Consider the following 57,463-nt stretch of genomic DNA (forward strand, 5'->3'; position numbering starts at 1 on the left):
GCTGTCCTGACGGGCTCGGCCTCCATGGCGGCGGAGGCAGCGCACTCTTGGGCAGATACCGGAAACCAGGTGTTCCTGTTCTTCGCCGAGCGCCGTTCCGGCCGGCCACGGGACAAGAGCCATCCCATGGGGTACGGCCGGGAAGCCTATGTGTGGTCCATGTTCGCCGCGTTCGGCCTGTTTACCGCCGGCGCGGTGGTGTCCATCATGCATGGCATCCAGCAGATTATTGAGCCGGAACCTGCCGCGGATTTCGCTGTGGCCTACGTGGTCCTGGCCGTGGCTTTCGTTTTCGAGGGAATCTCCTTCGTCCAGGCCTTCCGGCAGACCAGGAAGGCGGCCCACGAGCTGGACCGGCACACGCTGGAGCAGGTACTCATTAGCTCCGATCCCACCCTGCGCGCCGTCTTCGCCGAGGACGCTGCCGCGCTGATCGGCCTCGTGGTGGCATTCGTGGGCGTGTTCCTGCATCAGGTCACGGGATCGCCGCTGCCGGATGCGATCGGTTCGATCGCCGTCGGCGTACTGCTGGCCGTCGTCGCCGTCGTCCTGATCGACCGGAACAGGCGTTTCCTGGTGGGCCAGGGCGTCACCCCTGACATCGAACGGTCCATGGCCCGGCGGGTGCTGGAGCACCCGGACATCGCCCGGCTCACCTACCTGCACCTGGAATTCGTGGGACCCCGCAAGCTGTATCTCGTGGCGGCCGTTGACCTGCAGGGGGACCATCCCGAACACGAGGTGGCCGTAACCCTCCGCCGGCTCGAGCGTGAGCTGGAGGACCACGAAACGGTCGAGGAAGCCGTGCTGACCCTGGCCACGCTTGATGAGGCCGCCCTGAAATTTTGATCCTGCGGCACCCGCGGTGGGATCGGATAAGGGATGCAACGAAAGAACCCCGCCGCTTCACTGAAGCGGCGGGGTTTTCTGTGCCCTCGGTAGGATTCGAACCTACGGCCTTCTGCTCCGGAGGCAGACGCTCTATCCCCTGAGCTACGAGGGCAATCCGGATTTCCTGCCGTTCCCGGCGGGACGTCCTAGAGCTTAGCAGGAAGGTGGCCCGCAAGGGAAAACCGACACCTGGAGGGGGAAGGGGCGGGCAATCAGGTGTCCTCAGTAGCCGGAGAAAGAGTCTGTCCGGACCCGCCGGGCGCCGGCGCTCTTGGCGGCGCGGCGCAGCGCTGCAACGCTCGCCGGGGACCCCGACACATAGACCTCGCGGGCCGCTATGTCCGGCACCAGTGCCGCAAGGGTTTTCCCGTCCAGCCGGTCCCCGGGGAGCCGGTCTCCCTCCAAGCCGTTTCGGGGGCCGGCGTCACCGGCAGCGGAGGCCAGTCCGGACGGCGGCCGTGAACCATCCGCCGTGAGGACGAGCACCCGGATGCCGGAATCCCGGAGTTCTTCCGCATAGGCCACTTCATCAGCGCTCCTGGCCAGGAGGAGGAGCACTGCGTCCCGCTCCCGCAGGCCCCCTGAGGACAGATGCGAAACGAAGGGGGTGATCCCGATGCCCGCTGCGATGAGCAGCACCGGGCGGTGTGGATCGCGCGGCAGGACAAAGTCGCCGCCCACTGCCGTGGCTGCCACTTCGTCGCCCGGCCTCAGCGCCAGGAGCGCCTCCTTTGCCGCGGACAAGGGGCCGGCCGTCCGCACGGCAAACTTCACCAGGCGCCCGCCGGGGGAGCCGGTCAAACTGAACACCCGTCGTCGGCCCCTCCCGTCCGGCCTGGCCTGCGGCAGGTCCACTTCCAGGTACTGGCCAGGAAGGAAACGCACCGGCCGGGCAGGTTGGAAGGAGAACTCGGTGGTGGCCGGCGTCAGCTGCCGGGTACCCGTGAGCCGGAGCTTCACGGCCCCGCGCTGGCCTGCCAGGAAGGCCAGCAGGTTGCCGGCCAGCAGGGCTGCCTCGGGTGAGTTGGCAAAGATGCCCACGTTCCAGGGGGCGGCAAAGAGCACCGCCACCACGGCGGCCAGCGCCAACTGTTGCCGGCGGCGGGGCGGCAGCGTCAGGGGCTCGGTCAGCATGAATCCGACGAAGAACAGGACCGGCCGCTGTGCCAGGGCCTGGTAGATGCCCATGCCCGCCGTCATGCCGGAGCGAAGCAGTTCCAGCGTGATGACGGCGGTGGCCACCAGCGTGAACACGGACGCCATCAGCACTTTGCGGGTTCGGTACAGGACCAGCAGCACGCCCGGCAGCAGCAGCCACAGCATGGCAGGAGTCGCCGCCCACCACGTTGCAATGTTCAATCCGGTCAGTCCGGTGGCAAACGCACCGGCGGCAGCGGGATTGAAGATGTGCCGGCCACGCCACGCCAGTGCGTATTTCGAGGCGGATGCCAGGACGCACGCCAGTGCCACCCCTGCCAGGTCCAATGGCTGCAGGGACGGCCAGAACAGGAAGTAGAGCAGCAGCCCCGTGATGAGGGACGACTCCGTGTGGGGGTTCACCCGGAAAAGAGCCGCCAGCGCCCGGTTGGAGGCGTAGGTCAAGCCCAGGCACAGTGCAAGGTGGACCAGCATGTCCGGAATGCCGAACGTCAGCCAGCCCAGGATGTTGAGCAGGACGCTGTAGGCGGCCAGCACCGCCAGGACCACCAGGGTAATCCGGTACATGGTGAACCTGCCCACGGCAGTCCCCATCCGGCCGGCCAGGGACGCGGGCGGGCGGGCGTGCGGCGTTTCCACGGGGTTCATGAGAACAGCGTCCCTTCGAATTCGGCGGAGTAGGCGGCGCTGCCGTCGGAAAAGACGGTCAGCCAGGAAAAATCAAAGGTTTCCTGGAGCGTGGCGCCGGGAACAAAGAACAGGGCCGTTGCAAGGGCATCGGCCAGCATGGCCGTCCCAGCCAGGGTCCATGTGGCGACGGCGGTCCGCACCGGCTGCCCGGTGGTCCCGTCCAGGACGTGGTGCAGTCCGTCGCCCCAGGCGCGGCGGTTGGCGGCCGAGGCACACAGGGCGCGGCCGTCCAGGTCGATCTTCCCGATCGCCTGGGCCGGGTTGTAGGGGTGTTCAAGCGCCACGCTGACGGGCCCTGCTCCGCGGGCCAGGAGGTCGCCGCCGGCATCGATGACGAACGCGCCAACGCCCGCATCCAAAAGCTCCGCGGACAGCAGGTCCACCAACAGGCCCTTGCCGGCCGCGCCGATATCCAGCAGCACGGGGGCGCTCGCGGTCAGGACTGTTCCGGACCAGGTGAGTACCGATTCCCAGGCCGGTGCAGGCAGTGGCGGACCGGCCGGCCGCAGCGAATACGCTGCGTCATACCCCAGGCGTTCCAGGCTGCCGCCGATCAGCGGGGTCATGGCGCCGCCGGTAACCCGGTACAGCTGGCGGTACAGCCCGCCCAGCGGGGCGGCCTCCTCCGGAAAGGCATAACGTCCCGGCGTCCGTGCCAGCTCAGCCACCCGTGAGTCGGGACGGAAACGGGACCAGTCGCCGTCGAATTTTTCAACCCTTTCCAGGAGGCGTGCGCGAAGGGACGGCGGCAATGGCCGCGCAGTGGTGATTTCCCACGCGGTTCCAATCCCTTGGAACGAAAAGTCCTCCCAGTCCCTGACGGGCACTGCCTACTGCGCCTCCGATTTGATCTTGTCGACGGCCTGGTTGAAGCCTCCGCTGGTCAGCGAGGACCCCGCAACCTTGGAAACGTTAAGCTCGTCGATGTTCCGGCCCACCACCTGCGCAGCGATGCCGCCGGCGAACTGGCCTTGGAACTTCCGGGTGTTTGGATTGGACGGGTGCTGGGTGATCTGCACGTCCGTGACTTTTCCTGCCGCCAGCGTCAACTGCACGCCCACGGTTTCCGTGCCGTTTGGGGACACGTAGTTCCCGTCCGCGCTGTAGGTGCCGTCCTTGTAACTGCCGCCTGTGCCGGCAGGGGCGGCAGAACCGGCAGCAGGAGCGGCCGGGGTTCCCGTGGTGCCAGGGGTGCTGTCCGCCGCGGACGGTGCGCAGCCCGCCACCGTTCCTGCGAGGGACAGGCCTGCGAGACCGGCGAAAATGCTTTTGCGGAACGCAGTGCCGGAGGTGTCGGGGCTTTGGGGGCTGGAGGGTCTCATGAAGGCTCTCGTTTCACTTTTGGGGCTATACCGTTCACTTTCGCTACGGTTTAGTCAACGCCGGATCCACGCGAATGGTTCACCGTACTCTTCCGGATGCGTCCGGGAAGGCAGCCAGGAGCGCCAAATTCTTTGCTGTCACTGGCCCCCGGTAGTCTAGAGGGGTGACTCCCGAAGAACTTTCCCTCGCCATATCCGCCTGCCTCAAGGACGCCGTCGCCGCCGGCGAGATTGCCCTCGCGGCATCAGCAGTTCCCGAGGACGTGCGCGTGGAGCGGCCCAAGAACCGGGACCACGGCGACTGGGCCACCAACATCGCCCTGCAGCTGGCCAAGCAGGCGGGCACCAACCCGCGCGAATTCGCCAGCGTGCTCAGCGCCCGCCTCAAGTCGATCAACGGCGTCTCCGCCGTGGACATCGCCGGACCCGGCTTCCTGAACATCACAGTGGACGCCGCAGCCGCCGGTGCACTGGCAAAGGCCATCGTGGAGGCCGGCAAGGACTACGGCACCAACACGGCGCTCGCCGGGCGCACCGTGAATATGGAATTCGTGTCCGCCAACCCCACCGGGCCCCTCCATATCGGCCACACCCGTTGGGCTGCCCTGGGGGATTCGATCGCCCGCGTGCTGCGCGCTTCCGGCGCTGACGTCACGGCCGAGTACTACATTAACGACGCCGGCTCGCAGATGAACACCTTCGCGCACTCCGTCTACAACCGGCTGCACGGCCTTCCCGTGCCCGACGGCGGCTACCCGGGCCAGTACATCGCAGACCTTGGCCACGAAGTGCTCACCGCGCACCCGGACATCCGCGAACTCACCGAGGTTGCCGCGCTGCCGGTCATCCGCGCCGCCGCCTACGAAGCGCAGATGAAGGACATCAAGGCCACCCTGGCGGACTTCGGCGTGGAGTTCGACGTCTTCTTCTCCGAGCAGGAACTGCACGACGCCGGCGCTATCGAAAGTGCCGTGGCGCGCCTTCGTGAACAGGGCCACGTGTTCGACGACGGCGGTGCGGTCTGGCTGCGGACCACGGACTTTGGCGATGACAAGGACCGCGTGATGATCCGTGCGAACGGCGAGCCCACCTACTTCGCCGCGGATGCCGCCTACTACCTGTCCAAGAAGGACCGCGGTTTCACCGAGAAGATCTACCTCCTGGGCGCTGACCACCACGGCTACATCAACCGGCTGAAGGCCATCGCCGCCGCTGCCGGCGATGACCCCGAAACGAACATTGAGGTCCTGATCGGCCAGCTGGTGTCCGTTAACGGAGCCAAGCTGTCCAAGCGCGCCGGCAACATCATCGAGCTCAAGGACCTGATCGACTGGCTGGGCAAGGACGCCGTCCGCTACTCCCTGGCCCGGTTCCCGGCCGATTCGCCGTTGACCCTTGATCCGGAGCTGTTGAAGAAGCACAGCAATGAGAACCCCGTGTTCTACGTGCAGTACGCCCATGCCCGTTCGCGCGGCGCCGCACGCAATGCGGTGGATGCAGGCGTGGACCGCTCAGCATTCGAGGCCTCGCTGCTGGACCATGCCACCGAAAATGAGCTGTTGTCCTACCTGGGCAGCTACCCGTCCATCGTGGCCAAGGCGGCAGAGCTGCGCGAACCGCACCGCGTTGCCCGCCACCTGGAGGCCATCGCCGGGGCCTACCACCGCTGGTACGACGCCTGCCGCATTGCCCCCATGGGTGACGAAGCGGTGACCGACCTCAACCGCACCCGGCTGTGGCTCAACGACGCCACCAGCCAGGTGCTGGCCAACGGACTTGACCTGCTGGGCGTTTCAGCCCCGGAACGGATGTAGGACCGATGACGCAGACAGCAGCACAGGGTTCTCCGCTTGCCCCGGAATGGCTCGCCGTTCCGGCGGACCTCAATGCCCTCCACCAACCCATGTGGGCCCGTGACGTGGCGCGCAACGGGGATGGCGAACTCAGCATTGACGGTATCCCCGTCAGCGAGTTGCAGCGGCAGTACGGCACGCCGCTTTTCGTCATGAGCGAGAACGACTTCCGCGCCCGGGCCAGGGCCTTCAGCGACGCGTTCAATGACGCGTTCGCGGACATCTGCGGGGGAGTGGACGTCTACTACGCCGGGAAGTCGTTCCTGTGCACCTCGGTTGTCCGGTGGGTGGAGGAGGAAGGGCTGCGCCTGGATACGGCATCTGGCGGGGAACTCGCCGTTGCCCACCGGGCCGGGATTCCCGGGGCGGACGTCGCCCTGCACGGCAACAACAAGTCCGACGGTGAGATCCACCGGGCCCTTGACATGGGCCTGGGCCGGATCGTGGTGGACAGCCTGGCCGAACTGCAGCGCGTAGGCAGCATCGCCCAGGCCCGCGGGGAACAGGCGAAGGTCATGCTTCGGCTCACTCCCGGCGTCCACGCCCACACGCACGAATTCATCGCCACCGCGCACGAGGACCAGAAGTTCGGCCTCTCCATGGCGGCTGACACCACTGATGAGGCCGGCATCTCCGCTGCCGAGGAAGCAGTGGCGGCGGCAGCAGCGCACCCCGGCATCGAACTGCTGGGCCTGCACTGCCACATCGGCTCGCAGATCTTCGAGCCGGACGGTTTTGCCCTGGCCGCCCAGAAGCTCCTGCGCTTCCTGGCCGCCATGCAGGACAAGTACTCCATCACCATGCCCGAACTGGACCTCGGCGGCGGGTACGGGATCGCCTACACCCCGGTGGATACCCCGCGCCCCGCAGCGGAAATCGCGACGGCGATGGCCGCCGTCGTGCGTTCAACCTGCGCCGAGCTGGGCATCGACGCGCCCCGCATCTCCATCGAGCCCGGCCGCGCCATCGTGGGCAGCACCACCTTCACCCTCTACGAGGTGGGCACGCTGAAGACGGTCCGCGTGGATGCCCCTGCGGCTTCCGCCGACGGTGACGCGGGCAACAACGTTACGTATCCGCGCCGGTATGTTTCGGTTGACGGCGGCATGAGCGATAACGCCCGGCCGGTGCTGTACGACGCGGATTATTCGGCCGTTTTGGCCTCGCGCACATCCGACGCGGCTCCGCAACTGTCCCGCGTGGTGGGCAAACATTGCGAGAGCGGCGACATAGTTGTTAGAGATGTATATCTGCCCGAGGACGTGGCAGCCGGTGATCTGCTTGCTGTACCGGGAACCGGCGCCTACTGCTGGGCCCTCTCGAGCAACTACAACTATCTGGCCCGGCCGGGCGTTGTCGCGGTGCGCGACGGATCTGCCCGGCTGATTGTCCGCGGGGAAACCGAAGAAGACCTGCTGAACCGCGACATGGGAGCCTGAATGACGGAAATGCGAACGCTGAAAGTGGCCCTGCTGGGCTGTGGCAACGTTGGGGCCCAGGTTGCGCGGATCCTCATTGAGGACGCAGACGCCCTCGCCGCCCGCACCGGTGCCCGCCTGCAGCTCAGCGGCATTGCCGTGCGCAACGTCAACGCCCCGCGCGACGTGGACCTGCCGCAGGAGCTCTTCACCACCGACGCCGACACCCTGGTCAAGGACGCCGATCTGGTGATCGAACTGATGGGCGGCATTGAACCGGCCCGCACGCTGATCCTCTCCGCGCTGCGCAACGGCGCCTGCGTGGTCACGGGCAACAAGGCGCTCCTGGCCCAGGACGGACCCACCCTCTACGAAGAGGCCGACAAAGCAGGCGTCCAGCTGTCCTACGAAGCCGCCGTGGCGGGAGCCATCCCCATCCTCCGCCCCATCCGCGACAGCCTCTCCGGCGACCGGATCACCCGGGTGCTGGGCATCGTCAACGGCACCACCAACTTCATCCTCGACCAGATGGACACCACCGGCGCCCAGTTCTCCGACGCCCTGGCCGAGGCCCAGCGCCTTGGCTACGCGGAAGCGGACCCCACTGCCGACATCGAAGGCCACGACGCTGCAGCGAAGGCCGCCATCCTGGCCTCGCTGTCCTTCCACACCCGCTTCGCCCTGGACGACGTCCACTGTGAAGGCATCACGTCCGTCAGCGCCGCGGACATCGCCGCCGCCAAGGATGCCGGTTTCGTCATCAAGCTGCTGGCCATCGCCGAGAAACTGACCGGCGCCGACGGCAAGGAAGGCGTGTCCGTCCGCGTCCACCCCACCCTCCTGCCGCGCGAACACCCGCTGGCCGCCGTGCGCGGGGCGTTTAATGCCGTGTTCATCGAGGCCGAAAACGCCGGTGAGCTGATGTTCTACGGCCAGGGAGCCGGCGGCACCCCCACGGCATCCGCCGTGCTGGGCGATCTCGTCTCAGCAGCCCGCCGCCTGGTCCTGGGCGGCCCGGGACGTACCGAAACCACCACCGGCCACGTTCCGGCGCTGCCCATCGACGCGGCCACCACCAGCTATTACATCGGCCTGGACGTCGCAGACCAGCCGGGCGTGCTGGCAAAGATCGCCCAGCTGTTCGCCGGCCACGGCGTCTCCATCGAAATCATGCGGCAGACCATCCACCGTGACGCCGAATCCAACGTGGAGTCGGCCGAACTGCGGATTGTCACCCACCGTGCGTCAGAGGCTGCCCTTGCAGCCACCGTCGAGGCCGTGAAGGGCCTGGACGTCATCAATTCAGTTACATCCGTTTTGCGGGTAGAAGGAGTCTAAGTGGCTCACCAATGGCGCGGTGTCATCCGCGAATACGCTGACCGTCTGCCCGTGACGGAGTCCACCAGGGTCATCACCCTGGGCGAGGGCGGCACCCCGCTGGTGCACGCGCAGAAGCTCTCCGAACTCACCGGTTCCGAGGTCTACCTGAAGGTCGAAGGGATGAACCCCACCGGATCCTTCAAGGACCGCGGCATGACCATGGCCATGACCGCCGCGGTGGCTTCCGGCGCCAAGGCCGTTGTGTGCGCTTCCACCGGCAACACCTCCGCGTCCGCCGCTGCCTACGCAACCGCCGCCGGCCTGAAGTGCGCCGTCCTGGTGCCCGAAGGCAAGATCTCGATGGGCAAGCTCAGCCAGGCCATCGCCCACGGTGCCACCCTCCTGCAGGTCGACGGAAACTTCGACAACTGCCTGGACATCGCCCGCAAGCTGGGGGAGTCCTACCCCGTCTTCCTGGTCAACTCCGTCAATCCTGCCCGCATCCAGGGCCAGAAAACCGGCGCTTTCGAAGTGGTGGACGCCCTGGGCGACGCACCGGACATCCACGTCCTGCCCGTGGGGAACGCCGGCAACATCACCGCGTACTGGAAGGGCTACAAGGAGTACTCGGCTCCGTTCGAGTCCGAAGCAGCAGGCACGCTGCCCGCCGTCTCCACCAGGACGCCGGCCATGTGGGGCTTCCAGGCTGCCGGGGCAGCACCGTTCGTAGCCGGGCACCCCATCACCGAGCCGGACACCATCGCCACGGCCATCCGCATCGGAAACCCCGCGTCGTGGGACGGGGCCGTGGGTGCACGTGACGAATCCGGCGGACTCATCGAAGCCGTCACCGACGAGGAAATCCTGAACGCCCACCGCTGGCTGTCATCCCGTGAAGGCGTGTTCGTGGAGCCGGGCTCCGCCGCCGGTGTGGCCGGCCTGCTCAAGAAGCACGCCGCCGGCGACGTGCCCTCCGGCAAGACCATCGTCATCACCGTCACCGGCCACGGCCTGAAGGACCCCCAGTGGGCCCTGCGCACGGAGGACGGCAGCGACGTCCAGCCCGTCAAGGTTCCAAACGATGTGGTCACCGTTGCCGCTGAACTGGGACTGGAAGAAAAATAGCCTTGGACACCACCTCACAGGCCGCGGTCGGACTGCACCTGATTGAGCCGGGACAGCGCGTCACCGTCCGGGTCCCCGCCACGAGTGCGAACCTGGGCCCCGGCTACGACAGCCTTGGGCTTGCGCTGGCCCTGCATGACACCCTCACCGTGGAAAGCCTCGACACCGAAGAACTCGTTTTCGAGCTCCACGGCGAGGGGGCTGACACCCTGCCGCGGGATGCCAGCCACCTGGTGGTCCGCGCCATGGACGCGGCTTTTGAGCGGCTGGGTTACCGGCACGGCGGACTGAAGGTGGTTGCCGACAACGTCAACCCGCATGGCCGCGGACTGGGCTCGTCTGCATCCGCAGTGGTGGCCGCAGTCTCGGCTGCCAACGCCATGGTGCCGGCCGAAGACCAGCGCGGAAAGGACTGGATCCTCCAGCTCACCAGTGAACTGGAGGGCCATCCAGACAACGTGGCACCGGCCCTCTTCGGCGGACTGGCGCTGTCATGGCAGGACAGTGAGCAGTACAGCAGCACCCGTGCCAGCGTGGCCAGGTCCGTGATCCCCATCGTGGCGGTACCCAACTTTGAACTGTCCACTGAAGCGGCCCGCGCCCTGCTGCCGGCTTCCGTGGGACACCATGCGGCCGCCATGAACTCCGGCCGTGCCGCCCTGCTGATCCACGCGCTGACGCAGAACCCCGAATTCCTGTTGCCGGGCACCGAGGATTACCTGCACCAGAGCTACCGCGCCGACGCCATGCGGCCAAGTGCCGCCTTGATCAGCGCACTCCGCAACGCAGGCTACGCGGCAGTGGTTTCCGGGGCCGGGCCCACCGTCCTGGTGCTGGCAAACGGTGAAGAGCAGGCAGGCCACGCCCTCGCCTTCATCGAGGCTTACACCGCGGAGAACACGCCGGACATCGGCTGGCGCGTGCTGAAGCTGGCAGTGGACGTTGAAGGTGCTAAGGTTGAACTGCACCGGCGGTAATTCCGCCTATCTGATCTGCTCCTGCATTCAGTTGCTATTTGATCTACCACTGTGAATGTATTCCGGTGCCGCCTGCTTGGTCTGTCGCAGGAATCTGCAGCATTCAACTGCCCCTGAACCGTCAGCCCGGCGTTGTGCCATGGGCGCAGCGCAAGGTGAATCAGTATCCGGCCCTGCTGGCCGAAATCCAACCGGCAAGGCCGAAATCCCGGCTGCAGATCTGAACTGCAGCCCAGATCAAATCATCGCGCCCAGCTCCCAGTCTGGACGCCGTCGAGGGGGAAGGATCCTTCGTGACCGAAACCACTGAGCTGTCGCCAGCTGTGGAACACACAACTTCTGCTGCCGAATCACCGGCCGCAACCGCCAAGAGCAGCGGCCTCGCCGGCCTGAAGCTCGCCCAGCTGCAGGCCTTGGCCAGCCAGCTCGGTATTTCAGGCGGATCCCGCATGCGCAAGGGGGATCTGGTCTCGGCCATTTCCGCCCACCGTGCAGGAACACTCACCGCCAAGGCCCCCGCAAAGGCAGCGGAAAAGGCTCCGCAAACCGCCGTGGCTTCAGCTGCACCGGCTTCCGCTCCGGAGGCCCCGGCCGCCGAAGCTCCCGCCGCCGAGGGTACCCGTGCCCGCGGACGCGGCCGCAGCCGCCGCGCCGTCAGTGACGGTGTGGTTGCCCCGGTTGCCGAAGCTCCCGTCGCGGAAACCGCTGCCGCGCCTTCCGGCGCAACCGTTGAGTCGCCGTCGGCCGCCCCCGCGGAAACCACGGAGGGAACTGAAGGCGCCCAGGAGCGCCGCCAGCCCCGCACCCGCAACCGCCGCCGCAGCGAGGCTGCTGCCGCGGCCATCCAGGAAGCCCCGGCGGAAACCCCGGCAGAGCAGCCCGCCACGGAACAGCGTTCCGGCGAACAGCGTACCGAAGCCCCCGCAACTGAAACGGGCGACGCCGGCCAGCGCACCGAACGCCGCGACGGCGGCCGGACCCGCGGCCGCGACAACACCTCCCGCGACTCGGACGGCGGCCGTGACAACAGCGGCAGCCGTGATGCCGGCCAGCGTGAAGGCAGCCGGGACAACCGCGACAACGACGACAGCGACGGCGGAAGCCGCCGGAACCGCCGGAACCGCCGCGACCGGAACGACCGCAATGACCGCTCCGGCGGCCAGGACCGGGACAACTCCCGCAACGACCGCTTCCGCGACCGCAACGACCGCCGCCGCGGCCGCAACCAGGGCCCCGATGTCGACGACGTCGAGATCACCGAGGATGACGTGCTGCTGCCCGTCGCCGGCATCCTGGACGTCCTGGAGAACTACGCGTTCATCCGCACCTCCGGCTACCTGCCCGGCCCCAACGACGTCTACGTCTCCCTGGCCCAGGTCAAGAAGTACAACCTCCGCAAGGGCGACGCTGTGGTCGGTGCCATCCGCGCACCCCGTGACGGCGAAGACCGCAGCCAGCAGTCCAACCGCCAGAAGTTCAACGCCCTGGTGCGCGTGACGTCCGTCAACGGCAAGACCCCGGAAGAGCTCAAGGACCGCGTAGAGTTCGCCAAACTGGTTCCGCTGTACCCGTCCGAGCGCCTGCGCCTGGAGACCGACCCCAAGAAGATCGGTCCCCGCGTCATCGACCTCGTTGCCCCCATCGGCAAGGGCCAGCGCGGCTTGATCGTCTCCCCGCCCAAGGCCGGCAAGACGCTCATCCTGCAGTCCATCGCCAACGCGATCACCACCAACAACCCTGAGGTCCACCTCATGATGGTGCTGGTCGACGAACGCCCCGAAGAAGTGACGGACATGCAGCGCACGGTCAAGGGTGAGGTCATCGCCTCCACCTTCGACCGTCCCGCCGACGACCACACAACCGTGGCCGAACTCTCCATCGAACGCGCCAAGCGCCTCGTGGAAATGGGCATGGACGTGGTGGTCCTCCTGGACTCCATGACCCGCCTGGGCCGTGCCTACAACCTGGCAGCACCGGCCTCCGGCCGCATCCTGTCCGGCGGTGTGGACTCCGCAGCCCTGTACCCGCCCAAGCGCTTCTTCGGTGCCGCCCGCAACATCGAGAACGGCGGCTCGCTCACCATCCTGGCCACCGCCCTCGTGGAGACCGGATCCAAGATGGACGAGGTCATCTTCGAAGAGTTCAAGGGCACCGGCAACATGGAGCTCCGCCTGTCCCGCCAGCTGGCCGACAAGCGCATCTTCCCGGCCGTGGACGTCAACGCCTCCGGCACCCGCCGCGAGGAGAACCTGCTCTCGCCCGAAGAAGTCAAGATCATGTGGAAGCTGCGCCGCGTCCTCTCCGGACTCGAGACCCAGCAGAGCCTTGAACTGCTCACCAACAAGATCCGGGAAACCCAGAGCAACGTCGAGTTCCTCATGCAGGTCCAGAAGACGACGCTTGGTGCGAAGTCGGATAACGACAAATAACGCATTGGGGAGCGGCTGATCTGCTGCCCCGGTGCTGACGCCGCACAGATTTTTCCGCCCCCGCCCCTACGCTGGGAGGCTTTCGATCTTCGATCGTCAGCCTCCCAGCTTCGGCAGGCCCGATGCCACTCCCGGGGCGGAAAAATCCGTGCGGCTTCGTCGTTAAGTCACCAGCCGCTTTCCCGGTTTTGTTTGTTACTAGACTTGTACAAGTCGAAAGAGGTTTATAGATGTTTGAGTCCGTACAGGGCCTGCTTGATGAGCATGATGCTATCCAGGCGCAGCTGGGGGATCCTGCTGTTTATGCTGACCAGCGGCTTGCCCGGAAGCTGGGGCGGCGGTCGGCTCAGCTTAATGGCATTGTTGAGGCGTACCACAAATGGGAAGGCATCCGGGACGACCTTGCTGCCGCGAAGGAGATGGCTGACGAGGATCCTGAGTTCGCTGCGGAGGTGCCTGAACTCGAAACCGCACTGGAGACTGCTGCCGCCAAGCTTCGCCGCCTGCTGATTCCCCGCGATCCTGACGATGCCCGCAACGTGATCCTTGAAGTCAAGGGCGGTGAAGGCGGCGACGAAGCTGCCCTGTTCGCCGGGGACCTGCTGCGCATGTACACCCGGTACGCGGAGTCACGCGGCTGGAAGACTGAAATCATCTCCGCCACCGAGTCCGACCTTGGCGGGTACAAGGACGTCCAGGTGGCCGTCAAGGGCAACTCCAACGACCCCGCCGAGGGCGTCTACGCCCGGCTCAAGTTCGAAGGCGGCGTGCATCGCGTCCAGCGCGTCCCCGTCACGGAATCCCAGGGCCGCATCCACACCTCCGCCGCCGGCGTGCTGGTCCTGCCGGAAGTGGACGAGCCTGAAGAGCTCGAAATCAACCAGAACGACCTGAAGATCGACGTCTACCGGTCATCCGGCCCCGGCGGGCAGTCGGTTAACACCACGGACTCCGCCGTCCGCATCACCCACCTTCCCACCGGGATCGTGGTGGCCATGCAGAACGAGAAATCACAGCTGCAGAACCGCGAGGCCGGCATGCGCGTCCTGCGCGCCCGCATCCTGGCCCACCAGCAGGAGCAGATCGACGCCGAGAATTCCGCCCAGCGCAAGTCGCAGATCCGCACCATGGACCGCTCGGAGCGCATCCGGACCTACAACTACCCGGAAAACCGGATCGCCGACCACCGCACCGGCTACAAGGCCTACAACCTTGACCAGGTCATGAACGGGGACCTCGAACCGGTGATCCAGTCCGCCATCGAGATGGATGAGCAGGCGCGGCTGGACGCCATCGGCGACTGACCGGGAGCTTCGCATGACTGAGCCCGCCCCCGCGGCGCCTTCCCAGTCCCTGGCCGCGGCGGTCCGCGAGGCCGCGGCAATACTGGCCGAGGCAGGCGTACCCAGTCCGCGCGTGGACGCGGAACTGCTCGCCGACCACCTGCTGAACGTGGGGCTCGGGCGCCTGCGCGCCATGATGCTGGGTGATACGCCTGCTCCCGAAGGCTACGAAGCCCTCGTGGCCGAGCGCGCCGGCAGGGTCCCCCTGCAGCACATCACTGGCGTGGCGCACTTCCGCTACCTGGAACTGGCTGTGGGGCCCGGGGTATTCATCCCGCGTCCGGAGACCGAATCCGTGGTCCAGCTGGCCATCGACCACGTCAAGGACATGCCCCACCCCCGGATCGTGGACCTCGGGACGGGCTCCGGTGCCATCGCCGGTTCGCTGGCGCATGAAGTGCCGGGCGCCGAGGTGCACGCCGTCGAATTCAGCCCGTTTGCGCACGCCTGGGCAGCGAAAAACCTGGCCCCCCTGGGCGTCAACCTTGTCCTGGGGGACCTGCGCGATGCCTTTCCGGAACTCAACGGAACTGTCGACGTCGTGGTTTCCAACCCGCCGTACATCCCGGCCGAAGCCATCCCCAACGAACCCGAAGTAGCCCTGCACGATCCCCCGGAGGCTTTGTACGGCGGGGGAGCGGACGGCATGGAACTTCCGACGGCGGCGGCCGCCTCCGCTGCCCGGCTGCTGCGTCCAGGGGGCTACTTCGTCATGGAACACGCGGAAGTCCAGTCCGGCTGGATTGCCGCAATGCTTGCCAGGACGGGATCCTGGACAACCATCACGACGCACCTGGACCTCAACGGCAAGGAGCGCGCCACCAGTGCCCTGCTCGCGGACCAGGCCATACGGAATGAAAGAATGGGCCAGTGACCACAACTTATGACTGCACCACTGACGACGAACGGGCACGGGGACTGGAACATGCCCAGCGTGCCATCAGCGAAAAGAAGTGCGTCGTGCTTCCCACGGACACCGTGTACGGCATCGGCGCAGATGCGTTCTCGCCGCAGGCCGTCACCATGCTGCTGGTGTCCAAGGGACGCAGCCGCACCATGCCCCCGCCCGTCCTGATTCCGCGCATTAACGCACTGGACGGCCTGGCAACCGAGGTGTCGGCCGAGGCCCGCAAACTGGCGGAGGCCTTCTGGCCCGGCGGCCTGACCCTGATCCTGCACGCCCAGCCCTCGCTGGACTGGGACCTCGGCGAAACCAAAGGCACCGTGGCCCTCCGGATGCCCGCCGACGAGGTGGCCCTGGAACTGCTGACCCTGACAGGACCATTGGCCGTGTCCTCGGCCAACCGCACGGGCCAGGCCCCGGCCCAGACGGCTGCAGCGGCACGGGAACAGCTGGCCGACTCGGTGGAGGTGTACCTGGAGGGCGGCCCCCGCCCGCTGGAGGGTGAAGCCGGCGTTCCGTCCACCATCGTGGACGCCACCGGCCCCATCCTGCGCGTGGTGCGCAACGGGGCAGTGAGCCTGGACCGGTTGCGCGAGCACGTCCCGGGCGTCCTGGGCCTGGGCGAAATCCCCATGGCTGAGGAGGAACCGGAGGTATCCGCCGCACCGGAGGTCGAGGAGGCTGCATCATCCACCCCGGACGCTGACGCTTCCGCCGCGGGCAGCAGTGCCATCAGCACCACCGACAACCAGGCAGGGAACTGACATGCAGCCCAAAGTTGCCGTGGCAGCCGTAACCTTCGACCGCCACGAGGAGCTTGCCCTGCTGCTGAAGGGGCTGGCCGGGCAGACTGCCCCGATCCATTCGATCGCCCTGGTGGACTCCGGCACCGTACCCGCCGCCGACGTGGTCAAAGCAGGGGGAGCGCAGAACATCAACTACCTGCGCTCCGATGCCAACCTCGGCGGCGCGGGCGGTTTTGCCTATGCCATCCTGGCGGCCATGGCCAGCGGCGCCGAGTGGATCTGGATGATGGACGACGACGGCCATCCCGAAGACGCCAGCTGCCTGGCCGAGCTGCTCCGCACGGCCGGGGAGCACCAGTTGGACATCATCAGCCCGCTGGTTGCGGCCACGGCGGACCCCAACCGGCTGTCTTTCAATTTCCGCATCAACGGACTGCTCACCAATGACCGGTCACGGCTGGCGCCGATGGGCTACCTTCCGGACATGGTGCACTTCTTCAACGGTGCGTTGATCCGGACCGAGGTCTTTTACCGGATCGGCATTCCGGACGTGAAGTTCTTCATCCGCGGTGACGAAGTGGACTTCCTGTCCCGGGTGAAAAAAGCCGGGCTCAAATACGGCACCCTGGCCACAGTCGCTGTGCAGCACCCGGCCACCTGGACCGAGATGAAACCGGTGTTCGGCGGGTTCATTACCCCCGTCATCCCCGAGGGCGAGTTCAAGCGCTACTGCTATTTCCGGAACCGCGGCTACCTCACCCGCAAGTACCGGAACCTGCGCTGGTTCAGTGCCGACATCGTCGGTTTCCCCTACTACTTCCTCACAACCGGTGACCTCAAAGGCCTGGCGCACTGGTTCAGGGCCTATTCCACCGGCTTCCGCGGCAAGGGCTTCGGCTCGCCGGCGGAACTGACGTCCTCCAAAAGCTAGGCCGACGTGGAAAACCTGTACGCCGTCGTCGTCACGTATAACCGCGCCGACTTCCTGCGCAACCTGCTGGCATCCTTCGCGCAGCTCAGCTCCGCACCGGCGCGGATCCTTGTCGTGGACAACGCCAGCACCGACCATACAGCCGACGTCGTAGCGCGGGCGGCCGCCGACGGCGGACCACCCATCCAGTACGAACGGCTCGACCGGAACGTCGGCGGGGCCGGCGGATTCTCCCGGGGCGTGGAACTGGCGCTGGAGTCCGGCGCCGAATGGCTGTGGCTGATGGACGACGACGTGGAGGTGCTTCCGGGTGCCGTGGAGGCACTGGACAGGTTCACCCCGGACTACTCGTGCATGATCGGCCGGCGCTACGACGCCAACGGCAAACCGTTCTTCTGGCAGCACCACTTCGTCGAGGCACTGGGCATCTTCCTCCCGGTCTCCCGCGACGTGTTCCGGCACTCCGACGTCTTCCGCACGAATGTGGGTAACTTCGAAGGGATGCTGATCAAGGCCTCCGTGGCCCGGAGCATCGGCTTGCCGGACCCGCGGTTCTTCATCACCTGGGACGACCTCATCTACGGCTGGCTTGCCGCTCAAAAGACGCCGGTGGTGTACGTCAACGCCTTTGTCATCAGGAAGGTCCGGGCACAGCGCCAGGTGGACCTGGGCCTGCGGCACCTTAATGATTCGTCCGACCTGAGCCGGCGCTATGTGATGCGCAACCGCGGGCACGTGGCGCACTATTTGCGGGCCTACGGCAGATACAACCGCGCCGGTTTCGCAGTGGGTACCGCACTGACCTTCCTGAAGGAACTTGTCCGGCTGGTCCTCGTTGAGCGGACCCTCAAAGGGGCCGGTGCGCTCTGGCGTGGATGGCATGAATCGCGGAGTATCCTCGCGGACAACGGCTGGAAACCCATGCCGCCGCTTCCGGTACATCCGGGCAGCGGAAGCCGAAGCGATTAGTATCGTGCTAAGCCCCGACGCCGTCCGACAATTTTCGCGGCGGCATATTTTGAAACAGGCGCCTGGCCGCCGTGGTAGTGGAAGTCGGTTGCATCTTCGTTGAGTACAACATCAGAAACGCGGTCACCTGCCGCCGTACGGGACGAGAAGCCCGCCCTCTGGATCTGGATCCAGCTCTTCCTCGACTCGATGTCGTGGGTAGTGGCGATCGGCCTGGCGCTGCTGCTGCGCTATGAGATGGGCATCCGGGTGGAACAATTCGCCGGTGCCGCCCTCATCGCCGCCATCGCCGTGGTGGCCCAGATGCTGGCCGGCTACTCCCTTGCCCTGTACCGGGGCAGGTACCCCTTCGGCAGCTTCCAGGAGGCCAGGGCCCTCGTCTTCGTCACCGTCATCGTGGCCGCCACCATCACGGCCAGCCTGCTGGTGATCTACGCGGAGATCAACATCGGCCGCAGCGTGGGCCTGATCGCCTTCCCCTTCGCCTGCCTCTTCATGTGCGCGGCCCGCTACGCCAAACGGCTCTACGTAGAGGGCAGGACCCGGCCCGGGGACGGGGCACAAAACACCCTGGTCTACGGCGCCGGCTTCCTGGGCAACTCCCTGGTGACCCGGATGCTGCAGGACCCGGATTCGCCGTATTTCCCGGTAGGCCTCGTAGACGACGACCCCACGAAAAAGCACCTGCGGCTTTCCGGGGTCCAGGTCCAGGGCCGGGGCGATGACCTGCCCGCCATCATCCGCCGCACCAGGGCGAAGGTACTGGTCCTGGCTTTCGCCAACGTGGAGGCCAGCGTTGTCCGCCGCATCTCGGACGCCGTGGCCGGCCTGAATGTCCGCGTACTGGTCCTGCCCCCGCTGCGGGACATGCTGGGCACCGGCGCACCCGCGGGTTTCTCCGACTTCCGCGACGTGGCAGTGGAGGACCTGATCGGCCGGCGGCCCGTGGACATCGAGGTCGACGAGATTGCCGGGTACATCAAGGGCAAGCGGGTGTTGGTCACTGGGGCAGGAGGCTCCATCGGATCGGAGCTCTGCCGCCAGATCGTGCAATTCCATCCCGCGGAACTGATCATGCTGGACCATGACGAGACCGGGCTGCAGCAGACCCAGATCTCCATCACCGGCCGGGGGCTGCTGGCGGACAGGGACACTGTGCTGGCGAATATCCGTGACGGCGAAGCCCTGAAGGAGATCTTCGAGGACCGCCGCCCCCAGGTGGTCTTCCACGCCGCTGCGCTCAAGCACGCGCCGCTGCTCCAGCAGTACCCCGTGGAAGCCTGGAAGACCAACGTCTGCGGCACGTTGAACGTCCTGCGTGCCGCCCAGCACGCCGGCGTCACCCATTTCGTAAACATTTCCACCGACAAAGCCGCCAATCCCACCACGGCCCTGGGCCACTCCAAACGGGTTGCCGAGAAACTCACCGCGTGGATGGCAGGCCAGACCGCCGGCAAGTACGTCTCCGTCCGTTTCGGCAACGTGATGGGGAGCCGGGGTTCCATGCTGCCGCTCTTCACCGAACAGATTCGCGTTGGCGGTCCCGTCACGGTCACGGATCCCGACGTCACCCGGTTCTTCATGACCATCCCCGAGGCCTGCCAACTGGTGATCCAGGCCGGCGCCATTGGTGCCGGCGGAGATGTGCTGATCCTGGACATGGGGGAACCGGTCCGGATCCTGGATGTTGCCCAGCGGATGATTGCCATGTCGGGAAAGGACGTGGAGATCATCTACACCGGCCTGCGGCCGGGGGAGAAGCTGCATGAGGAACTGGTGGGCAACGGTGAGCTGGACCGGCGACCGCTGCATCCGAAAATTTCACACACCAGGGCCACCGAGCAGGATCCGGACAAGCTGGACCTCAACGTCTGGCTGGCGCGCTGCGAGGCAGAACAGGGCCTCCACATCTGCGACATCCCCGACGACGAGGCCGATGACTCAGGTGAGATCCGGGTGGCGTCATGATGCCCCTGGCCCTGGTAGCCGCGGTTACCCTGCTGGCAAGCCTGCTGTTTCCCTTTGCCGTAAAGCCCCTGCTGGTCCGGATGGGCGTGGTGGATGTTCCTTCCGCACGTTCATCCCACGTCAAGGTGACCATACGCGGAATGGGCGTCGCCACGGCCGCAGCAACGGTCATTGGTTATGCGGCAGCCCTGTTGCTCGGCGTCGTCACGGTGGACCGCTCGGTGTCTGCGGTCGTGCTCGCCGTCATTGTCGCTTGCTCCGCCATCGGCTGGATTGAAGACCTGCGCGGCCTTTCCATCCGGGGCCGCGCCGCGGCCCAGCTCGGAATCGGCGCCGCGGGGTCCGCGGTGCTGATCATCCTCACCGGGCAATCGTTCTGGTGGCTGCCCCTCGGGGCCCTGGCGATTGCCGCCTACGTCAACATCGCCAATTTCATGGACGGCGTCAACGGCATCTCGGGACTTCACGGGGTCACCGCCGGGGGCGCCTACGCGGTAGCAGGAATGCTTTCTGCGCAACCCTGGCTGACCGCAGGCGGAGCCGTGCTCGCGATGTCCTTCCTCGGCTTCCTGCCGTGGAACCTGGGCCGGGGTTCGGTCTTCCTGGGTGACGTCGGCAGTTACCTGCTGGGAGCGTCAATTGCCGCCCTGGCAGTGGCGGGCTTCCTCAGCGGGGTCTACGTGGAGTACGTCCTCTCGCCGATCCTGGTCTATGCCGCAGATACCGGATATACCTTGCTGCGCCGGATCAAGGCGGGGGAGCGCTGGTATGCATCCCACCGCGAGCACGTCTACCAGCGGCTTACCGACGTCGGCTTCTCGCACCTGCAGTCGGCGGCTGCCGTGACCGTGAGCACCCTTGCCGTGATTGTCCTTGGTTTTGTGGCCGCCACCGCCCAACTGGGTGTTGTGGCACTGTGCGTCGTCGCGAGCGTGCTGGTGCTTGCCCTGTACCTGGCCAGCCCGGACCTGATCCGCCGCTACCGGCGCCGGTCCAAAGTAACGCGGCTGCCGGTGACTTAAGGTTGTTCTATCTCGTGTAGAATTTAGGGGCAGCCCAAGCTGCCACTCCACCCCCTGCCTCCTGGCCAGCTGCCATGTGGTGCCGACGATTGGGATCGAATGACCTCCAACGCCGAGTCCGGACCTGCGTCCGGCAACGGACCCGTTGGCGCCTCCGGTCCCACCCCTTCGCTGTGGCTGAAGCTGCTTAAGCGCAGTTCAATTGCTGCTGCAGCCGGACTTGCGCTGTGTGCCATTCCTGCCGGACTCCTCAATGGAGCAGCCGGCGCGGCTTCCAGTTTGCTCGGGGGCCTGCTGGTCATGCTGTTCTTCGGGATCAGCCTGCTGGTCGGCCACTTCGTGGGACGTGGGAATCCGTCCGGCGCGATCGGGATGTTCGTGGCCACGTACTTCATCAAGGTGGTTGGCTTCGCGATCGTCCTGTTCGTCATCGGCGCCCCGGAGTGGCTCCACGGACGCTGGTTCGTCATTGGCGCCGTTGTTGCGGTGGTCCTGTGGCAGGCCGCGGAGATCCACGGCTTCAGCAGGGCGCGCCTCCAGATCTACAACGATCCTGAGGGGAAGGAATAACCCTATGCGCAACGTACGGAAACATGCGCAGGCAGGCCGCTCCGCAACCACACGCGGGGCATCCGCGCCGGGAGTCTCGGACGATAACTCCGACGGCGGCTACAACGCTGGAATAGCTGTGTTCAGCTACATCGTTGGCGGAATCATCGTCTGGAGTTTGATAGGGTGGGGACTGGATTATCTGTGGGGAACGCGCTGGATTGTGCTCGCAGGCGCTCTGCTCGGAGCCGTCGGAGGTTTTTACCTTTCCCACATGCACGGCCTCACCAGTTCCCGCAAAAATGCTGATGAGCGCCATGCTCCCAGCGCACCGTCCCAGGACGGAAAAGATAGTGCCAAATAATTTCACAGGGGGAACAGCAGGCGCTCATGCTGCCGGACCCCGCCCAACGCCCAATGATGGACACTGCAGAGAGGAAACGCGTTGATCGCGCTTGCGCTCCCGGCCCAAGATTCAGGAGAGTTTACTCCTCCTGGTATTAACGAAATGCATTTGCCGGCAATCCTGCCGTGGGGTGCCGCAGAAGGATTCTCCAAGCAGATGCTGCTGGTCCTCCTCTCTGTCGCAATTATCGCTACCTTCTTCGTGCTGGCTGCACGCAAGCAGCAGCTGGTACCCGGCAAGCTCCAGTTCGCCGGCGAGGCCGCCTACGGCTTCGTCCGCAACGGAATTGCCAAGGACATCATCGGCGGCAGGGACTTCATCAAGTATGTTCCCCTCCTGTTCAGCCTGTTCTTCTTCATCCTGGTCAACAACATCTACGGTGCCATCCCGCTGATCCAGCTCCCCACGTTCTCGCACGTGGGTGGAGCGTATGTGCTGGCCGGCCTGGTGTACTTCACCTGGATCGCCATCGGCGTCAAGAAGAACGGCCTGCGCTACTTCAAGCTGGCCACCGTCCCTTCGGGCGTGCCGTGGTTCATCCTGCCGATCGTGATCCCCATCGAGATCATCTCCAACTTCCTCGTCCGGCCCGTGACGCACAGCCTCCGTCTGTTCGCCACCATGCTTGCCGGCCACCTGATCGTGATGATTGCCGGATCCGGCATTGAATACCTGGTGATGCAGGAGAACGTCCTGCTGAAGGGCACCTCGGTCCTGGTCCTCGCCGGTGCCATCGCCATGTACATGCTTGAAGCCCTGATCATGGTCCTGCAGGCCTACGTCTTTACGCTGCTGACCGCGATCTACATCGAAGGCGCCCTGCACGCCGACAGCCACTAGGCACCCGCCGGCGAAGCGCAGCTTCGGGGCAACCACAGACTTCCCCTCGCGGGGATGAAGCAACCCAAACAACCTGCCACATGGGTGGCATCTTGAAAGGAAGAAAAATGGAAGGCAATCTCAACCTCGTAGGTTACGGTCTGTCCGCAATCGGCGGTGGTATCGGTGTTGGCCTCGTATTCGCTGCCTACATCAACGGCGTTGCACGCCAGCCGGAAGCACAGCGTGTCCTGCAGCCGATCGCGTTCCTTGGCCTTGCGCTGACCGAAGCCCTTGCCATCCTCGGCCTGGTCTTCGCCTTCGTTCTCTAGTCCTAGAGCGAAGCGAACTTTCAGAACCGAGTAGAAAAGGACGGGTGAAATATGAATCAGCTGATCATCTCAGCCGCCACTGAGGGCGAAGTCAACCCCCTCATGCCCAACCTCTGGGAAATGGGCGTTGTCCTCGTGGGCTTCCTCATCCTCTTGTTCATCGTGGTCAAGTTTGTTGTCCCGATGTTCGAGAAGACCTTCGCGGAGCGTGCCGAGGCCATCGAAGGCGGCATCGCCAAGGCTGAAAAGGCACAGGCTGAGGCGTCTGCTGCACTCGAAGAGTACAAGCAGCAGCTGACCGACGCCCGCACCGAAGCCAACCGCATCCGTGAGGAAGCCCGCGCCGAAGGTGCACAGATCCTTGCGGATCTCAAGGAGAAGGCTGCAGTCGAGTCTGCCCGCATCACAGCGCAGGCCCACGCACAGATCGAATCCGAGCGCCAGGCGGCCGTTGTGTCGCTGCGCTCTGAGGTGGGCACCCTGGCCACCACCCTTGCCGGCCGCATCGTGGGCGAATCGCTCAACGACGATGAGCGCGCAGCACGGGTCGTGGACCGTTTCCTGGCAGATCTGGAGTCCCAGAACGCAGGTGCAGCTAAGTAATGGCAGGCGTATCGAGCGAATCGCTGGCAACAGCGCTGGCGGAGTTGGAAGCAAAGCTTCCGACGGCGTCGCTGCAGCTGGCAAAGGAACTCTTCGGAATTCTGGGAATGGTGGACAGCTCGGCTGGCTTGCGCCGCGCCCTGACTGACCCGTCCCGCAACGGTGACGAAAAGTCGGCGCTGGTCAAGCAGCTGGTTGGCGGGAAAGTCTCCGCTGATGCTGCAGACATCGCAGGCGGACTGGCCAGCTCACGCTGGGCAAACGCCCGTGATATCGGCGATGCACTCGAGACTCTTGCCGCAACGGTGGTCATTTCCGTTGCTGAAAACAAGTCGGCCGTTTCTGCCTCCGGAATCACTGGCCTGGAAGAGCTGGAGAACGATCTGTTCTCCTTCAACCAGGCTGTTGCCTCCAGCCATGAGGTACAACGTGCTCTGTCCGAACCACAGGCCAGCAGTGCAGCCCAGGTTGCGCTTGCCGAGAAGCTTGTGCCCGCTGCCAGTGAGGAAGCCAAAGTCCTCATTGCGCAGGCTGTGACCCAGCCCCGTGGCATCAAGCCCACCCGGCTTGTTGAGCGGTTTGCCGAGCTGGCAGCCAAGCGGCAGCAGCGCTGGATTGCAACGGTCAGCGTGACCCGTCCTTTGACCCAGACGCAGCTCGCCCGCCTGCAGGCCGGCCTGAATGCCCTGTACGGACGGGAACTGAAGGTCAACGTCAATGTTGACCCGGCACTCATTGGCGGCATTCGCGTCCAGGTCGGTGACGAAGTGCTTGACGCTTCGGTCCTCACCAAGCTGGGCGAACTGCAGCGCCAGCTGGCCGGCTAGCCGGACAAGCACAACAAACTGATAGAAACCCCGGTCACCGATTGCGGTGACCACAAACAGGAGAGCAGGGACTGCAGATGGCCGAATTGACCATCAACGCCGACGACGTCCGTAATGCGCTGAACGAGTTCGCGGCGTCCTACGAACCCGGAAACGCAGAGCGCGTAGAGGTCGGCCGCGTAACTACCGCTGGTGACGGCATCGCCCGTGTTGAGGGCCTTCCCTCGGTCATGGCGAACGAGCTGCTGCGTTTTGAGGACGGCACCCTGGGCCTCGCCCAGAACCTCGACGTCCGCGAAATCGGCGTCATCGTCCTCGGTGACTTCACCGGCATCGAAGAAGGCCAGGAAGTGCACCGCACCGGACAGGTTCTGTCCGTCCCCGTGGGCGACGCCTTCCTGGGCCGCGTCGTTGACCCGCTGGGCATGCCCATCGACGACCTCGGCGAGATCAAGGCCGAGACCACCCGCGCACTGGAGCTCCAGGCTCCCGGCGTGACCCAGCGCAAGTCGGTGCACGAGCCGATGCAGACCGGCCTCAAGGCGATCGACGCCATGATCCCGATCGGCCGCGGCCAGCGCCAGCTCATCATTGGTGACCGCCAGACCGGTAAGTCCGCCATCGCGATCGACACCATCATCAACCAGAAGGCCAACTGGGCTTCGGGCGATGTAACCAAGCAGGTGCGCTGCATCTACGTCGCCATCGGGCAGAAGGCGTCCACCATTGCCGCCATCCGCCAGACCCTCGAGGACAACGGCGCGTTGGAGTACACCACCATCGTGGCTTCTCCCGCCTCCGACCCCGCAGGGTTCAAGTACCTGGCTCCGTACGCAGGCTCGGCCATCGGCCAGCACTGGATGTACGGCGGCAAGCACGTCCTCATCGTGTTCGATGACCTGTCCAAGCAGGCCGAAGCCTACCGCGCCGTGTCGCTGCTGCTGCGCCGCCCGCCGGGACGCGAAGCCTACCCGGGCGACGTCTTCTACCTGCACTCCCGCCTCCTGGAGCGTTGTGCCAAGCTCTCCGACGAGCTCGGTGCCGGCTCCATGACGGGCCTGCCGCTGATCGAGACCAAGGCGAACGACGTGTCCGCCTACATCCCGACCAACGTCATCTCCATCACGGACGGCCAGATCTTCCTGCAGTCCGATCTCTTCAACGCCAACCAGCGTCCCGCTGTTGACGTGGGTGTCTCCGTGTCCCGCGTTGGCGGTGCCGCCCAGGTGAAGTCCATGAAGAAGGTCTCCGGAACATTGAAGCTGGACCTGGCCCAGTACCGCGACATGCAGGCGTTCGCGATGTTCGCATCCGACCTGGACGCAGCATCCCGCCAGCAGCTGACCCGTGGCGCCCGCCTGATGGAACTGCTCAAGCAGGGCCAGTACTCGCCGTTCCCGGTCGAGGACCAGGTTGTGTCCATCTGGGCCGGCACCAACGGCTACCTGGACGACGTTCCGGTGGAGGACATCAGCCGCTTTGAGTCCGAGTTCCTGGAGCACCTGCGCCACAAGTCCTCGATCCTGACCACGTTGGCCCAGACCAACGTGCTGGACGATGACACCGTGGCTGCCTTGAAGTCCTCGATCGTGGACTTCAAGAAGGGCTTCTTCGGCGAGGGTGACAACCACCTGGTAGGCGCCGGCCACGAGGAGCATGACGCCATCTCCGAGGGCGAAGTCGACCAGGAAAAGATCGTCAAGCAGAAGCGCTAGTTCCGCACCGCCTGGTGTGCCGGGCCAAACGGTCCGGCACACCAGGCTACGGAATGTTAGGAAAGGATAAGTATGGGAGCCCAGATCCGGGTCTACCGCCAGAAGATCAGCTCGACCACGTCGATGCGCAAGATCTTCAAGGCGATGGAACTGATCGCTACCTCGCGCATCGGGAAGGCCCGTGCGCGCGTAGCAGCTTCACTGCCTTACGCGAACGCGATTACGCGCGCCGTTTCTGCTGTCGCCAGCCAAAGCGAAATCGACCACCCGCTGACCACTGAGCCGGAGCAGATCCGCCGCGCCGCCGTCCTGGTAATTACCTCGGACCGCGGTTTGGCAGGTTCCTATTCCGCCAGCGTCCTCAAGCAGGCGGAAGGTCTCAACGAGCTGCTCCACGCCGAAGGCAAGGAAGTCAAAACCTACGTCGTGGGCCGTAAGGCCCAGGCCTACTTCGATTTCCGGAACCGGCAGTACGCGCGGGTCTGGACCGGAGGAACCGACGCACCAGAGTTCGCAACCGCCCGGGAAATCGGCGAAGCGCTGCTTGCCGAATTTGCCACCGACTTCGAAGACGGCGGCGTGGATGAAATCCACGTTGTCTACACCCGCTTCAAGTCCATGGTCACCCAGGAGCCGACGGTCATCCGCCTGCTCCCGCTTGAAGTTGTCGAAGAGCAGGCCGCGTCCGAATCGGATCTCCTGCCGCTTTACGAGTTCGAGCCGGAAACGGAGCGTGTTCTTGACGCCCTGCTCCCGCGCTACATCGAATCCCGTATCTTCGCAGCCATGCTGCAGGCAGCAGCTTCCGAGCTCGCCGCCCGCCAGCGGGCGATGAAGTCCGCAGGCGACAACGCGACGGACCTGATCAAGAAGTACACGCGTCTGCGCAACACGGCCCGCCAGGCCGAAATCACGCAGGAACTCTCCGAGATTGTTGCCGGTGCCGACGCCCTCGCGTCGTAGCCTCCACCGTCTCGGTTCCGCGTAACCAGCACCACCACAGATAGACTTAACCCCACGCCATCTACTGAATGAAGTGAGAGAGATGACTGCCACTGCTACCGAACACGTAGCCGCAACGTCCGGTGCAACCGGCCGTATTGCGCGCGTAATCGGCCCGGTTGTCGACGTCGAATTCCCGGCTGACGCAATCCCGTCAATCTACAACGCCCTCACCACCGAGATCACTCTCAACGGTGAAACCAAGACCATCACCTTCGAAGTTGCGCTGCACCTCGGCGACAACCTCATTCGCGCGATCTCGCTGCAGGCGACCGACGGCCTGGTCCGCGGCACCAACGTGGTGGACACCGGTGCCCCGATTTCCGTCCCGGTTGGCGACGGCGTCAAGGGCCACATCTTCAACGTTCTGGGCCAGCCCCTGGACGTTGCCGAGTCGGAACTGGAGATCAGCGAACGCTGGCCCATCCACCGCAAGGCACCGAGCTTCGCTTCACTCGAAGGCTCCACCGAGATGCTGGAAACCGGCATCAAGGTCATCGACCTCCTCACCCCGTACATCAAGGGTGGAAAGATCGGCCTGTTCGGCGGTGCCGGCGTGGGCAAGACCGTTCTGATCCAGGAAATGATCACCCGTGTTGCACGCAACTTCGGTGGTACCTCCGTCTTCGCCGGTGTGGGTGAGCGCACGCGTGAAGGTAATGACCTTTGGGTTGAAATGGAAGAGGCGGGCGTCCTCAAGGACACGGCCCTTGTCTTCGGCCAGATGGACGAGCCGCCGGGAACGCGTCTGCGCGTGGCCCTGTCCGCACTGACCATGGCGGAGTACTTCCGCGATGTGCAGAACCAGGACGTGCTGCTCTTCATCGACAACATCTTCCGCTTCACCCAGGCTGGTTCCGAGGTCTCGACCCTGCTGGGCCGCATGCCTTCGGCCGTGGGCTACCAGCCCAACCTGGCGGATGAGATGGGCCTCCTGCAGGAGCGCATCACCTCCACCAAGGGCCACTCCATCACCTCGATGCAGGCCATCTACGTCCCCGCAGATGACTACACCGACCCGGCTCCGGCCACGACCTTCGCACACCTCGACGCGACCACGGAACTTTCCCGTGAAATCGCCTCCCGTGGTCTGTACCCGGCCGTTGACCCGCTGACGTCCACCTCCCGCATCCTGGACCCCCAGTACATCGGACAGGACCACTACAACACGGCAGTCCGTGTGAAGCAGATCCTGCAGAAGAACAAGGAACTCCAGGACATCATCGCCATCCTCGGTGTCGATGAACTTTCTGAAGAAGACAAGATCGTCGTGTCGCGTGCACGCCGCATCCAGCAGTTCCTCTCGCAGAACACCTACACCGCCAAGCAGTTCACGGGCGTCGAGGGCTCCACGGTTTCCATCAAGGACACCGTTGAGGGCTTCGCAGCCATCTGCGACGGCGAGCTGGACCACATCGCGGAGCAGGCGTTCTTCAACGTCGGCGGCCTCGATGACGTTGAGCGCCAGTGGGCCAAGATCCAGGAACAGACCAAGTAATATGGCTGAGCTTGAGGTTGAGATTGTCGCAGCGGACCACTTCGTGTGGTCCGGAGCGGCCAAGATGGTCAAGGCCCGCACCAGCGATGGTGAAATCGGAATCCTGCCCGGCCACTCGCCCCTGCTGGCGATCCTGGCCGAGGGTGAACTGGCCATCCAGCCGGTGTCCGGGGACCGTATTGCGGTGGATGTGGACGGCGGGTTCTTCTCCGTTGACAACAACCGCGTGGTGATCGTTGCCGACAATGCCCAGATGGGCGGCTCGGCTACCGCTGGGATCCGCTAGCACGACCTTGATGGACGCTCTTGGTATTCCGTTCATCGCACTGGCAATCGCCTTCGGATTGCTGATTATTGCACTGTGCCTTTCGGGGGTGCGCCGCTTCAACCTGCGGCGTGCCCTCGGCACGGTGGACGCCTCCATTCGCTTGGCTGGAAACAGCTGGCAAATGGGGGTTTGTCGTTATCAGGACAATGACCTGGAATGGTTCAGGCTCATCTCCCTGAGCGTCCGCCCCAAGTACACGTTCAAGCGCAGTTCCCTGGAGCTGCTGGGCCGGCGGAAACCTACGGAGGCTGAGGCCGTCAAGGTCCAGCCGGACGTGGTGATCGTTGAACTGCGCTATGAGGGGCAGGACCTGCACCTTGCCATGAGGTTCGACGCCTACACGGGTCTTTCATCCTGGCTGGAAGCAGGTCCGGTGATAGGCGTGGGGACCTGGCGCTAGCCGACGTGGATTGGCTTTCAGACATCCGGCTCACGGACGGTCCCTTGTATGGAACCGTCCTGGTATTGGGAGCGGGCGGCGCAGCCTGGCTCCTGGTGCCGCCCTGGCGCGCCTCCATGACGCCGGGGCACCGGGCCAGGGCATGGTCGTCCCGCATCCTGGCCGCAGCGGCAGCTGCCTTTGCCCTGGTTGGGACCGTCCACTGGGCGCTGATCAATGTTTTCACCACCTTTCCCGAGGACCTGCCGGACCCCGTGCTGCTGTGGCTGGTGCCCGGCGTGGCGGCTATCGTCCTGGGCCTGTTCCGGCTGCCGCGGACAAGCTGGGGCGCACGCGGGGGAGGGATCCTCGCCGCATTGCTGGTGGTGCTGCTCTCGGCGGTGCAAATCAACGCGTATTTTGGGCTGAACAGGACAGTCAGCGATTTGCTCGGCACGGCCCAGGCCCGCATCCCGGTCCTCGAACAGAAGCTCATGCGCCTGCCGGGCCAGTCCGACGGCGTACCGCTCCAAGGCTGGAAGCCGGAGGGGGAGTTGCCGGCCGGGGGAGTCCTGCGGAAGTCCACAATCCCCGGGACCTTGTCCGGAATGAACACCCGTGACGCCTACATCTACCTTCCCCCGGCCTATTTTGCCGCGAACCGCCCTGCACTGCCGGTACTGGTCCTGGTGGCCGGCCAGCCGGGAGGGCCCGCGGATTGGCTTACCGGCGGAGCCATCCGGGGCCATATGGATTCCTTTGCCGCTGCACACGGCGGGGTGTCCCCGGTGGTGGTCATCCCGGATCCCAACGGCTCCCAGTCTGCCAACACCATGTGCATGGACAGCCGCATTGCCAACGCGGACACCTACCTCGCCCGGGATGTGCCGCAGTGGATCGGTTCCACCCTCGCCGTGGATACCAGCCACAGCCACTGGGCCATAGGCGGGTTTTCCTTTGGCGGCACCTGCGCCGTGCAGATGGGGACCAGGCATCCGGACATTTACGCCGACGTGCTCGCCTTTTCGAGTGAGGCCGAGCCCGCCATCGCCAAGGAACGGCAGAAGACCATCGACGCAGCCTTTCCGGGCAACCCTGATGAATTCACCAGGCAGACTCCACTGGAGATCATGAAACACCAACGGTTTGAGTCCAGCGGCATGTACCTCACGGCAGGCCTGAACGACCCCGAGTTCGTGGCGAACCTCCACACGCTGGCCAATGCGGCAGAGGCTGCTGGCTTCACCGTGCAGGCGCACGAGGTGGAGCACACCGGCCACTCCTGGGACACCTCGTCCAAGCGGTTCGCGGATGCCCTGCAGTTCCTTGGCACCCAGTGGGGGCTGGAGTGGTGAGCACCAGGAACCCCGACCGTACCGCCGTCCTGATGTGGGCCGCCGTCGGACGCCCTGCAGTCCGGCAGGCGCTGCTGGCGCTGAAGTCCATGCCCTTCACCCTGGGCGTGCTTGTTACCTTCCTTGCCGCCGCGGCGCTGACCGGAAGCTTCCTCGACGGGCCGCCGGAACAGCTCCTGGGACTGGCATCCGCCAGCGGCCCCGGCCTGCGCAGCGGGCAGTGGTGGACGCTGTTCACCAGCCTTTTCTTCGCCACCAACCCCCTCGCGTACCTTGCGGCGTCGCTGATGATCGTGCTGCTGCTGGGCCTGGCGGAGCGCAGGCTAGGCCGACGGGCCGCCGTCGGACTGTTCTTTGGCGGGCAGTTCGCGGCCGTCACGGTGTTCCTCCTGGTGACCCAGCTGGCCGGGTACGTGGGCGACGGCTGGCTGGACGCGATGGTGGATGACAGGCTCATCGGCCCGTACGCCCCGGTGCTCACCGCCGGCCTGGCGGCCAGTGGCCGGATCACACTGCTGTGGCAGCGACGGCTCCGCACCGTGGTGCTGACCACGTCCCTCCTGCTGGTCCTCTATGTGGGGCACGCCGAAACCGTCATTGGCCTCATCGGCGCCCTGCTGGGCCTTCTCGCAGGCTGGTGGATCCAGGGGGACCAGGGGCGGCTTCACCGTCACCGGTCCACGGGACGGGAAACCAGGAACCTCCTGGCCCTCACCGTTGCCGTGTTTGCGGTGGGGCCCATCCTGACGGGAATCACCCGCGCCCCAACCGGCCCGCTGGCCCTGTTGCGGGATGTGGTGCTGAGCCCGATGCCCACGCTGAATCAACTGATTTTCAACTGCGGCGCCACCGTTGACGCGACCTGCCTGGAAACGGGAAGGGCAGGGTTTGCCGGGCCCTTCGGCCTGGCGCTGGCCGTGGTGCCGGTCATCCTGTTGCTGATCTGCGCGGACGGCATGCGCCGGGGGCGCCGGCTGGCCCTGAACATTGCGCTGGCCATCCAGCTGGCTGTCACCGCCCTCGCGGCGGTCTACCTTGCCCTGTTCGCCCTTGTTCCCTCACGCCTGCAGGGTACCCACGCAACCCCAATGTCCTCCGCCTTCGCCCATGTGCTGCCGCTCGTGGGTGTCCCGCTGCTGCTGGCGGTGGTCCTGTGGCTGAACCGGCGGCAGTTCCGCGTGCAGACGCGTCCCGGGGCCCGGCGCACGCTCGGGGTTGTTGTCTGTGGAACCTGGCTTGTCCTGGCCGGTTCCTATACCGTGGCCTGGTTCTGGTCCGGCGGGCTGTCCCGTGACGGCGGGCTGCTGGGTCTTTTCGCCGAGCTGGCCCGGCAGTACGTCCCGGTGCCGATTCCGCAGCAGTTCCGCCGGGTCTTCCCCGAACGCGACAGTGCCGAAGCCCTGCTGTTCGCCTACTCGGGGCCGGTGTTCTGGCTCGTCGCCCTGGCGGCGGTGTTATGGGTGCTGGTGGGCCGGCATCACGGCCTCCACTTCGGGCGGCAGGACCGCAGCCGTGCCCGTGAGCTGCTCCACCAAGGCGGCGGCCCCTTGTCCTGGATGTCCCTCTGGGAGCCCAACACGTACTGGTTCAGCCCGGACGGGGCAGGCGGCATGGCTTTCCAGCAGCACGGGACCGTGGCCCTGACCCTGGGCGGCGCGTTCGGTGACCGCAAGGGGGAGCAGCGGGTGACCGAAGACTTCCTGGACTACTGCCGCAGCCAGGCCCTGATACCGGCGCTGTATTCCTGTGACGACTCCATGTGGCCCATGCTGAGGGAACGCGGCTTTTCCCGCGTGGCCGTCGCCCAGGAGACCAGGCTGGCGCTGAACGAGCTGGAGTTCAAGGGCAAGGAATGGCAGAACGTCAGGACCGCCCTCAACCGCGCCTCGAAGCTGGGGGTGCATGCGGTCTGGGGTTCCTACCATTCGCTGCCCGCAACGCTCCGGTCACGGCTGAACGAAGTGTCCGAGGAATGGGCGGCCGGCAAGTCCGTTCCGGAGATGGGCTTCACGCTGGGGGGAGTGGACGAGCTCGACGACGAGGAAGTCCTGTGCTGCCTCGCCGTGGACGGCAGCGGTGCCGTCCACGGCGTGACCAGTTGGCTGCCGGTGTACGACGGCGGGCGGCTGGTGAGCAGGACGCTGGACGTCATGCGCCGCGGGAGTGAGGGATTTCCAGGGGTGATGGAATTCCTGATTGCCTCCGCCGTGCTGGAACTGCGGGGATCGGTGGACGTCATCTCGCTGTCGGGGTCGCCGCTGGCCAGCCGGCCTGATGGCCCGCCGGATCGGGGAACACGCGCAGAGGGCACAGGCACCGAAGGAATCGGTGGGGCCGGTGACGCAGGGCAGGAGGCAGCCGATGAGGGCGCGCAGAACCTGGTCAGGATCCTGGACCTGGTGGGCCACGCACTTGAGCCGGTCTACGGTTTCCGCTCCCTGGCGGCCTTCAAGTCCCGGTTCAAGCCGGAGTACCGCGCCCTCTACCTGTATTACCAGGACCCGCTCCATCTACCGGCCATCGGCAGGGCGCTGACCCGTGCGTACCTGCCCGGACTTTCCCTGGCGCAGGGGGCGCGTCTGGTCCGCAAACTGGTGACCTGACGCTGCAACAACAGGGAACGGCCTGGTAATGGTCAGGTCGATATACGGGAAAAGCAGTATTCCCGTGGCAACAATTACGGCATAAACAAATGGTCCCCGGCATTTCTGCCGGGGACCATTTGTTTCGCTGACAGCCGCGGTGCGGCCGGGCGGGTACTAGACCAGCGTTACGCCAGTGGCCTGGGGGCCCTTGGCACCCTGGCCGATTTCGAACTGAACGCGCTGGTTCTCGTCGAGGGTCTTGAAGCCGCCGGTCTGGATTTCGGAGTAGTGAACGAAGACATCGCCATCGGAATCATCCGGGGTGATGAAGCCGAAGCCCTTTTCAGCGTTGAACCACTTGACGGTTCCCTGTGCCATTTATTTCTCCTCATTGTGGAACTTTTTAAGACCGGCACACCTCGTGCCGACCTTGGTCACTCCGCGAGAAGAATCCTGATTGCCTTGTCCCAAAGGGAGGTCCGGCGCTGCAGGAGCTTCGCGCTCGCAACATGTCTTGCGAGCATGAAAAACACCTACACAAAGACTGAGATAAGAATTTCATGCCCGTTCCCGCAGGTCAACGGCCCGAAGGACAAAAAGGACAAATTTTGGGTAAAAAACTGATGTCGCAGAAGCGGGCAGCCAGCGCCGGCAATTTAAATGGCTAAGCAGGGAAGGGAAAACTAGAAGAGGCGGGATTCGCTGTCGTCAACGCCGCGCATGGCGTCGTAATCCAGCGTCACGCAGTCGATCCCGCGGTCGTTGGCCAGCACCTTGGCCTGCGGCTTGATCTGCTGGGCCGCGAAGATTCCGCGGACCGGTGCCAGCAGGGGATCGCGGTTGAGCAGCTCGAGGTAGCGGGTCAGCTGCTCCACCCCGTCGATGTCGCCCCGGCGCTTGAGCTCGATGGCCACCGTGGCCCCGTCCGCGTCCCGCGCCAGGATGTCAACCGGGCCGATGGCGGTGAAGTACTCGCGCCTGATGAGCGAGTAGCCCTGGCCGAGCGTCTCGATCTGTTCCGCGAGCAGCCGCTGCAGGTCCGCTTCCACCCCGTCCTTGATCAGCCCGGGGTCCACGCCCAGGTCATGGGAGGACTCAGTGATTTTTTCGTGGATGTTGATGATGAGCCGGTCATCGGTCTTGGCCGACTGCACGGTCCACTGCTCCACCACGCCAAGTTCCAGGTCCACGTCGTCCGGGGACGAAACCCGCAGCGTGGCAGGCGGGCTCATCCAGTTCAGCGGCTTGTAGGAACCGCCGTCGGAATGGACCAGCACGGAGCCGTCGGCCTTAACCAGCAGGAGCCGGGTGGCGAGGGGGAGATGGGCTTTGAGCCGGCCAACATAATCAACGGAGCAATGGGCTATGACAAGTCGCACGCCGTACAGACTACCGCGTGGGCTCCGGCAGGTTATGCCCGACGGCGGGAGGTCGGGTGCGCCGGAAGGGGCGGCAGGGAGCGGGACGGGTGAGTGGGCGGGCTGGGGCAGAATGGATACATGCCGCGTTCCAACCGTCCCCGCCGTCCCGTTTCCGGCAAGGGTTCCGCATCCGGCAGGGGCGCAGGAGGGAAAAGGAGCGGCGACGTCCCCGAGCTGGACCTGGAACGCGCCCGGGCAGGGATTGCCCGGCGGGAAAGCGCCCCCGACGGCGAGTGGATGGTCCGGACCATGACCGCCAAAAATGCGGAGAAGACCTACATCTGCCCGGAGTGCTCCACCGCCGTGCTGCCCGGCGTTGCCCACCTGGTGGTCTGGAAGGATGACCATCTCTTTGGTGCGGCCGCCGGCCTGTCCGAACGGCGGCACTGGCACACCAACTGCTGGATGACCCGCAGCTACCGGTACCGCTGACCACCCCCGCCGCTGCAGGCGCCCGCCGCCGCGGTTGCGTGACGCAGCCATGTCCTCGCTGTCGCTAAGCTGGCAGGCATGACTTTTGATCCGGCGTCGTACCAATTCACCCAGTCCGGGGGCCCTGTCCCCATCCGTGCCTCCACTGTCCTGCCTGCCCGGCGCGAGAACATCGAGCTGCAGACCGGGGACGGCCACAGGCTGGTGGGCGAACTGGCGCTGCCCGAATCGGGTCCGGTCAAGGCCACGCTGATCACCCTCCATCCGCTGCCGACGCACGGCGGCTTCATGGATTCCCACGTCTACCGCAAGGCCTCCTACCGGTTGCCGGCGCTGGCGGGAATCGCGGTGCTGCGCTTCAACACGCGGGGTACCGCCTCCGCACGCGGCACAAGCAGCGGGGCGTTCGAGGAAGGGATCGGGGAGCAGCATGACGTGGAGGCGGCCGTGCGGTTCGCCGTTGATCGGGGACTTCCCAACCGCTGGCTGGTGGGCTGGTCATTTGGGACCGAACTGGCGCTGATGTACGGCGCCCTGGAGCCGGTGGCCGGGGAGATCGAGGGCGCGGTGCTGTTGTCGCCGCCGCTGCACCGGGCCACGGACAAGCACCTGCAGCTGTGGGCGGAATCGGGCAAGCCCCTGACCGTCCTGGTGCCGGAGCATGACGACTTCCTCCAGCCTGCCGAGGCCGCCGAACGGTTCCGGCTGGTGCCGCAGGCGCGCGTGGTGGGCGTGGCCGGGGCCAAGCATCTGTGGGTGGGGGAGAAGTACGCGGGCCGGGTCCTGAACGACATCGTGGCGCTGGTCAGCCCAGACCCCGGCGCAGCCCCGCTGCCGCAGGAATGGGACGGGCCGGTGGCCACTGCCGGAACTTAGTGCTGGTCCTGCCGGACGATGTAGATCTCCCGGAGCAGCAGCAGCACGGCGGCGGCGGTGGGAATGGCGATCAGGGCACCGAGCACGCCCAGCAGGCTGCCGCCGGCAATGACGGAGATCACCGCCACCGCACCGGGGACGGCAACTGCCTTCTGCATGATGCGCGGCGAAATGAAGTAGGCCTCGAACTGCAGGTAGGCGAAGTAGCAGACCGCGTAGATGGCGGCCGCCTGCCAGCCCTCGGTAAGTGATACGAGGACCACCACGATGCCTGCGATCATGCCGCCAACCAGCGGGATGAAGGCGAGCAGGACCACCACGAAGGCCAGGAGCAGGGCGAACGGAATGCCCACAATGGACATCACCACGAAGGCGAACGTCGCATTGAGGAGGGCCACACAGGCCTGGCCGATCACGTAGTTCCCCACCGACCGGGTGATTTCCTCCGAGAGGGCTGCCACCCGGTTCCGGCGGGAGCGCGGCGCCAGCCGGTAGCCCCACTTCTTCATGGCCGGCAGCGCCGCCAGGAAGTACAGGCTCAGCACCAGGACGATCAGGGTGCCGAACAGCCCGTTGGCCACAGTGGAACCGAATCCCACCACGCCGCCGAAAATACCGCCCATGGCGGCGGGATCGTTGACGAACTTGTCCAGTTCCTCGGTGATGCGGTCGCGCACGCCGAACTGGTCATCGAGGCTGCGGAAGAAGTCCGAGTCCATGAAGCTGCGCACCCAGTCCGGCGCCTGCCGCACGATCTCCGATACCTGTTCAACAATGGTGGGGATGAGCGTGGCGAAGAATCCGACGACGGCGCCCATCAGGACAGCCACGGAGACCAGGATCCCCGCGGGCCGGGGGATCCTGCGGTTCTCCAGCCAGCCCACCACGGGTTCAAGCCCCAGGGCGATGAACAGCGCCGCGACGATCCACAGCAGCAATTGCGTGGTGTGGGACCCGATCCAGTAGACCAGCAGCGCCAGGCCCACGCCCACCGTCCCCATGAAGCCCATGTACAGCGGATGCTGGGGGGACATGCGTGGACCCGGGTGGCCGAACTGGGGTTCGTCCTCGCCGCCCTGGTCCGCAGCGGGTACCTGCCCGGTGTATTCGGGGGGCATTTCGAAGCGAAGCCTGGGCTGTGCCCCCGGCAGGGGCTGGCGGAGCCTGCGGACCACCTGGCCAAGGGCGGCGGTGGCGTGACCCCTGCGGTGCGCGGCTGCTGCCATGCCGAGGGGAGGCACCGGCGCAGGGACAGGGCCCTTGGAATCCCCGGATTTTCCGGCTGCCGCCGAGGACGGGTCCGTCTTGTCAGTCACTGGTTTTGGGGGCCTGTTCCGTGCGTGGCTCCGCGTTTGCGGGCGGGTGTGATGATCATCGCAAACACTATCAGCAGGCTTGTCACCGCGAGCTGAAGCCACCATCTTGAGTCCGCCAACGGAAGGGGCGGACCGGGCAGAAAGGGGTTCGTGGTAACAAAAAGGTTACTATTGAAGGCAAACCCCCGCTGATGATAGGTGTTTCCCTTGCGTTTAAAGACTGCAGCCGCACTTGTGCTGCTCGGCCTCCTGACACTTTTGGCCGGTATCGGCCAGAGAACCATCTGGGCTCCATCCGAGACGTTCACCGCATCCGTGCCGGCCGATTCCGCCGCCGCGCCGCTGACCGTCATCGACCAGAAGCTGCGCACTCTGCACGAAGGACCGGTCAAGATCACCGTCCAGGGCGACGGAAACTTCATGCTGGCCACCGGACGGCCTGATGACGTCAGCGCCTGGGTGGGCAAGACGGCCCACAACACCATCACGGGCGTTTCCGAGGATGAAAAATCACTCCTGGTTGAGCACGCAGACGGCGAAGGCACCGCGCCCAACCCGGCCGGTTCAGACCTCTGGGTTTCCACCGAGAACGCCGGCGGCGAGCTCGACTACACCTGGACCCCGCCTGCCGACGGTGACTGGAGCCTGCTGCTCGCCTCCGACGGCACCAAGCCCGCTCCCGCCTCTGTCTCCATGACCTTCCCCAACGACACCTCCACCCCCTGGGCCGTTCCGCTGATGGTCCTGGGCAGCCTGTTGATCCTGGGCGGAATCGTCCTGGCGCTGCTCTCGGCCCGCCGGAAGGACGGCGAGGGCGGCGACAGCAGCTACGCCCGCCGTGCCCGTGAACGCAACGCCGCGCCGCAGGGCCAGGCCCCGTCGTCGTCCTCCTCTTCCAAGGCCACCATGGTGGCCGCCGGTGTGGTTGCAGCGCTGCTGGCCGGATCCGGCACCGCAGCCCAGGCCGCCACTCCCAGCCCGCAGCCGTCCGGGGGTGCCGCGTCGCCGGCCGCCAAGGAGGCAGCGGGATCGCCGGTCCTGCTGGACGCCCAGTTCCGCCGGATCCTCGAACAGGTCTCCAGCGCCACCGACGCCGGCGATGCAGCCAAGGATGCGGCCAAGCTGTCGGACCGCGTGGCGGGACCCGAACTGGAAATCCGCACCCAGAACTACAAGATCCGCTCCCAGGTGGGCTCCTACGAGCCGCGGATGCCGGTGCGCTCCACCAAGCTGCTCACCACCGTGGTCACCAGCGGCCGCGACTGGCCTCGCTCGGTGCTCGCCGTGACGCAGGGCGAAGGGAACGTGGTTCCGCAGATCCTGACCCTGGTCCAGCAGTCACCGCGCGAAAACTACAAGCTGATGGAAACCACCCCCCTTCAGCCGGGCACCACCTTCCCGAACATCAGCCGGGGCGGTACCGAGACGCTCGCCGCATCGGACAAGACCGGGCTGCTCTACAGTGGCGAGGAAGCAATGTCCGGCCTGGCTGACAGGCTCACCTCGGCGGACTCGCCGTTCAAGGACAAGCTGGTCGAAGGCCAGTCCTCGCCGTACATCGCCGACACCCTGTCCTACCAGGCCGAGGTGGTCAAGGCAGGCGAGAACGGCAACTTCTCCTTCACCCACAAGGTGGTCCCGGAGAGCACCGTGGTGTTCCGTACCTCCGACGGCGGCGCCCTGGTCCTGGGCCGGATCAACTTCGGCTTCGAAGGCACCCCCAAGGCGGCCGGTGACAAGCTGAGCATCGGCGACGACGCGGCAGCATTGGCCGGCGGCAAGGAGACCACCACGGGCATGGTCCTGAGCTTCGCCGAATCCATGGCGGTCTACGTCCCGCCCGCAGGATCCACGGACCCGATGAAGCTCGTCGCCGCCACCCGCGGCCTGGTCGGCGCCTCCTTCAAGTAGGCCCCTGGCTGTATTACCACCGGCAGCGGCCGGAGTGGCTAGAGTGGGAAACATGAGTTCGCCAGCTTCCCGCCCAGTCCCTCCTGCCGCTGCCAACCCGCTTAACCTGCGCGGCGCCGTCGACCTTTCCTCGCTGAAGCGCCCCGCATCACCCTCCGGTACTGCCGCCCCCTCCGGCCCTGCCGCAGGAGCGCCGCAGGCCTCGCAGCCGGGGGCCCCCGCGGGCGGCACCGAACTCACGGTCAATGTCACGGAGGCCAACTTCCAGCAGCTGGTGGAACTGTCCGCCCAGGTGCCGGTGGTGTTTGCCCTGTGGGCCCCCTACTCGCCCGAGTCCGGCAGGATGGTTGAGACCCTTGAGCGCGTGGTCGCCAGCTATGGCGGCCGGCTGGTCCTTGGCGCCGCGGACATCGAGGCCTTCCCGCAGCTTGCCCAGGCCTTCCAGGTGCAGGCCGTCCCCACCGCCGTCGCCGTCCTCAAGGGGCAGCCGGTGCCGCTCTTCCAGGGCGGGGCTGAGGAACAGCAGGTGCGCAGCCTCTTTGACGAACTCCTCAAGGTGGCTGCGGCCAACGGGGTTACCGGGAGCCTTGACGGCGGAGCGGGCGGAGAGCCGGAGCCTGCGCCACTGCCGCCGCTGCACCAGGCCGCCTTCGACGCCATTGAGGCCGGCGACTACGCCGCCGCTGCCGAGGCCTACCGCCAGGCGCTGAAGGAGATGCCGTCGGACCACGAGGCCAAGGCCGGGCTGGCGCAGGTGGAGCTGATGGACCGGCTGCAGTCCTTGTCGGCCCAGGACAGCGAGGCGCTGCGGGCGCAGGCCGCCGCTGAGCCGGACAACCTGGCAGCGCAGCTTGGCGTGGCGGACCTGGATGTGGCCGGCGGGCACGTCGAGGATGCGCTGAACCGGCTGGTGGCGTTCATCGGCAGGAACTTCGGCCCGGAGCGGGAGACCGCGCGGGTGCGGCTGCTGGAGCTGTTCGACGTGGTGGGCGCCGGTGATGAGCGGGTGGCAAAGGCACGGCAGGCGCTTGCCCGGGTGCTGTTCTAGTGCCGGCCCTGTTCCAGCCGCTGACGCTGCGGTCCATGGAGTTGGAGCACCGCGGCTGGGTTTCGCCCATGTGCCAGTACAGCTGCGATCCCGACGACGCTCCGGGAGTACCGAACGACTGGCACCTGGTGCACCTGGGCGGGTTTGCCACGGGCGGCGCGGCGATGATCCTCACCGAAGCGGCGGCAGTGAACGCTGCAGGCCGGATCAGTCCCCGCGACGCCGGCCTCTACAACGACGACCAGGCGGCGGCCTGGCAGCGGATCATTTCCTTTGTGCACCGGCACGGTGTTGCCGGTACGAAAATCGGCGTGCAGCTGGCCCATGCCGGGCGCAAAGCGTCCACGTACTGGCCGTTTTCAGGCAAGCACGGCAGTGTTCCGGCGTCCGACGGCGGCTGGGACACCGTGGGCCCGTCCACCACGGCCTTCGAGGGCTATGCGGCGCCTGCCGCCATGACCGGGGAACAGATCCACGGTGTCATTGCCGATTACGCCGCAGCCGCCGTCCGCGCGGTGGACGCCGGCTTTGACACCATGGAGATCCACGGGGCGCACGGCTACCTCCTGCACCAGTTCCAGAGCCCGTTGATCAACCAGCGCAGCGATGAGTGGGGCGGCGATGAAGCCGGACGGAACCGGCTCATGCTGGCCGTGGTTGACGCCGTCCGCGCCGTGATTCCCGATTCCATGCCCCTGCTGCTCCGGATCTCGGCCACTGACTGGGCACCGGGCGGCGTGGACCAGGCGGCGTCTGTCCGGCTGGCGCGGGAGGCCGCCGCGCACGGCGTGGACCTGGTGGATGTCTCCAGCGGCGGGGCAGTGGCCAACCAGCAGATCAAGCCGGGCCTGGGCTATCAAACCGGATTCTCTGCGGTTATCCGCGGGGAGGCAGGAATTGCCACCGGAACGGTGGGCCTGGTGACCACCCCGGGGCAGGCGGAACATGCCATCGCCACCGGGCAGGCGGACGGCGTCTTCATTGCCCGGGCGGCCCTGCGGGACCCTCACTGGTGGCTCCGCGCGGCATTCGACCTGGGCTATGACATCTCCTGGCCTCCCCAGTACGAGCGGGCCATCCCGCGCCGGGCCTTCTGACCGCGGCGTCCGGCATGGCGGATCCCGGCGGTACTGGCCCTGAGACCACGGTTGACCGGCAACTGGAAGCGAAAATCCTGGAACTTTTGGCATCCCGGGCGGCCACCTCCACCATCTGCCCTTCCGATGCCGCCAGGGCGGTCGGCGGAGATGACTGGCGCGGGCTCATGGATCCAGCACGTGATGCCGCGCGGCGCCTGGTCGATGCGGGGCTGGTCCATGTCACCCAAGGCGGGATGGTGGTTGATCCCGCCACGGCCAAGGGGCCGATCAGGATCCGGAAGGTTCCCCAACGCGACGGCGGGTAAACGACTCTGTGCCGTCAGCCCAGCAGGTCATCCACATAGCACCAGCGCCACTCTTCGCCGGGTTCGATGCTGCGCATCACCGGGTGGCCGGACTCCTTGAAGTGACGGCTGGCGTGCCGGCCGGCGGAGGAGTCGCAGCAGGCGACGTTTCCGCACCCCAGGCACATGCGCAGGTGCACCGGCGTGGTTCCCTCCCGCTCGCACGCGGCACAGGACGGGTTGGCGGGTGCTGGCGATGGCATGGTGGCCGTCAGGTGGTCGCAGACGCCGCCGGGCTGGGACAATCCTTCGCCGGTGCCTTCAGCGGCAGCGCCCAGTTCGTGGAGGGAAGCGTCCAGCATGGACTCCTCCACATCCAGCCGTTCCAGGACTTCGCTGAGGACTTCATGGGCAAAATCCCCGCCGCGCCGGAGCTCCAGCACCTTGTCCCGTTCGGCCTCCAGCATGGCCATCCGGAGCTGCGCGTACCGCTGGCTGGGGGTGGCCGCCTCTGCCGCGGACCTGCCCAGGCGTTCCCAGGCCGCAAGTCCCCGCTCCTGGGTGCGCCGGCGCAGCATGTCCATGACCTCCGGCGGGTCGCTGTCGCGCCGCAGCTGCTCCAGCCGCTCCATCCCCGCCGTTGTGGCCAGCTGCATCAATGAGGCCTGGTTCAGTGCGTCCTCCCGCTTGTCGGGCCCCGGCAGCCCCAGGGCCCGGACCAGGGGCGGCAGCGTGAATCCCTGCAGCACCAGGGTGCCGGCCACCACCACCATGGCGGCCAGGACCAGCACGTTGCGGTGCTCCAGGTCATCCGGCAGTGTCAGGACGGCGGCAAGGGTCACCACGCCGCGCATGCCCGCCCAGGACACAATCGCGGGAAACTGCCAGGGCGGCGCAGGGTCTGCCCGCTGCACCGACGGAATCAGGCGGGGCAGGTACGTGGCCGGAAAGACCCAGACGGGGCGCAGCACCAGCACCGCCAGCAGGATCACGGCGCACACAAGCCACACACGGCCGGCGCCGAGCGAATCGTCCTGGACACTGTCAATGATGCTCCGCACCTGGAGGCCGATCAGGAGGAACACGGCGTTCTCCAGCAGGAACTGGACGGTGTCCCAGTTGCTCCGGGCGCTTTGCCGCGCGGCGCCGTTGGGCATGGAGGGCGCCTTGGTGCCCATTACCAGGCCGGTGACGACGACGGCGAGCACGCCGGACGCGTGAATCGCCTCGGCGGGAAGGAATGCAACGAACGGTGCCATCAGCGACGTTGAGGTGTTGATGGCAACGTTGCTGATCCGTTTCCTGATTTCGGTGAGGAGGTAAGCGGCGGCGAGGCCCACCACGAGGCCCCCGCCGGCGGCCACCACAAAGCCGCCCGCCACATCCAGTACCGAGACGGACCCGGCAATGGCCGCGAGAGCGGCGCGCAGGCACACCAGCGCCGTGGCGTCATTGACCAGTGATTCGCCTTCCAGGATGTTCACGATCCGGCGCGGCATTCCCACCTTCCGCGCGATGGCCGTAGCAGCCACGGCGTCCGGAGGCGCCACCACGGCACCCAGGGCAATGGCGGCCGCCAGCGGGATTTCGGGGAAGAGCCACCACACCACCAGCCCGACTCCCAGGGTGCCGAAGATGACGTAGCCCACGGACAACAGGCCGATGGACCGGCGGTTGGTCTTGAAGTCGAACAGCGAGGTGCGGAACGCGGCCGCGTAGAGCAGCGGCGGCAGCAGGCCCACCAGCACCAGCTCCGGGTTCAGCTCCACCGGCGGAATGAACGGCAGGAACGATCCCGCCACCCCCGCCAGGACCAGCAGCAGCGGAACCGGGATATTGAACCTGCGGCCAACGGCGGCGCCGGCGCACACCACGGCAACAATCACCAGCAGGCCCAATGCGATATCCATGGGGCTAGTTTCCCACCCCGCCAGCCCCGGTCCGAGGCTAGGCTGGCCTCATGACTGCTCCGCTACCTGACCAGGCGTCGAATACCGGGCCCGTGGCTGCCCTTTCCATCCGCGGGCTGGCCAAACGGTTCGGCGGGAAGATCGCCGTGGACGGCATCAGCCTGGAGGTTCCCGCGGGTTCGTTTTTCGGGATCGTGGGCCCCAACGGTGCCGGCAAGACCACCACGCTGTCCATGGCCACCGGCCTTCTGCGCCCCGACTTCGGCACGGCGGTGGTGCACGGCGTGGATGTCTGGCAGCATCCGCTGGAAGCCAAGCGGTTGATGGGGATCCTGCCTGATGGCGTCCGGCTTTTCGACCGTCTTACGGGAGAGCAGCTGATTACTTATGCCGGGCTCCTGCGTGGCATGGACAAGGCCGTGGTGGCTGCCCGGGTGGGGGAGCTGCTGGCGGCCATGGACCTGACGCAGGACGCCGGCACGCTGGTGGTGGACTATTCGGCCGGCATGACCAAGAAGATCGCCCTGGCCTCCGCCCTGATCCACGCCCCGCGGCTCCTGGTCCTCGACGAACCCTTCGAAGCGGTCGACCCCGTGTCGGCCGCGAACATCCGCTCCATCCTGGACCGGTACGTGGCCTCCGGCGGGACCGTCATCGTGTCAAGCCACGTGATGGACCTGGTCCAGCGCATGTGCGACCACGTTGCCGTGGTGGCCCGCGGCCGGCTGCTGGCGGCGGGGACGGTGGACGAGGTGCGCGCCGGCGCCTCCCTTGAGGACCGGTTCGTGCAGCTGGTCGGCGGGCACAGCCACACGGAAGGGCTGGAATGGTTGCGCACCTTCTGAGGCTCAAGCTCACGCTGTTGCGCAATGGGCTGCGCCGCAGCCCCTGGCAGCTGGTGGGCATGGCCATCGCAGGGCTTTATGCCCTGGGGGTCGTGGCAACACTGATCATCGCGCTGGTCCTGCTGCGCAACGCCGGTCCCGAGACCGCACACACCGCAGTTGTCCTGGGCGGCTCCGCCGCCGTGCTTGGCTGGGGCGTCATACCGGTGGTGGCATCCGCCACGGACATGACCCTTGATCCGGCGCGTTTCGCCACCTTTGCGGTTCCCATGAAGCAACTGCTCGCCGGCCTGGCCTTGGGCGGGCTGATCGGCATCCCGGGCCTGGCCACCGTGCTGGTGGCTCTGTCCACGGTGGTGACCTGGTCCCGCGGAGTGCTTCCCGCGCTCGCAGCCCTCCTGGGCGCAGCCCTGGGCGTGATGACCTGCGTCGTGCTGGCCAAGGTGGTCACCACCGCAACGGCAAGCCTGGCTGCTTCCCGGCGCTTCAAGGACATCAGCGCCATCGCGTTCATGGTGCCACTGGTCCTGCTGGGACCCATCGTGGCAGGGGTTGGCCGCGGCATCAGCGCGTCCACCGGGTTCCTGCCCGGGTTCGCCCGGACGTTGTCCTGGACCCCGCTCGGAGCACCGTGGGCGCTCGGCGGCGACATCGCGTCCGGCCGGCCCGGGCAGGCCGCTGTGAAGCTGCTGGTGTCCGTGGCAGTCCTCGGCGCCCTGGCCTGGTGCTGGAAGCTGCTGCTTGAGCGCGCGCTGGTGACTCCGCCATATGCCGGTGCCGGGAAGCGCAGGGGCGGCCGCCTGGGCCTGTTCGGCGTGCTGCCGGCCACCCCCGCCGGCGCCGTGATGGCCAGGTCGCTTACCTACTGGCTCCGGGACCCGCGGTATTCGGGTTCGCTGGTGGTGATCCCGCTGCTTCCGCTGGTGCTGGCTTTCCAGGGGGCCCAGACCGGCAGCTATGGCAGCCTTGCCTTCCTCGCCCCGGTGTCGGCCTTCATCCTGGCCTGGTCCATCTCCGCGGACGTCTCCTATGACAACACGGCCTTTGCGCTGCACCTGGCCACCGGGGTCCGCGGGGTGGCGGACCGGCTTGGCAGGGCCCTGGCGTGCCTGACCTTCGCGCTGCCGGTGGTGCTGGTGTTCGCCGTGGGGTACGCGGCCTTCACGCACAACTGGGCCGCGCTGCCCGGCCAGCTGGGATTCAGCCTGGGAATCCTCTTCACGGGCCTGGGGCTGTCCTCGGTGGTGTCGGCCCGGTACACGGTAACGGTCCCGCTGCCTGGCGACAGCCCGTTCAAGAAGCCGCCGGGCAACGTGGGCCAGACCCTGGCCGTGCAGTTCGTGGGAATGCTGGTCCTGATGCTCCTGGTCCTGCCCGAGGCCGCGCTGCTGGTTGCGCAGGCCGTCACCGGGAATGTCCTGTTCGGCTGGCTTAATCTTGCCGCAGGAACAATCCTTGGCCTGGTCCTGTTCCTGGCCGGTGTCCGCCTGGGGGGCAAGTGGCTCGACGCGCGGGGGCCCGAGCTCCTGGCGCAGGTAACCGTCAACCGCTGACAAGGTCACGGAAAGGAACAATATGGAAATCGTCATCCTGGGCGGCAGCAGGCAGATCGGAAAGCTTGCGGCCGACGCCATTGAACAGCTGGTCCGGCGCAAGCCTGCCGCCGTCCTTGGCCTGGCCACGGGGTCCTCGCCGCTGCCCGTCTACGACGAACTGGCCGCCCGGCACGAACAGGGCCTGGACTTCAGCGGCGCCTCCGGATTCGCGCTGGACGAATACGTAGGCCTGCCGGCAGGCCATCCCGAGTCCTACCGCGAGGTGGTCCGCCGGGAATTCACCAACCGGGTGAACATCGCGCCGGAGAACGTCCATGGCCCCGACGGAACCGCAACCGACATCCCCGCAGCCTGCGAGGCGTACGAACAGGCCATCGCCGAGGCGGGCGGCGTGGACCTGCAGCTGCTGGGCGTGGGCACCGACGGCCACATCGGCTTTAATGAACCAGGCTCTTCCTTCGCATCCCGGACCAGGATCAAGAGCCTGATCGAGCAGACCCGCAGGGACAACGCCAGGTTCTTCAACAGCCTGGCTGAGGTGCCGCACCACGTCATTACCCAGGGACTGGGCACCATCATGGCGGCCAGGCACGTGATCCTGCTGGCAACCGGTGCGCAAAAGGCCCAGGCCGTCCGCGATTTCGTCGAAGGACCGGTGGCAGCCATTTGCCCTGCGTCCGTGCTGCAGTTCCATCCCCACGCCACCGTCCTACTGGACGAGGCCGCCGCTTCCGCCCTGAAACTGGCGGATTTCTACCGCCACACCTACGAGAACAAGCCGGCCTGGCAAGGTCTTTAGGTGCCCTGCAGGCGCTGCGCACGACGACGAAAAAGTACGACGGCGGCCGGTACCGGAGCCTGCCACGGGCGTGCCGCCGTCGAACGCCCGGCCGGTGGAACGGCTAAGATGGATGGCATGACTAGCATGACGGACCCTCTCGAAAACGACCCGATGCGCGAGCTTTCCGGGGCTGGATCGTCCACGGCCACCATTGAGCGCGAGGAACTGCGCCAGGAAGTGGAACCCGGGGACCGGGAGCGCTTTTCGCACTATGTGCGGAAGGAAAAGATCATGGAGTCCGCGCTGACCGGGGAGCCCGTCATCGCCCTTTGCGGCAAGGTCTGGACGCCGGGCCGGGACCCGCAGAAGTTCCCGGTCTGCCCCATGTGCAAGGAGGTCTACGAAGGCCTCCGGCCGGGCAATGACGGCGGCAAGGGTCCCGGAGGGGACTCGGACAGCAACAAATAGTGACGGAGACGCTCTTTGGCGGCCCCACCCTGCCTCCGGCCTACCCGGAACGCGCAGCCTGGGGAACCGCCCCGAAACTCCGTGCCTGGCAGCAGGAAGCCCTTGACCTCTATCTGAGGAACAGCCCCCGGGACTTCCTTGCGGTGGCAACCCCGGGTGCCGGTAAAACCACCTTCGCGCTGCGGATCGCCTCCACGCTCATCGACTCCGGTGCCGTGAACCGGGTGACCATTGTGGCGCCCACTGACCACCTGAAGCGCCAGTGGGCGGATGCTGCCGCCAAGGTGGGGATCGCCATCGACCCCAACTTCAAGAACTCCGACGGCCAGCACGGCCGTGGCTTCATAGGCGTCGCCGTCACCTATGCCCAGGTGGCCAGCAAGCCGCTGCTGCACCGGGCCAAGACTGAAGCGGCCCGGACCCTGGTGATCCTGGACGAAATCCACCACGGCGGCGAAGCCCTGTCCTGGGGCGACGGCCTGCGCGAGGCTTTCGATCCCGCCGTGCGCCGGCTGTCCCTGACCGGTACGCCGTTCCGTTCGGACACCTCGCCCATCCCGTTCGTGGAGTACGCCGAGGACCGGGACGGCATCCGGCGCTCCAAGGCGGACTACACCTACGGCTACGGCAACGCCCTCCGTGACCATGTGGTCCGGCCCGTGATGTTCATGGCCTACTCCGGCCAGATGCGCTGGCGCACCAGCGCGGGCGAGGAAATGGCGGCGTCCCTGGGTGAGGCGGCGGTGACCAAGGACATCACCAGCCATGCCTGGCGGACGGCGCTGAACCCGGCGGGGGAGTGGATTCCCGCGGTCCTGGCGGGGGCGGACAAAAGGCTCAGCGAAGTCCGGCGCACTGTCCCCGACGCCGGGGGCCTGGTCATCGCCACCGACCACGAGGACGCCCGCGCGTACGCGGGGCAGCTGAAGAGGATCACCGGCGAATCGCCCACCGTCATCCTGTCCGACGACGCCAAGGCCTCCAGCAAGATCGAGGAATTCTCCGCCGGCGAGAAACGCTGGATGGTGGCCGTGCGCATGGTGTCCGAAGGCGTCGACGTTCCGCGCCTTTCCGTCGGCGTCTACGCCACCTCAACCTCCACGCCGCTGTTCTTCGCGCAGGCGGTGGGCCGCTTTGTGCGTGCCCGCAAAAGGGGAGAGACGGCGTCGGTCTTCCTGCCTTCGGTGCCGCAGCTGATGGCGCTGGCCAACTCCATGGAAATGGAACGCGACCACGCGCTGGACCGGCCGGAGAAAGAGGACGGGGACGGACTGTTCAACCCCGAAGACTCGCTCATGGAGGAGGCCAACCGCGAGGAGAAGGCCTCCGACAGCCTCACCAAGGGCAAGTTCGAGGCGCTGGACTCCCAGGCATCCTTTGACCGGGTCCTGTTCGACGGCGGCGAGTTCGGTACGGGCGGCGAAGTGGGGTCCGACGACGAGCTGGACTTCCTGGGGATCCCCGGCCTGCTGGACGCGGAGCAGGTGGGGACACTGCTGCGCCAGCGCCAGCACGAGCAGCTGAACCGGAAAAACCGCAAAGCACCGACGGCCGCCGAGAGCCAGGCCCCGGCCGTTCCCGACCACCGGATGCTGATGGACCTGCGGAATGAACTGGCCAAGAACGTCGCTGCCTGGGCTGCCCGGACCGGGACACCCCACGGCGTGGTGCACACCAAGCTGCGCACGGTCTGCGGCGGGCCTCCCGTTGCGCAGGCCAACGAGGAACAGCTGAAGTCGCGGCTGCGCAAGCTCCAGGACTGGTTCGTGGGCCGCAAGTAGCGGCTCAGGCGATGTCGGCCCCGCCCAGTTCCAGCTCGACCACCGTGTCTTCGAGGTCCTCGGCGATGCCGGCGGTCAGCGACCGTACCACCGTGACGCCGTAGCCGGCCTGGACGGCGTCCAGCGCCGTGGCCTTCACGCAGTAGTCGGTGGCGATGCCGACCACCACCACGTCCTCCACGTCGTGGCTCTGCAGCCAGTCATCGAGGCCGATGGCGTCTTCATCGGGCTCCAGCGACTCCCTGGCGCCGGCCAGGCCGCCGGCCTGCCGTTCCCCGGTGGGAACGGCGTCTTCCGGGGCCAGCAAACCCTCGAAACCTGAGTAGGCGGCGGCGAACTGGCCTTTCCGGAAGTAGGCATCGATGAACTCGGTGTCCAGATCCGGATGAAGATCGGCTCCCCGGGTGCCGGCTACGCAGTGCGGCGGCCAGCTCTCCTTGAAATCAGGGGTGTCCGAGAAGTGGCTGCCGGGGTCCACGTGCCAGTCCTGGGTGGCAACCACATAGTCGTATTCGCTGTTGTGGGCATCCAGGTACTCGCTGATGGCACCTGCCACGGCCGCGCCGCCGGGAACGGCGAGCGAGCCGCCCTCGCAGAAATCGTTCTGCACGTCCACGATGATCAAAGCGCGGGACATCAGTGCTCCTTCAGTTTTCCTCATAGACAGTGGGGATGGCGGCCTCGCCCCGCTGCAGGCGGTTGACCACGGACGGCAGCTCGGCCATGGAGTCGGCGTGGCGCTGCCGTGCGCGGAGCACGCCGTCGTATCCGGTCCAGCCAGGCAGCAGTTCGCCGTTCTTCATGAACTGCTGCAGCAACGGACGGTCATTGCCGTCGTCCTCCGGCCGGTGGCCCACGCCCACCACCTCCGCGGTAGCGGTGCCGCGTTCGTCCAGCTTCCGCAGCGCGTACTTGCGCCCGCCAACACTGGCCTTGTTCTTGGCCGCCTTGGCCACGGACACGAAGTTGCCGTCATCGCCGGTCCGGCTGACCAGCTTGTAGACCATGCTGGCGGTGGGAGCCCCGGAGCCGGTCACCAGCGACGTTCCCACGCCGTAGGAATCCACCGGCGCCGACTGCAGGGCGGCGATGGCGTACTCATCCAGGTCCGAGGTCACCACGATCTTGGTGTGTTCGTTGCCGAGGTCGTCCAGCAGCCTGCGCACCCACTGCGCCTGGGCCACCAGGTCGCCGGAGTCCAGCCGGACGGCGCCCAGGCGGGGCCCTGCCAGGTCCACTGCCGTGCGGACTGCCTTTTCGACGTCGTACGTATCCACCAGCAGCGACGTTCCGTCGCCCAGCGAGGCAATCTGGGCCTCGAAGGCCTCCCGCTCGGTGTCGTGCAGCAGCGTGAACGAGTGGGCTGCGGTGCCCACGGTCTTCACGCCGTAGCGGATGCCTGCTTCAAGGTTTGACGTGCTGTCAAAACCGGCAATGATGGCCGCGCGGGCTGATGCCGTGGCGGCTTCCTCATGGGTGCGCCGGGAGCCCATCTCGATACAGGGCCGGCCACCGGCGGCACTGACCATCCGGGAAGCGGCGGAGGCAATGGCGGTGTCGTGGTTAAGCACCGACAGCAGGTAGGTCTCCAGCATGCAGGCTTCGGCGAAGGAGGCCTCGACGATCAGGATGGGGGAGTTGGGGAAGTAAGCCTCGCCCTCGGCATAGCCCCAGATGTCGCCCGAGAATTTGTAGTTGGCCAGGTACTCCAGCGTCTCCTGGTTCACCACCCGGGTCCGCTCCAGGAACTCCAGTTCAGCGTCGCCGAAGCGGAACTGCGCAATGCCTTCCAGGAGCCGTCCCGTTCCGGCGACGATGCCGTAGCGCCGGCCGTCCGGCAGCCGCCGCGCGAACGCCTCGAACACGGACCTGCGGTGCGCCGCCCCGGAATGGAGGGACGCCTGCAGCATGGTCAGCTCGTAGTGGTCGGTGTAAAAGGACGTGCGGGGATGGTCCCAGCCGGCTGAGGTGCTCACGAAAGTCACTCTAGTCCCCACCGGCTCCCGCGTCTCGCTTCGCTTCGCCGCGGGGCCCTCGCCGGCGTGGGCCCACCCACCGGCTCCCGCGTCTCGCTTCGCTTCGCCGCGGGGCCCTCGCCGGCGTGGGCCCACCCACTGGCTCCCGCGTCTCGCTTCGCTTCGCCGCGGGGCCCTCGCCGGCGTGGGCCCACCCTCCCCATAGAATGGACAGATGACCATAAGCGTTGCGCCCGGCCCTGATACACAGGAGGGCACCCGGACCGGCACGGCAGAGTCCACCGACTCCCTGACCGCACCGGACATCCCCTGGAACCTGGTGATCTGGAACGATCCCGTGAATCTGATGAGCTACGTCAGCTACGTGTTCCAAAGCTACTTTGGCTACTCCGAGACGAAAGCGAACAAATTGATGATGGAGGTCCACCGGAAGGGCCGCTCCATCGTCGCCTCGGGCAGCAAGGAGCAGGTGGAACGCCACGCCGTGGCCATGCACGGGTTCGGCTTGTGGGCCACGGTGGAAAAGGCCAGCGGCGGCAACGGCGGCGCATCAGGCAAGTCCGGCGGTCCGCGCCAGGGTAAGGGAAAACGTGGCTAAGGCATTTAAATACGGGCTCAAAGGCATCACCGGTTACCTGGAACCGGCTGAACGGGACCTGCTGCGCAGCCTGATCGACGACGTCATCTCCATGCTTGAGCCCGAGGACCGTACGGGGCAGGACCCGCTGGCGGCGCTGATCGGCCTGGACATGGATGTGGCCGAACCCACGGACCGTGCGGTAAAGCGGCTGCTCCCCAACGTCGTGAAGGACGACGGCGGCGCGTCCCTCGAGTTCCGCCAGCTCACCGAGCGTTCACTTCGGGAAACAAAGATCGGGGCCCTGCGCGCCGCGGCGCTGGACCTGGACAAGGACGAGATCGTCCTGACGCCCGAGGGGGCGCAGCACTGGTCCATGGCACTGAACGATGTGCGGCTGGTCCTGGCCGAGCGGCTGGACATCCGGGACGAGGCAGACGCCGAGCACGTCCACCGCATGCAGGACTGGTCCCAGGCCGAAGACGTGGAGAGCTACCTGGCACTCGTCTACAACTTCACCACCTGGCTTCAGGAGTCCCTGGTCCAGGCCATGCTGCAGTCCATGGAAACCCGCCGGTGAGCCGCGGCGGCCAGGGGGAGGCCGTCCGCTGTGACGCAGACGACATGAGTCGCAGGACACAAGATGATGGCTGACGCTTCCGGGAACACCTATCCTCGAATAATCATGACTACAGCCCCGAGCATGGAACCACCGGCGGAAGCGCAGGCAGCGGACCCCGGCAGCGGCTTTCCGGACGCTGCCCCGGAAGCCCGTCCCATCGGCGTCTTCGATTCCGGTGTCGGCGGGCTCACCGTGGCCCGCTCCATCATCGATCAGCTGCCCAACGAGTCAATCCTCTACGTGGGGGACACGGCCCACGGTCCCTACGGGCCGCTCCCCATCGCAGAGGTGCGGGCCAACGCGCTGGGTGTCATGGACGAACTGGTGGACTCCGGCGTCAAGCTGCTCACCATCGCCTGCAACTCGGCGTCGGCCGCTGTCCTGCGGGACGCCCGGGAGCGCTACACCGCCAAGTACGGGATCCCGGTCATCGAGGTCATCCAGCCAGCGGTGCGTCGCGCCGTTGCCGCCACCCGCAGCGGACGGGTGGGCGTCATCGGCACGTCGGCCACTGTTGGTTCACGCGCGTACGAGGACACCTTCGCCGCCGCACCTGACCTGGAAATCACCTCCGTGGCGTGCCCGGAGTTCGTCAGCTACGTGGAGGCCGGCATCACCACAGGGCCGGCGCTGCTCGCCGTGGCGGAGGAATACCTTGCGCCCCTGAAGGCCGCCGGGGTGGACACCGTGGTGCTGGGCTGCACGCACTACCCCCTGCTGACGGGCGTGATCTCCTACGTCATGGGCGCAGACGTCACGCTGGTCTCCAGTGCCGAGGAAACCGCCAAGGATGTCTACCGGGCCCTGGCCACCCACAACCTGCAGCGGACCTCCCCAACCCCGCCCGAGCACCATTTCGTCGCCACTGGCGATGCGGGGCAGTTCGAGGCGCTGGCCCGGCGCTTCCTGGGCCCCGAGGTGCTCTCGGTCCGCCACGTGGACCATGTGGCCGCGCAGTACCCCACGGGCAGCCTGGCCCGGATCACCCCGGAGATGATCGCCGCCGCGCAGAGCGCGCGGGACCGCCCCAGGATCTCCAACTTCGTTGGCGGCGGACTGGCCGGCGCACGCCGGGCCGGAGGGCCCGCCCTGTGAAGCTGACCATCGTGGGATGCACGGGCTCGTTCCCCGGACCCGGCTCTCCGGCGTCGTGCTACCTCCTGACCGCCACGGACGGTGAACGGACGTGGAAGGTGGTGATGGACCTCGGCAGCGGAGCGCTGGGAGCCATCCAGCGCTACACCGACCTTGAAGACATTGACGCGATCTTCCTCACCCACCTGCACCCGGACCACTGCATGGACCTGTGCGGACTGCACGTGGCCATCCGCTGGAAGCCCGGCGGATGGGACCGGGGCCGGATTCCCGTGTGGGGCCCCGCCGCCACAGCGGACAGGATGGCAACGGCTTACGGGCTGGACCTGGACCCCGGCATGCATGAGGAGTTTGACTTCACCAACTGGACCGAACGCGAACCCGTGACCGTGGGCCCTTTTACCGTGACCCCCTTCGCCGTCAACCATCCCATCGAGGAGGCCTACGCCCTGCGGGTGGAGGTGGTGGAGCCCGGCAAGGACGGCACCCCGGTGTCCCGGGTCCTGACCTATTCCGGGGACACCGACTCCTGCGCAGGGCTTGAGGAAGCCGCCAAGGACGCCGACCTGTTCCTGTGCGAGGCAGCCTTCGAAGAGGGCCGTGACGCCGACATCAAGGATGTCCACCTGACCGGCAAACGGGCGGGGGAGGCTGCAGCTGCGGCCGGTGCACGGCGGCTCCTGCTCACGCATATCCCGGTATGGACCTCCCAGACCACCGTCATGGCCGAGGCCCGTCCCGTGTTCCCCGGCGACGTGGCCGTTGCCGTGGCCGGCGTGCACTACACCATCTAGCCGCGCCGGCACTCGATAAGCTGGGGGCATGACATCTGAAGCAACTGCAGTGCCCATTGTGCGTGCCGACGGCCGTGCCCCCGACCAGCTCCGGCCCATCAGCATCACCCGCGGATGGTCCAACCAGGCTGAGGGATCGGCGCTGATCGAGTTCGGCAACACCCGGGTGCTGTGCACGGCCTCGCTGACCCCCGGTGTCCCGCGCTGGCTGAAGGGCGAGGGCCGCGGCTGGGTCACCGCGGAATACGCCATGCTGCCGCGCGCCACCAACACCAGATCCGACCGTGAATCCGTCAAGGGAAGGATCGGCGGCCGCACCCACGAGATTTCGCGCCTGATCGGTCGTTCGCTGCGATCCATCATCGACACCAAGGCCCTGGGGGAGAACACCATCGTCCTGGACTGCGACGTCCTCCAGGCCGACGGCGGCACCCGCACCGCAGCCATTACCGGAGCCTATGTGGCACTGGCCGACGCCATCCGGTTTGCCCGGGACAACAAGCTGATTGCCCGCACCGCCGAGCCGCTGGTGGATACCATTGCCGCCGTCTCCGTGGGTATTATCGACGGCGTTCCCATGCTGGACCTGCCCTACGTCGAGGATGTGCGCGCCGAGACCGACATGAACGTGGTGGTGACCGGGTCCGGTAAGTTCGTGGAAGTGCAGGGCACCGCGGAGGGCGCTCCCTTCGACCGGGCGGAACTGGACCAGCTCCTCGACCTGGCCCTGCTGGGAACGGCCCAGCTCGCTGCCATCCAGCGCGAAACCCTCGCGGAATCCCTGTGAGCGGAACCCCTGCGGGCAGCGCTCCCCGGCTGGTGCTCGCCACGCACAACAAAGGCAAACTCCGCGAACTCCGTGAGCTGCTGCGCGGGCAGGTACCAGGGCTCGACGTCGACACCCAGGTGGTGGACGCCGCGGCGGCAGGTGCGCCGGACGTCGCCGAAACCGGTGTGACGTTCGCCGAGAATTCGCTGCTGAAGGCACGCGCCGTGGCCGGCGCCACGGGACTGGTGGCCATCGCCGATGACTCCGGGCTGGCCGTGGACGTCATGGGCGGGGCTCCGGGGATCTTCTCCGCCCGCTGGGCAGGACGCCACGGCGACGACGCCGCCAACCTGGACCTGCTGCTGAATCAGCTCTCCGACGTTCCGGACGAGCACCGCGGCGCCGCGTTCGTCTGCGCCGCCGCGCTGGCCATGCCGGCCGGCGCGGAAGGCCCGGGGCGTGAAGTGGTGGAGTACGGGCAGTTGGAGGGGATCCTCCTGCGTGAACCCCGGGGGACAGGCGGGTTTGGCTACGATCCCGTGCTGCAGCCGGCCGGCGAGGACCGGAGCTGCGCCGAGCTCTCCGCCGAGGAAAAGAATGCCATCAGCCACCGCGGCAAGGCCTTCCGGGCGCTGCTGCCCTCGATTGTGGCGGCCCTGGAGGCAGCACGCTAGGAGCCGGCCGGCAAGGCCGGCCAACAAAAAGAAGGTGCCCACCCCGGCCGGGTGGGCACCTTCTTTTGGCAATTTGGAGCGGGCCGGCTGCTACTCCGGGCGGCCGCGGCGGACGTTGCGGGGAGTCTCCTGCTCCTCTTCCGGCTCGTGCTCCTCGATGAACTCATCGACGGCATCCGTGCCGTAGGCCTGGGCCTGGCGCTTGGCGGACAGGCCGCGCAGGACCTCGATTCCGATGGGAATCACCGAGACCAGCACGATGGCGATGAAGATGATGTCCAGGTTGTCCCGGACCCACGGAACCTTGTCGCCCAGCAGGTAGCCGAGCAGCGTCACGCCGCCGCCCCACAGCACCGCGCCGATGACGTTGTAGATGAAGAACTTCTTCCTGCTCATCTGCGCGACACCAACGATCACGGGGACAAAGGTGCGGATGATGGGCACGAAACGGGCCAGGATCAGGGCCTTTCCGCCGTGCTTTTCAAAGAAGGCATGCGCATTTTCGATATTTTCACGTTTGAAGAGCCGGGAGTTTGGTTTGTTGAAGATGGCCGGGCCGGCCTTGGAACCGATGAGGTAGCCGGTCTGGTTGCCGACGATCGCCGAAACCACGATCAGCAGGGCCAAAAGCCAGATGTTGAACTTGATGGTGTCCGTGGCCACCAGCAGGCCCGCGGTGAACAGCATGGAGTCCCCGGGGAGGAAGAAGCCCACCAGCAACCCGGTTTCGGCGAAGACGATGCCGCACACCAGCAGGACCACCCAGGGAGCGAGCGCGGGATCGGCCAGGAAGACCTGGGGGTTCAGCCAATCGGGCAGGAAGGAAGCCATTTTCGGCTGCACCGGTCCCGCACCGCCCAGCATGGACACAGCGAGGTCATTCATCACAGGAAAGTTCACCCCTCAAGGGTACTTGACCGGCCTGTGCCTCCCCGGCTGGGACGTTTGCGGCGGGTAAGGTAGGGGCCGTGGGTTTGGACTTTACGGCGATTGACTTCGAAACGGCCAACGGCTTCCGCGGCTCCCCGTGCTCCGTGGGACTGACGAAGGTCCGGGGCGGCAGGATCGTCGCAGAGGCCTCCTGGCTGATGCGCCCGCCGGCGGGTTATGACCACTTCGACCACCACAACGTCCGGATCCACGGCATCACCGCCGCGGACGTTGCCGGAACACCCCGTTTCGGCGATCTGTTCCCCGAAATTGGCGCCTTCATCGGTGATGACGTGCTGGCAGCACACAATGCCGCCTTTGACCTGGGCGTGATCCGGTCTGCGCTGGAGGTGTCAGGCCTGCCCGGTCCAGCCTATGACTATGTCTGCACCGTCATGCTCTCGCGGCGCTGCTACTCGCTCGTCTCCAATTCCCTTCCCTTCGCCGCCGAGGAAGCGGGCGTGCCGCTGGTAAACCACCACGACGCTGCCGAGGATGCCCGGGCCTGTGCCGGGATCCTCATCGACATCGCCGCGCGCAACGGCGCCAACAGCATCGCCGAACTCTTCCTCTCCCTGGGGCTGGCCATGCCCCACCAGCAGGCCTTCGATCCCGCCTCCGGCGAGCTGTCAAAGGCAAGCATGGCGGCCATGGCGGCTGCTTCCGGCAACGGTGCGGCACTGGTGCAGCGGTTCCAGTCCGGCTGGCCCGAGGAGGGTCCGAATCCGGAACCGAACCTGGACGCCGAGCCCGGCCATCCTCTCTATGCGCAGACGGTGGTATTCACCGGGCAGCTCTCCATCGACCGCCCGGAAGCCAAGCTCCGCTCGGCA

At 66.4% G+C, this 57,463-nt stretch carries 55 protein-coding genes and 1 tRNA gene (2 of these 56 only partly in view); 45 read left to right on the plus strand and 11 right to left on the minus strand.

Features of this window, described 5'->3' with window-relative positions; translation table 11 throughout:
• Positions 1-849, plus strand: the 3' portion of a protein-coding gene (locus ACR65K_RS03585) for a cation diffusion facilitator family transporter (RefSeq protein WP_440151354.1). 102 nt of this gene lie to the left of the window's left edge; only the last 849 of its 951 coding nucleotides appear in the window; its start codon lies beyond the left edge, outside the window; it ends in the stop codon at positions 847-849.
• Positions 850-930: 81 nt separating this feature from the next.
• Here ACR65K_RS03585 and ACR65K_RS03590 read toward each other — a convergent pair.
• The 4 genes from ACR65K_RS03590 to ACR65K_RS03605 form a co-directional block, all read right to left on the minus strand.
• Positions 931-1,003: transfer RNA gene (locus ACR65K_RS03590), tRNA-Arg, on the minus strand.
• Between the two features lie 110 nt (positions 1,004-1,113).
• Complete coding sequence (locus ACR65K_RS03595; protein ID WP_440151355.1) at positions 1,114-2,697, minus strand: ferredoxin--NADP reductase; 1,584 nt, start codon at positions 2,695-2,697, stop codon at positions 1,114-1,116.
• Positions 2,694-3,566: an FAD:protein FMN transferase gene (locus ACR65K_RS03600; protein WP_440151356.1), complete on the minus strand. Its 873-nt coding sequence runs from the start codon at positions 3,564-3,566 to the stop codon at positions 2,694-2,696. The genes ACR65K_RS03595 and ACR65K_RS03600 overlap by 4 nt, the downstream gene beginning before the upstream one ends.
• Positions 3,567-3,569: 3 nt before the next feature.
• Entirely contained in the window at positions 3,570-4,061 is a 492-nt protein-coding gene (locus ACR65K_RS03605; protein WP_440151357.1) for an FMN-binding protein, read from the minus strand.
• Positions 4,062-4,225: 164 nt separating this feature from the next.
• On the opposite strand from ACR65K_RS03605, the gene argS reads away from it, so the two are divergent.
• The 26 genes from argS to ACR65K_RS03735 all read left to right on the plus strand — a co-directional run bounded on the left by argS (position 4,226) and on the right by ACR65K_RS03735 (position 33,482).
• A complete protein-coding gene (gene argS / locus ACR65K_RS03610) occupies positions 4,226-5,875 on the plus strand; it encodes an arginine--tRNA ligase (RefSeq protein WP_056335040.1) in 1,650 nt (549 codons plus the stop codon).
• Positions 5,876-5,880: 5 nt separating this feature from the next.
• Positions 5,881-7,353 (plus strand): diaminopimelate decarboxylase, encoded by a 1,473-nt coding sequence (gene lysA, locus ACR65K_RS03615; RefSeq protein WP_440151358.1) that lies wholly within the window; start codon positions 5,881-5,883, stop codon positions 7,351-7,353.
• Complete coding sequence (locus ACR65K_RS03620; RefSeq protein WP_440151359.1) at positions 7,354-8,670, plus strand: homoserine dehydrogenase; 1,317 nt, start codon at positions 7,354-7,356, stop codon at positions 8,668-8,670.
• Complete coding sequence (gene thrC, locus ACR65K_RS03625) at positions 8,671-9,777, plus strand: threonine synthase (protein WP_440151360.1); 1,107 nt, start codon at positions 8,671-8,673, stop codon at positions 9,775-9,777.
• Between the two features lie 2 nt (positions 9,778-9,779).
• Complete coding sequence (gene thrB / locus ACR65K_RS03630; RefSeq protein ID WP_440151361.1) at positions 9,780-10,754, plus strand: homoserine kinase; 975 nt, start codon at positions 9,780-9,782, stop codon at positions 10,752-10,754.
• A 293-nt stretch (positions 10,755-11,047) separates the two neighbouring features.
• A complete protein-coding gene (rho, locus tag ACR65K_RS03635) occupies positions 11,048-13,183 on the plus strand; it encodes a transcription termination factor Rho (RefSeq protein WP_440151362.1) in 2,136 nt (711 codons plus the stop codon).
• 230 nt (positions 13,184-13,413) lie between these two features.
• The gene (prfA, locus tag ACR65K_RS03640) at positions 13,414-14,487 is read left to right on the plus strand and encodes a peptide chain release factor 1 (protein WP_056335055.1); all 1,074 of its coding nucleotides are present in this window, start codon (positions 13,414-13,416) and stop codon (positions 14,485-14,487) included.
• A gap of 13 nt (positions 14,488-14,500) precedes the next feature.
• Positions 14,501-15,400, plus strand: coding sequence for a peptide chain release factor N(5)-glutamine methyltransferase (gene prmC / locus ACR65K_RS03645; protein WP_056335058.1), 900 nt, complete (start codon positions 14,501-14,503; stop codon positions 15,398-15,400).
• Positions 15,397-16,194 carry an L-threonylcarbamoyladenylate synthase gene (locus ACR65K_RS03650; protein ID WP_440151363.1) on the plus strand — a complete coding sequence of 266 codons (798 nt, stop codon included), beginning with the start codon at positions 15,397-15,399 and terminating at the stop codon, positions 16,192-16,194. The genes prmC and ACR65K_RS03650 overlap by 4 nt, the downstream gene beginning before the upstream one ends.
• Before the next feature lies 1 nt (position 16,195).
• On the plus strand, positions 16,196-17,107 hold the full coding sequence (locus ACR65K_RS03655) for a glycosyltransferase (RefSeq protein WP_440151364.1): 912 nt from the start codon (positions 16,196-16,198) through the stop codon (positions 17,105-17,107).
• Positions 17,108-17,113: 6 nt separating this feature from the next.
• A complete protein-coding gene (locus tag ACR65K_RS03660; RefSeq protein ID WP_440151365.1) occupies positions 17,114-18,076 on the plus strand; it encodes a glycosyltransferase in 963 nt (320 codons plus the stop codon).
• 99 nt (positions 18,077-18,175) lie between these two features.
• On the plus strand, positions 18,176-20,044 hold the full coding sequence (locus ACR65K_RS03665; protein WP_440151366.1) for a polysaccharide biosynthesis protein: 1,869 nt from the start codon (positions 18,176-18,178) through the stop codon (positions 20,042-20,044).
• Positions 20,041-21,066, plus strand: a complete 1,026-nt coding sequence (locus tag ACR65K_RS03670) for an MraY family glycosyltransferase (protein WP_440151367.1) — start codon at positions 20,041-20,043, stop codon at positions 21,064-21,066. The genes ACR65K_RS03665 and ACR65K_RS03670 overlap by 4 nt, the downstream gene beginning before the upstream one ends.
• Before the next feature lie 99 nt (positions 21,067-21,165).
• The gene (locus tag ACR65K_RS03675; protein WP_440151368.1) at positions 21,166-21,636 is read left to right on the plus strand and encodes a Cg1360 family ATP-synthase-associated protein; all 471 of its coding nucleotides are present in this window, start codon (positions 21,166-21,168) and stop codon (positions 21,634-21,636) included.
• 4 nt (positions 21,637-21,640) lie between these two features.
• Complete coding sequence (locus ACR65K_RS03680; protein WP_440151369.1) at positions 21,641-21,979, plus strand: AtpZ/AtpI family protein; 339 nt, start codon at positions 21,641-21,643, stop codon at positions 21,977-21,979.
• A gap of 81 nt (positions 21,980-22,060) precedes the next feature.
• A complete protein-coding gene (gene atpB, locus ACR65K_RS03685) occupies positions 22,061-22,861 on the plus strand; it encodes a F0F1 ATP synthase subunit A (protein WP_056335080.1) in 801 nt (266 codons plus the stop codon).
• Positions 22,862-22,968: 107 nt separating this feature from the next.
• The gene (atpE, locus tag ACR65K_RS03690) at positions 22,969-23,172 is read left to right on the plus strand and encodes an ATP synthase F0 subunit C (protein WP_009356484.1); all 204 of its coding nucleotides are present in this window, start codon (positions 22,969-22,971) and stop codon (positions 23,170-23,172) included.
• Positions 23,173-23,223: 51 nt separating this feature from the next.
• Positions 23,224-23,775 (plus strand): F0F1 ATP synthase subunit B, encoded by a 552-nt coding sequence (locus tag ACR65K_RS03695; RefSeq protein WP_440151370.1) that lies wholly within the window; start codon positions 23,224-23,226, stop codon positions 23,773-23,775.
• Positions 23,775-24,602: a F0F1 ATP synthase subunit delta gene (locus ACR65K_RS03700; protein WP_056335089.1), complete on the plus strand. Its 828-nt coding sequence runs from the start codon at positions 23,775-23,777 to the stop codon at positions 24,600-24,602. Before ACR65K_RS03695 ends, ACR65K_RS03700 begins: the two co-directional genes overlap by 1 nt.
• Positions 24,603-24,679: 77 nt before the next feature.
• Positions 24,680-26,317, plus strand: coding sequence for a F0F1 ATP synthase subunit alpha (atpA, locus tag ACR65K_RS03705; RefSeq protein ID WP_056335091.1), 1,638 nt, complete (start codon positions 24,680-24,682; stop codon positions 26,315-26,317).
• Positions 26,318-26,389: 72 nt separating this feature from the next.
• Positions 26,390-27,280, plus strand: coding sequence for a F0F1 ATP synthase subunit gamma (locus ACR65K_RS03710; protein ID WP_056335093.1), 891 nt, complete (start codon positions 26,390-26,392; stop codon positions 27,278-27,280).
• Between the two features lie 82 nt (positions 27,281-27,362).
• Entirely contained in the window at positions 27,363-28,817 is a 1,455-nt protein-coding gene (gene atpD / locus ACR65K_RS03715; RefSeq protein ID WP_056335096.1) for a F0F1 ATP synthase subunit beta, read from the plus strand.
• 1 nt (position 28,818) lies between these two features.
• Positions 28,819-29,103 carry a F0F1 ATP synthase subunit epsilon gene (locus ACR65K_RS03720; protein WP_056335099.1) on the plus strand — a complete coding sequence of 95 codons (285 nt, stop codon included), beginning with the start codon at positions 28,819-28,821 and terminating at the stop codon, positions 29,101-29,103.
• 10 nt (positions 29,104-29,113) lie between these two features.
• Entirely contained in the window at positions 29,114-29,545 is a 432-nt protein-coding gene (locus ACR65K_RS03725; protein ID WP_440151371.1) for a DUF2550 domain-containing protein, read from the plus strand.
• 5 nt (positions 29,546-29,550) lie between these two features.
• On the plus strand, positions 29,551-30,879 hold the full coding sequence (locus tag ACR65K_RS03730; protein ID WP_440151372.1) for an alpha/beta hydrolase: 1,329 nt from the start codon (positions 29,551-29,553) through the stop codon (positions 30,877-30,879).
• 32 nt (positions 30,880-30,911) lie between these two features.
• Positions 30,912-33,482, plus strand: coding sequence for a phosphatidylglycerol lysyltransferase domain-containing protein (locus ACR65K_RS03735; protein WP_440151465.1), 2,571 nt, complete (start codon positions 30,912-30,914; stop codon positions 33,480-33,482).
• A 156-nt stretch (positions 33,483-33,638) separates the two neighbouring features.
• Here the strand turns inward: ACR65K_RS03735 and ACR65K_RS03740 are convergent, their stop codons facing one another.
• Positions 33,639-33,842 carry a cold-shock protein gene (locus ACR65K_RS03740; RefSeq protein ID WP_011692441.1) on the minus strand — a complete coding sequence of 68 codons (204 nt, stop codon included), beginning with the start codon at positions 33,840-33,842 and terminating at the stop codon, positions 33,639-33,641.
• Positions 33,843-34,147: 305 nt separating this feature from the next.
• Positions 34,148-34,843: an endonuclease NucS gene (nucS, locus tag ACR65K_RS03745; protein WP_142031621.1), complete on the minus strand. Its 696-nt coding sequence runs from the start codon at positions 34,841-34,843 to the stop codon at positions 34,148-34,150.
• A 120-nt stretch (positions 34,844-34,963) separates the two neighbouring features.
• Here nucS and ACR65K_RS03750 point away from each other — a divergent pair, with 120 nt between their 5' ends.
• Both ACR65K_RS03750 and ACR65K_RS03755 read left to right on the plus strand, forming a co-directional pair.
• Complete coding sequence (locus tag ACR65K_RS03750; protein ID WP_440151373.1) at positions 34,964-35,317, plus strand: Rv1322 family protein; 354 nt, start codon at positions 34,964-34,966, stop codon at positions 35,315-35,317.
• Positions 35,318-35,395: 78 nt separating this feature from the next.
• Positions 35,396-36,193 (plus strand): alpha/beta hydrolase, encoded by a 798-nt coding sequence (locus ACR65K_RS03755; protein ID WP_440151374.1) that lies wholly within the window; start codon positions 35,396-35,398, stop codon positions 36,191-36,193.
• On the opposite strand, the gene ACR65K_RS03760 is transcribed toward ACR65K_RS03755, so the two are convergent.
• Positions 36,190-37,509: an AI-2E family transporter gene (locus tag ACR65K_RS03760; protein ID WP_440151375.1), complete on the minus strand. Its 1,320-nt coding sequence runs from the start codon at positions 37,507-37,509 to the stop codon at positions 36,190-36,192. The two genes, ACR65K_RS03755 and ACR65K_RS03760, sit on opposite strands and share 4 nt — an antisense overlap.
• Positions 37,510-37,743: 234 nt before the next feature.
• Between ACR65K_RS03760 and ACR65K_RS03765 the strand changes: the two genes are divergently transcribed.
• The 4 genes from ACR65K_RS03765 to ACR65K_RS03780 are packed head-to-tail and all read left to right on the plus strand — an operon-like array spanning position 37,744 to position 41,873.
• Entirely contained in the window at positions 37,744-39,420 is a 1,677-nt protein-coding gene (locus ACR65K_RS03765) for a DUF8094 domain-containing protein (protein WP_440151466.1), read from the plus strand.
• 52 nt (positions 39,421-39,472) lie between these two features.
• On the plus strand, positions 39,473-40,468 hold the full coding sequence (locus tag ACR65K_RS03770; protein ID WP_440151376.1) for a tetratricopeptide repeat protein: 996 nt from the start codon (positions 39,473-39,475) through the stop codon (positions 40,466-40,468).
• Positions 40,468-41,565 (plus strand): NADH:flavin oxidoreductase/NADH oxidase, encoded by a 1,098-nt coding sequence (locus ACR65K_RS03775; protein WP_440151377.1) that lies wholly within the window; start codon positions 40,468-40,470, stop codon positions 41,563-41,565. The genes ACR65K_RS03770 and ACR65K_RS03775 overlap by 1 nt, the downstream gene beginning before the upstream one ends.
• Positions 41,566-41,579: 14 nt before the next feature.
• Positions 41,580-41,873, plus strand: a complete 294-nt coding sequence (locus ACR65K_RS03780) for a DUF3253 domain-containing protein (protein WP_440151378.1) — start codon at positions 41,580-41,582, stop codon at positions 41,871-41,873.
• A 14-nt stretch (positions 41,874-41,887) separates the two neighbouring features.
• On the opposite strand, the gene ACR65K_RS03785 is transcribed toward ACR65K_RS03780, so the two are convergent.
• Positions 41,888-43,762: a Na+/H+ antiporter gene (locus ACR65K_RS03785; protein WP_440151379.1), complete on the minus strand. Its 1,875-nt coding sequence runs from the start codon at positions 43,760-43,762 to the stop codon at positions 41,888-41,890.
• A gap of 50 nt (positions 43,763-43,812) precedes the next feature.
• Between ACR65K_RS03785 and ACR65K_RS03790 the strand changes: the two genes are divergently transcribed.
• The 5 genes from ACR65K_RS03790 to ACR65K_RS03810 all read left to right on the plus strand — a co-directional run bounded on the left by ACR65K_RS03790 (position 43,813) and on the right by ACR65K_RS03810 (position 49,193).
• Entirely contained in the window at positions 43,813-44,607 is a 795-nt protein-coding gene (locus tag ACR65K_RS03790) for an ABC transporter ATP-binding protein (protein WP_440151380.1), read from the plus strand.
• Entirely contained in the window at positions 44,589-46,160 is a 1,572-nt protein-coding gene (locus ACR65K_RS03795) for a transporter (RefSeq protein WP_440151381.1), read from the plus strand. The genes ACR65K_RS03790 and ACR65K_RS03795 overlap by 19 nt, the downstream gene beginning before the upstream one ends.
• A 22-nt stretch (positions 46,161-46,182) precedes the next feature.
• Positions 46,183-46,962, plus strand: a complete 780-nt coding sequence (gene nagB, locus ACR65K_RS03800; protein ID WP_440151382.1) for a glucosamine-6-phosphate deaminase — start codon at positions 46,183-46,185, stop codon at positions 46,960-46,962.
• Between the two features lie 108 nt (positions 46,963-47,070).
• Entirely contained in the window at positions 47,071-47,412 is a 342-nt protein-coding gene (locus tag ACR65K_RS03805; protein WP_056335137.1) for a DUF3039 domain-containing protein, read from the plus strand.
• Positions 47,412-49,193: a DEAD/DEAH box helicase gene (locus ACR65K_RS03810; protein ID WP_056335139.1), complete on the plus strand. Its 1,782-nt coding sequence runs from the start codon at positions 47,412-47,414 to the stop codon at positions 49,191-49,193. The genes ACR65K_RS03805 and ACR65K_RS03810 overlap by 1 nt, the downstream gene beginning before the upstream one ends.
• A 4-nt stretch (positions 49,194-49,197) precedes the next feature.
• On the opposite strand, the gene ACR65K_RS03815 is transcribed toward ACR65K_RS03810, so the two are convergent.
• Entirely contained in the window at positions 49,198-49,830 is a 633-nt protein-coding gene (locus tag ACR65K_RS03815; protein WP_056335142.1) for an isochorismatase family protein, read from the minus strand.
• A gap of 10 nt (positions 49,831-49,840) precedes the next feature.
• On the minus strand, positions 49,841-51,169 hold the full coding sequence (locus tag ACR65K_RS03820; protein ID WP_056335548.1) for a nicotinate phosphoribosyltransferase: 1,329 nt from the start codon (positions 51,167-51,169) through the stop codon (positions 49,841-49,843).
• Positions 51,170-51,383: 214 nt separating this feature from the next.
• Here ACR65K_RS03820 and clpS point away from each other — a divergent pair, with 214 nt between their 5' ends.
• From clpS to rdgB, 6 genes are all read left to right on the plus strand, one after another.
• Positions 51,384-51,767, plus strand: coding sequence for an ATP-dependent Clp protease adapter ClpS (clpS, locus tag ACR65K_RS03825; protein WP_056335145.1), 384 nt, complete (start codon positions 51,384-51,386; stop codon positions 51,765-51,767).
• Positions 51,760-52,326: a DUF2017 domain-containing protein gene (locus ACR65K_RS03830; RefSeq protein WP_440151383.1), complete on the plus strand. Its 567-nt coding sequence runs from the start codon at positions 51,760-51,762 to the stop codon at positions 52,324-52,326. The genes clpS and ACR65K_RS03830 overlap by 8 nt, the downstream gene beginning before the upstream one ends.
• A 123-nt stretch (positions 52,327-52,449) precedes the next feature.
• Positions 52,450-53,463 carry a glutamate racemase gene (gene murI / locus ACR65K_RS03835; RefSeq protein ID WP_440151467.1) on the plus strand — a complete coding sequence of 338 codons (1,014 nt, stop codon included), beginning with the start codon at positions 52,450-52,452 and terminating at the stop codon, positions 53,461-53,463.
• Positions 53,460-54,257: an MBL fold metallo-hydrolase gene (locus ACR65K_RS03840; RefSeq protein WP_142031605.1), complete on the plus strand. Its 798-nt coding sequence runs from the start codon at positions 53,460-53,462 to the stop codon at positions 54,255-54,257. Before murI ends, ACR65K_RS03840 begins: the two co-directional genes overlap by 4 nt.
• Before the next feature lie 28 nt (positions 54,258-54,285).
• A complete protein-coding gene (rph, locus tag ACR65K_RS03845; RefSeq protein ID WP_440151384.1) occupies positions 54,286-55,044 on the plus strand; it encodes a ribonuclease PH in 759 nt (252 codons plus the stop codon).
• A complete protein-coding gene (rdgB, locus tag ACR65K_RS03850) occupies positions 55,041-55,700 on the plus strand; it encodes an RdgB/HAM1 family non-canonical purine NTP pyrophosphatase (RefSeq protein ID WP_056335159.1) in 660 nt (219 codons plus the stop codon). The genes rph and rdgB overlap by 4 nt, the downstream gene beginning before the upstream one ends.
• 90 nt (positions 55,701-55,790) lie before the next feature.
• Here the strand turns inward: rdgB and ACR65K_RS03855 are convergent, their stop codons facing one another.
• Positions 55,791-56,585: a VTT domain-containing protein gene (locus ACR65K_RS03855; RefSeq protein ID WP_440151468.1), complete on the minus strand. Its 795-nt coding sequence runs from the start codon at positions 56,583-56,585 to the stop codon at positions 55,791-55,793.
• Between the two features lie 83 nt (positions 56,586-56,668).
• On the opposite strand from ACR65K_RS03855, the gene ACR65K_RS03860 reads away from it, so the two are divergent.
• A protein-coding gene (locus ACR65K_RS03860) for a 3'-5' exonuclease (protein WP_440151385.1) crosses the window boundary here: on the plus strand, positions 56,669-57,463 show its 5' portion. It continues 264 nt past the right edge of the window; only the first 795 of its 1,059 coding nucleotides appear in the window; it begins with the start codon at positions 56,669-56,671; the stop codon falls past the right edge of the window.

The organism is Arthrobacter sp. SAFR-179 (genome assembly GCF_059414945.1).

Excerpts from the sequence above, each read along its gene's own strand:
- atpE (WP_009356484.1), top strand. The coding sequence starts at position 22,969 with ATGGAAGGCAATCTCAACCTCGTAGGTTACGGTCTGTCCGCAATCGGC.
- ACR65K_RS03770 (WP_440151376.1), top strand. The coding sequence starts at position 39,473 with ATGAGTTCGCCAGCTTCCCGCCCAGTCCCTCCTGCCGCTGCCAACCCG.
- clpS (WP_056335145.1), top strand. The coding sequence starts at position 51,384 with ATGACCATAAGCGTTGCGCCCGGCCCTGATACACAGGAGGGCACCCGG.
- ACR65K_RS03680 (WP_440151369.1), top strand. The coding sequence starts at position 21,641 with ATGCGCAACGTACGGAAACATGCGCAGGCAGGCCGCTCCGCAACCACA.
- lysA (WP_440151358.1), top strand. The coding sequence starts at position 5,881 with ATGACGCAGACAGCAGCACAGGGTTCTCCGCTTGCCCCGGAATGGCTC.
- ACR65K_RS03855 (WP_440151468.1), bottom strand. The coding sequence starts at position 56,585 with ATGAATGACCTCGCTGTGTCCATGCTGGGCGGTGCGGGACCGGTGCAG.
- ACR65K_RS03700 (WP_056335089.1), top strand. The coding sequence starts at position 23,775 with ATGGCAGGCGTATCGAGCGAATCGCTGGCAACAGCGCTGGCGGAGTTG.
- ACR65K_RS03595 (WP_440151355.1), bottom strand. The coding sequence starts at position 2,697 with ATGAACCCCGTGGAAACGCCGCACGCCCGCCCGCCCGCGTCCCTGGCC.
- ACR65K_RS03780 (WP_440151378.1), top strand. The coding sequence starts at position 41,580 with ATGGCGGATCCCGGCGGTACTGGCCCTGAGACCACGGTTGACCGGCAA.
- ACR65K_RS03785 (WP_440151379.1), bottom strand. The coding sequence starts at position 43,762 with ATGGATATCGCATTGGGCCTGCTGGTGATTGTTGCCGTGGTGTGCGCC.
- ACR65K_RS03795 (WP_440151381.1), top strand. The coding sequence starts at position 44,589 with ATGGTTGCGCACCTTCTGAGGCTCAAGCTCACGCTGTTGCGCAATGGG.
- ACR65K_RS03710 (WP_056335093.1), top strand. The coding sequence starts at position 26,390 with ATGGGAGCCCAGATCCGGGTCTACCGCCAGAAGATCAGCTCGACCACG.
- rph (WP_440151384.1), top strand. The coding sequence starts at position 54,286 with ATGACATCTGAAGCAACTGCAGTGCCCATTGTGCGTGCCGACGGCCGT.
- ACR65K_RS03725 (WP_440151371.1), top strand. The coding sequence starts at position 29,114 with ATGGACGCTCTTGGTATTCCGTTCATCGCACTGGCAATCGCCTTCGGA.
- ACR65K_RS03805 (WP_056335137.1), top strand. The coding sequence starts at position 47,071 with ATGGATGGCATGACTAGCATGACGGACCCTCTCGAAAACGACCCGATG.
- ACR65K_RS03720 (WP_056335099.1), top strand. The coding sequence starts at position 28,819 with ATGGCTGAGCTTGAGGTTGAGATTGTCGCAGCGGACCACTTCGTGTGG.
- ACR65K_RS03670 (WP_440151367.1), top strand. The coding sequence starts at position 20,041 with ATGATGCCCCTGGCCCTGGTAGCCGCGGTTACCCTGCTGGCAAGCCTG.
- ACR65K_RS03620 (WP_440151359.1), top strand. The coding sequence starts at position 7,354 with ATGACGGAAATGCGAACGCTGAAAGTGGCCCTGCTGGGCTGTGGCAAC.
- ACR65K_RS03675 (WP_440151368.1), top strand. The coding sequence starts at position 21,166 with ATGACCTCCAACGCCGAGTCCGGACCTGCGTCCGGCAACGGACCCGTT.
- ACR65K_RS03755 (WP_440151374.1), top strand. The coding sequence starts at position 35,396 with ATGACTTTTGATCCGGCGTCGTACCAATTCACCCAGTCCGGGGGCCCT.
- ACR65K_RS03790 (WP_440151380.1), top strand. The coding sequence starts at position 43,813 with ATGACTGCTCCGCTACCTGACCAGGCGTCGAATACCGGGCCCGTGGCT.
- ACR65K_RS03740 (WP_011692441.1), bottom strand. The coding sequence starts at position 33,842 with ATGGCACAGGGAACCGTCAAGTGGTTCAACGCTGAAAAGGGCTTCGGC.
- atpA (WP_056335091.1), top strand. The coding sequence starts at position 24,680 with ATGGCCGAATTGACCATCAACGCCGACGACGTCCGTAATGCGCTGAAC.
- ACR65K_RS03695 (WP_440151370.1), top strand. The coding sequence starts at position 23,224 with ATGAATCAGCTGATCATCTCAGCCGCCACTGAGGGCGAAGTCAACCCC.
- nagB (WP_440151382.1), top strand. The coding sequence starts at position 46,183 with ATGGAAATCGTCATCCTGGGCGGCAGCAGGCAGATCGGAAAGCTTGCG.
- ACR65K_RS03815 (WP_056335142.1), bottom strand. The coding sequence starts at position 49,830 with ATGTCCCGCGCTTTGATCATCGTGGACGTGCAGAACGATTTCTGCGAG.
- prmC (WP_056335058.1), top strand. The coding sequence starts at position 14,501 with ATGACTGAGCCCGCCCCCGCGGCGCCTTCCCAGTCCCTGGCCGCGGCG.
- ACR65K_RS03735 (WP_440151465.1), top strand. The coding sequence starts at position 30,912 with ATGTGGGCCGCCGTCGGACGCCCTGCAGTCCGGCAGGCGCTGCTGGCG.
- ACR65K_RS03655 (WP_440151364.1), top strand. The coding sequence starts at position 16,196 with ATGCAGCCCAAAGTTGCCGTGGCAGCCGTAACCTTCGACCGCCACGAG.
- ACR65K_RS03750 (WP_440151373.1), top strand. The coding sequence starts at position 34,964 with ATGCCGCGTTCCAACCGTCCCCGCCGTCCCGTTTCCGGCAAGGGTTCC.
- ACR65K_RS03605 (WP_440151357.1), bottom strand. The coding sequence starts at position 4,061 with ATGAGACCCTCCAGCCCCCAAAGCCCCGACACCTCCGGCACTGCGTTC.
- prfA (WP_056335055.1), top strand. The coding sequence starts at position 13,414 with ATGTTTGAGTCCGTACAGGGCCTGCTTGATGAGCATGATGCTATCCAG.
- murI (WP_440151467.1), top strand. The coding sequence starts at position 52,450 with ATGGAACCACCGGCGGAAGCGCAGGCAGCGGACCCCGGCAGCGGCTTT.
- atpD (WP_056335096.1), top strand. The coding sequence starts at position 27,363 with ATGACTGCCACTGCTACCGAACACGTAGCCGCAACGTCCGGTGCAACC.